The 57,671-nt window shown below is 55.7% G+C and carries 50 protein-coding genes and 6 pseudogenes (1 of these 56 running past the window's edge); 19 read left to right on the top strand and 37 right to left on the bottom strand.

Annotated features, from left to right (window positions below):
• Nucleotides 1–610 precede the first annotated feature (610 nt).
• The 3 genes from SD70_RS34560 to SD70_RS40625 are packed head-to-tail and all read right to left on the bottom strand — an operon-like array spanning nt 611 to nt 5,878.
• On the bottom strand, nt 611–4,693 hold the full coding sequence (locus SD70_RS34560; protein ID WP_197080939.1) for an S-layer homology domain-containing protein: 4,083 nt from the start codon (nt 4,691–4,693) through the stop codon (nt 611–613).
• Nucleotides 4,611–5,213 carry an iron-containing alcohol dehydrogenase gene (locus tag SD70_RS40620; RefSeq protein ID WP_052487038.1) on the bottom strand — a complete coding sequence of 201 codons (603 nt, stop codon included), beginning with the start codon at nt 5,211–5,213 and terminating at the stop codon, nt 4,611–4,613. The genes SD70_RS34560 and SD70_RS40620 overlap by 83 nt, the downstream gene beginning before the upstream one ends.
• A complete protein-coding gene (locus SD70_RS40625) occupies nt 5,210–5,878 on the bottom strand; it encodes an iron-containing alcohol dehydrogenase (protein WP_052487039.1) in 669 nt (222 codons plus the stop codon). Before SD70_RS40625 ends, SD70_RS40620 begins: the two co-directional genes overlap by 4 nt.
• A 137-nt stretch (nt 5,879–6,015) precedes the next feature.
• Here SD70_RS40625 and SD70_RS04330 point away from each other — a divergent pair, with 137 nt between their 5' ends.
• The gene (locus SD70_RS04330) at nt 6,016–6,726 is read left to right on the top strand and encodes a DUF2161 domain-containing phosphodiesterase (RefSeq protein ID WP_041046005.1); all 711 of its coding nucleotides are present in this window, start codon (nt 6,016–6,018) and stop codon (nt 6,724–6,726) included.
• Nucleotides 6,727–6,921: 195 nt separating this feature from the next.
• On the opposite strand, the pseudogene SD70_RS35780 reads toward SD70_RS04330, so the two are convergent.
• Nucleotides 6,922–7,131, bottom strand: a pseudogene (locus SD70_RS35780) (transposase); the annotation flags it as partial.
• On the opposite strand from SD70_RS35780, the gene SD70_RS34565 reads away from it, so the two are divergent.
• From SD70_RS34565 to SD70_RS04345, 3 genes are all read left to right on the top strand, one after another.
• Nucleotides 7,080–7,325 (top strand): helix-turn-helix transcriptional regulator, encoded by a 246-nt coding sequence (locus tag SD70_RS34565; protein ID WP_082053128.1) that lies wholly within the window; start codon nt 7,080–7,082, stop codon nt 7,323–7,325. The pseudogene SD70_RS35780 and the gene SD70_RS34565 sit on opposite strands and share 52 nt — an antisense overlap.
• A gap of 316 nt (nt 7,326–7,641) precedes the next feature.
• Complete coding sequence (locus tag SD70_RS04340; RefSeq protein WP_041046009.1) at nt 7,642–8,559, top strand: DMT family transporter; 918 nt, start codon at nt 7,642–7,644, stop codon at nt 8,557–8,559.
• A 169-nt stretch (nt 8,560–8,728) separates the two neighbouring features.
• A complete protein-coding gene (locus SD70_RS04345; RefSeq protein WP_041046011.1) occupies nt 8,729–9,208 on the top strand; it encodes a nuclear transport factor 2 family protein in 480 nt (159 codons plus the stop codon).
• 204 nt (nt 9,209–9,412) lie between these two features.
• Here the strand turns inward: SD70_RS04345 and SD70_RS04350 are convergent, their stop codons facing one another.
• The 8 genes and pseudogenes from SD70_RS04350 to SD70_RS04385 form a co-directional block, all read right to left on the bottom strand.
• Complete coding sequence (locus SD70_RS04350) at nt 9,413–9,670, bottom strand: hypothetical protein (RefSeq protein WP_041046013.1); 258 nt, start codon at nt 9,668–9,670, stop codon at nt 9,413–9,415.
• Between the two features lie 632 nt (nt 9,671–10,302).
• Nucleotides 10,303–10,614 carry a DUF2653 family protein gene (locus tag SD70_RS04355; RefSeq protein WP_041046015.1) on the bottom strand — a complete coding sequence of 104 codons (312 nt, stop codon included), beginning with the start codon at nt 10,612–10,614 and terminating at the stop codon, nt 10,303–10,305.
• The gene (locus tag SD70_RS04360; protein WP_041046016.1) at nt 10,611–11,135 is read right to left on the bottom strand and encodes a hypothetical protein; all 525 of its coding nucleotides are present in this window, start codon (nt 11,133–11,135) and stop codon (nt 10,611–10,613) included. Before SD70_RS04360 ends, SD70_RS04355 begins: the two co-directional genes overlap by 4 nt.
• A gap of 115 nt (nt 11,136–11,250) precedes the next feature.
• Nucleotides 11,251–11,430, bottom strand: coding sequence for a hypothetical protein (locus tag SD70_RS04365; RefSeq protein WP_041046019.1), 180 nt, complete (start codon nt 11,428–11,430; stop codon nt 11,251–11,253).
• Nucleotides 11,431–11,648: 218 nt separating this feature from the next.
• Nucleotides 11,649–12,617: an NAD(P)/FAD-dependent oxidoreductase gene (locus tag SD70_RS04370; protein WP_041046021.1), complete on the bottom strand. Its 969-nt coding sequence runs from the start codon at nt 12,615–12,617 to the stop codon at nt 11,649–11,651.
• Between the two features lie 197 nt (nt 12,618–12,814).
• Nucleotides 12,815–14,131, bottom strand: a complete 1,317-nt coding sequence (locus tag SD70_RS04375) for an ABC transporter substrate-binding protein (RefSeq protein ID WP_041046023.1) — start codon at nt 14,129–14,131, stop codon at nt 12,815–12,817.
• Nucleotides 14,132–14,276: 145 nt separating this feature from the next.
• Entirely contained in the window at nt 14,277–15,110 is an 834-nt protein-coding gene (locus SD70_RS04380) for a carbohydrate ABC transporter permease (RefSeq protein ID WP_041046025.1), read from the bottom strand.
• A pseudogene (locus SD70_RS04385) lies at nt 15,110–15,987 on the bottom strand (carbohydrate ABC transporter permease). Before SD70_RS04385 ends, SD70_RS04380 begins: the two are co-directional and overlap by 1 nt.
• A 352-nt stretch (nt 15,988–16,339) precedes the next feature.
• Here SD70_RS04385 and SD70_RS04390 point away from each other — a divergent pair.
• The 8 genes from SD70_RS04390 (at nt 16,340) to SD70_RS04420 (ending at nt 25,505) form a co-directional block, all read left to right on the top strand.
• Nucleotides 16,340–18,151: a cache domain-containing sensor histidine kinase gene (locus SD70_RS04390; RefSeq protein WP_041046027.1), complete on the top strand. Its 1,812-nt coding sequence runs from the start codon at nt 16,340–16,342 to the stop codon at nt 18,149–18,151.
• Nucleotides 18,148–19,767, top strand: a complete 1,620-nt coding sequence (locus SD70_RS04395; protein ID WP_041046029.1) for a helix-turn-helix domain-containing protein — start codon at nt 18,148–18,150, stop codon at nt 19,765–19,767. The genes SD70_RS04390 and SD70_RS04395 overlap by 4 nt, the downstream gene beginning before the upstream one ends.
• 143 nt (nt 19,768–19,910) lie before the next feature.
• Complete coding sequence (locus SD70_RS04400; RefSeq protein ID WP_041046031.1) at nt 19,911–20,345, top strand: hypothetical protein; 435 nt, start codon at nt 19,911–19,913, stop codon at nt 20,343–20,345.
• A gap of 15 nt (nt 20,346–20,360) precedes the next feature.
• Nucleotides 20,361–21,434 carry a phosphodiester glycosidase family protein gene (locus SD70_RS04405; protein ID WP_041046033.1) on the top strand — a complete coding sequence of 358 codons (1,074 nt, stop codon included), beginning with the start codon at nt 20,361–20,363 and terminating at the stop codon, nt 21,432–21,434.
• Nucleotides 21,435–21,925: 491 nt separating this feature from the next.
• Nucleotides 21,926–23,302 (top strand): spore germination protein, encoded by a 1,377-nt coding sequence (locus SD70_RS04410; protein ID WP_041046035.1) that lies wholly within the window; start codon nt 21,926–21,928, stop codon nt 23,300–23,302.
• A 4-nt stretch (nt 23,303–23,306) separates the two neighbouring features.
• The gene (locus tag SD70_RS04415) at nt 23,307–24,284 is read left to right on the top strand and encodes a GerAB/ArcD/ProY family transporter (protein ID WP_041046037.1); all 978 of its coding nucleotides are present in this window, start codon (nt 23,307–23,309) and stop codon (nt 24,282–24,284) included.
• Nucleotides 24,265–24,396, top strand: a complete 132-nt coding sequence (locus tag SD70_RS39125; protein ID WP_269432415.1) for a hypothetical protein — start codon at nt 24,265–24,267, stop codon at nt 24,394–24,396. The genes SD70_RS04415 and SD70_RS39125 overlap by 20 nt, the downstream gene beginning before the upstream one ends.
• 23 nt (nt 24,397–24,419) lie before the next feature.
• Entirely contained in the window at nt 24,420–25,505 is a 1,086-nt protein-coding gene (locus SD70_RS04420) for a Ger(x)C family spore germination protein (RefSeq protein ID WP_052487040.1), read from the top strand.
• A 52-nt stretch (nt 25,506–25,557) separates the two neighbouring features.
• Here the strand turns inward: SD70_RS04420 and SD70_RS04425 are convergent, their stop codons facing one another.
• Complete coding sequence (locus tag SD70_RS04425; RefSeq protein WP_041046039.1) at nt 25,558–26,517, bottom strand: acetylxylan esterase; 960 nt, start codon at nt 26,515–26,517, stop codon at nt 25,558–25,560.
• A 129-nt stretch (nt 26,518–26,646) separates the two neighbouring features.
• Nucleotides 26,647–26,901 (bottom strand): AbrB/MazE/SpoVT family DNA-binding domain-containing protein, encoded by a 255-nt coding sequence (locus SD70_RS04430; RefSeq protein WP_082053137.1) that lies wholly within the window; start codon nt 26,899–26,901, stop codon nt 26,647–26,649.
• 203 nt (nt 26,902–27,104) lie between these two features.
• Here SD70_RS04430 and SD70_RS04435 point away from each other — a divergent pair, with 203 nt between their 5' ends.
• Entirely contained in the window at nt 27,105–27,953 is an 849-nt protein-coding gene (locus SD70_RS04435) for a putative RNA methyltransferase (protein WP_041046043.1), read from the top strand.
• 73 nt (nt 27,954–28,026) lie between these two features.
• On the opposite strand, the gene SD70_RS04440 is transcribed toward SD70_RS04435, so the two are convergent.
• Nucleotides 28,027–28,494, bottom strand: a complete 468-nt coding sequence (locus SD70_RS04440; protein ID WP_041046045.1) for a tRNA (cytidine(34)-2'-O)-methyltransferase — start codon at nt 28,492–28,494, stop codon at nt 28,027–28,029.
• Between the two features lie 149 nt (nt 28,495–28,643).
• Between SD70_RS04440 and SD70_RS04445 the strand changes: the two are divergent.
• Nucleotides 28,644–29,365 (top strand): annotated as a pseudogene (locus SD70_RS04445) (response regulator transcription factor).
• 104 nt (nt 29,366–29,469) lie between these two features.
• Here SD70_RS04445 and serC read toward each other — a convergent pair.
• Nucleotides 29,470–30,557 (bottom strand): annotated as a pseudogene (gene serC / locus SD70_RS04450) (3-phosphoserine/phosphohydroxythreonine transaminase).
• 166 nt (nt 30,558–30,723) lie between these two features.
• On the opposite strand from serC, the pseudogene SD70_RS37620 reads away from it, so the two are divergent.
• The 3 genes and pseudogenes from SD70_RS37620 to SD70_RS04460 form a co-directional block, all read left to right on the top strand.
• A pseudogene (locus SD70_RS37620) lies at nt 30,724–30,849 on the top strand (hypothetical protein); the annotation flags it as partial.
• Nucleotides 30,850–30,926: 77 nt separating this feature from the next.
• Nucleotides 30,927–31,319, top strand: a complete 393-nt coding sequence (thpR, locus tag SD70_RS04455) for an RNA 2',3'-cyclic phosphodiesterase (RefSeq protein WP_052487041.1) — start codon at nt 30,927–30,929, stop codon at nt 31,317–31,319.
• Between the two features lie 736 nt (nt 31,320–32,055).
• Complete coding sequence (locus SD70_RS04460; protein WP_269432419.1) at nt 32,056–32,511, top strand: arsenate reductase/protein-tyrosine-phosphatase family protein; 456 nt, start codon at nt 32,056–32,058, stop codon at nt 32,509–32,511.
• 48 nt (nt 32,512–32,559) lie between these two features.
• Here SD70_RS04460 and SD70_RS04465 read toward each other — a convergent pair whose 3' ends face one another.
• The 14 genes from SD70_RS04465 to liaF all read right to left on the bottom strand — a co-directional run bounded on the left by SD70_RS04465 (nt 32,560) and on the right by liaF (nt 47,240).
• Nucleotides 32,560–33,825, bottom strand: coding sequence for a DUF1501 domain-containing protein (locus SD70_RS04465; protein WP_041046049.1), 1,266 nt, complete (start codon nt 33,823–33,825; stop codon nt 32,560–32,562).
• 20 nt (nt 33,826–33,845) lie between these two features.
• A complete protein-coding gene (locus SD70_RS04470) occupies nt 33,846–35,174 on the bottom strand; it encodes a DUF1800 domain-containing protein (protein ID WP_041046051.1) in 1,329 nt (442 codons plus the stop codon).
• A gap of 154 nt (nt 35,175–35,328) precedes the next feature.
• Nucleotides 35,329–36,753, bottom strand: a complete 1,425-nt coding sequence (gene glnA / locus SD70_RS04475) for a type I glutamate--ammonia ligase (RefSeq protein ID WP_041046052.1) — start codon at nt 36,751–36,753, stop codon at nt 35,329–35,331.
• Nucleotides 36,754–36,998: 245 nt separating this feature from the next.
• Entirely contained in the window at nt 36,999–38,048 is a 1,050-nt protein-coding gene (gene aroF / locus SD70_RS04480; protein WP_041046054.1) for a 3-deoxy-7-phosphoheptulonate synthase, read from the bottom strand.
• A 106-nt stretch (nt 38,049–38,154) separates the two neighbouring features.
• Entirely contained in the window at nt 38,155–38,673 is a 519-nt protein-coding gene (locus SD70_RS04485; RefSeq protein WP_041046056.1) for a DUF2062 domain-containing protein, read from the bottom strand.
• A gap of 24 nt (nt 38,674–38,697) precedes the next feature.
• Nucleotides 38,698–39,633 carry a 4-hydroxy-3-methylbut-2-enyl diphosphate reductase gene (locus SD70_RS04490; protein ID WP_041046058.1) on the bottom strand — a complete coding sequence of 312 codons (936 nt, stop codon included), beginning with the start codon at nt 39,631–39,633 and terminating at the stop codon, nt 38,698–38,700.
• A gap of 56 nt (nt 39,634–39,689) precedes the next feature.
• The gene (locus tag SD70_RS04495; RefSeq protein WP_041046060.1) at nt 39,690–41,177 is read right to left on the bottom strand and encodes a sensor histidine kinase; all 1,488 of its coding nucleotides are present in this window, start codon (nt 41,175–41,177) and stop codon (nt 39,690–39,692) included.
• A gap of 2 nt (nt 41,178–41,179) precedes the next feature.
• A complete protein-coding gene (locus tag SD70_RS04500) occupies nt 41,180–41,866 on the bottom strand; it encodes a response regulator transcription factor (protein WP_041046134.1) in 687 nt (228 codons plus the stop codon).
• A 165-nt stretch (nt 41,867–42,031) separates the two neighbouring features.
• Nucleotides 42,032–43,630 carry a S1C family serine protease gene (locus SD70_RS04505; protein ID WP_041046062.1) on the bottom strand — a complete coding sequence of 533 codons (1,599 nt, stop codon included), beginning with the start codon at nt 43,628–43,630 and terminating at the stop codon, nt 42,032–42,034.
• Between the two features lie 323 nt (nt 43,631–43,953).
• Nucleotides 43,954–44,121 carry a YugN family protein gene (locus SD70_RS37625; RefSeq protein ID WP_231571043.1) on the bottom strand — a complete coding sequence of 56 codons (168 nt, stop codon included), beginning with the start codon at nt 44,119–44,121 and terminating at the stop codon, nt 43,954–43,956.
• Between the two features lie 5 nt (nt 44,122–44,126).
• Nucleotides 44,127–44,372 (bottom strand): YugN family protein, encoded by a 246-nt coding sequence (locus SD70_RS37630; protein ID WP_231571044.1) that lies wholly within the window; start codon nt 44,370–44,372, stop codon nt 44,127–44,129.
• Between the two features lie 78 nt (nt 44,373–44,450).
• The gene (locus tag SD70_RS04520; protein WP_041046066.1) at nt 44,451–45,116 is read right to left on the bottom strand and encodes a response regulator; all 666 of its coding nucleotides are present in this window, start codon (nt 45,114–45,116) and stop codon (nt 44,451–44,453) included.
• The gene (locus SD70_RS04525) at nt 45,113–46,198 is read right to left on the bottom strand and encodes a sensor histidine kinase (protein ID WP_041046068.1); all 1,086 of its coding nucleotides are present in this window, start codon (nt 46,196–46,198) and stop codon (nt 45,113–45,115) included. The genes SD70_RS04520 and SD70_RS04525 overlap by 4 nt, the downstream gene beginning before the upstream one ends.
• A gap of 10 nt (nt 46,199–46,208) precedes the next feature.
• Nucleotides 46,209–47,240 (bottom strand): cell wall-active antibiotics response protein LiaF, encoded by a 1,032-nt coding sequence (gene liaF, locus SD70_RS04530; RefSeq protein ID WP_052487042.1) that lies wholly within the window; start codon nt 47,238–47,240, stop codon nt 46,209–46,211.
• A gap of 285 nt (nt 47,241–47,525) precedes the next feature.
• Between liaF and SD70_RS04535 the strand changes: the two genes are divergently transcribed.
• Complete coding sequence (locus SD70_RS04535) at nt 47,526–48,824, top strand: ammonium transporter (RefSeq protein ID WP_041046070.1); 1,299 nt, start codon at nt 47,526–47,528, stop codon at nt 48,822–48,824.
• 107 nt (nt 48,825–48,931) lie between these two features.
• Here SD70_RS04535 and SD70_RS04540 read toward each other — a convergent pair whose 3' ends face one another.
• The 6 genes and pseudogenes from SD70_RS04540 to ytxC all read right to left on the bottom strand — a co-directional run bounded on the left by SD70_RS04540 (nt 48,932) and on the right by ytxC (nt 56,071).
• Nucleotides 48,932–49,300, bottom strand: coding sequence for a hypothetical protein (locus SD70_RS04540; RefSeq protein ID WP_052487043.1), 369 nt, complete (start codon nt 49,298–49,300; stop codon nt 48,932–48,934).
• Nucleotides 49,301–49,517: 217 nt separating this feature from the next.
• A complete protein-coding gene (locus SD70_RS39130) occupies nt 49,518–49,646 on the bottom strand; it encodes a hypothetical protein (protein ID WP_269432417.1) in 129 nt (42 codons plus the stop codon).
• 86 nt (nt 49,647–49,732) lie between these two features.
• Complete coding sequence (locus SD70_RS39135; RefSeq protein WP_041046072.1) at nt 49,733–50,422, bottom strand: 3D domain-containing protein; 690 nt, start codon at nt 50,420–50,422, stop codon at nt 49,733–49,735.
• 180 nt (nt 50,423–50,602) lie between these two features.
• Nucleotides 50,603–52,525, bottom strand: coding sequence for a threonine--tRNA ligase (gene thrS / locus SD70_RS04550; RefSeq protein WP_041046074.1), 1,923 nt, complete (start codon nt 52,523–52,525; stop codon nt 50,603–50,605).
• Nucleotides 52,526–52,864: 339 nt separating this feature from the next.
• Nucleotides 52,865–54,801 (bottom strand): annotated as a pseudogene (gene thrS, locus SD70_RS04555) (threonine--tRNA ligase).
• Nucleotides 54,802–55,138: 337 nt separating this feature from the next.
• Nucleotides 55,139–56,071: a putative sporulation protein YtxC gene (gene ytxC, locus SD70_RS04560; protein WP_041046076.1), complete on the bottom strand. Its 933-nt coding sequence runs from the start codon at nt 56,069–56,071 to the stop codon at nt 55,139–55,141.
• 697 nt (nt 56,072–56,768) lie between these two features.
• Between ytxC and SD70_RS04570 the strand changes: the two genes are divergently transcribed.
• Complete coding sequence (locus tag SD70_RS04570) at nt 56,769–57,098, top strand: hypothetical protein (RefSeq protein WP_197080941.1); 330 nt, start codon at nt 56,769–56,771, stop codon at nt 57,096–57,098.
• A 282-nt stretch (nt 57,099–57,380) separates the two neighbouring features.
• Here the strand turns inward: SD70_RS04570 and SD70_RS04575 are convergent, their stop codons facing one another.
• Nucleotides 57,381–57,671: the 3' portion of a GNAT family N-acetyltransferase gene (locus tag SD70_RS04575; protein ID WP_041046082.1), read on the bottom strand. 120 nt of this gene lie beyond the right edge of the window; only the last 291 of its 411 coding nucleotides appear in the window; its start codon lies beyond the right edge, outside the window; the stop codon is at nt 57,381–57,383.

Genomic DNA, 57,671 nt, shown 5'->3' on the forward strand with positions numbered 1-57,671 from the left:
CCGTCATTTGTGATACGGTTCAGCATATCATCTCAAAGGCGAAATTTTATCTACCGCCTGACAATATGTGCATAAAAAGGGACTGCCTCCGAGTAAAATCTATTCGGGTGCAGCCCTTTAACTTGATTAATTGGAATTTCTGCTGTCGATTAGCTTAGCCTTCTCCAGCGTCCACTGCACGATGGCCGCCGTTTCCGTTCTCGTGATGTCACTCGTCGGCTTCAGTTCTGCATCCCAACCTTGAACCAATCCGCCGGCTTGTTTCTATTGGTGCTCGATTAAGAATCCTATGAATGAAGGAAGCGCATGAATGAATATCATCTCGCACCGATTTGTCCCTACAATCATCCAGGATGTGATCCAAACCCATCGACTGAAGAATATTCGCCATGCGGATAGTCGAAGCAGGACGACGGAAATAACTTTTCAGCCTAAAAGAAAATGGTCTGATGTAAGGGGGCCATCTTTATTCTGGACTTATGGAGGTAAGCTATGATGGCCACGCCCTTCTTGGCACTGAATTCTTTCCAGCCTTGCATCGATGAGAGACGTTAAAAAAGAGCCTGCCCTTACCCTCTTCGAAGTAAGGACAGTCCATCAAATGTACCCTCTATTTCTTTACTTCTACCCGCATTTCCTTCTTGTCCTGAATGATAAAGTGATGGTTAGTCGATGCTTCTTCTATGTCCCTATATGCCCAGTAATTGGTACCAACATCGGACCAGGTAGGAGTGTCCACGCCGTATAACGGGCCGCGGTTCGCTAGATGATTAATCATCGTGACGACTTCCGCGCGGGTAGAGTTCGCTTTAGGGCGGAATGTTCCATTTGCATAACCCGCTATAAAGCCTGCCTGATTCGCCGCATTGATGGATTCGCGCGCCCAGCTATCGGTAATATCCGAGAAAGCGTCCATTCCTTTGCTTTGCAACTGCTTCAGCCTAGCCACAGTTGCCGCCATTTCTTCTCTGGTAATCGGCTGATTTGGCCTAAAGGTCCCATCCGGGTAGCCGTTCATGATTCCGGCTTTCGAGACGGCTTCGATTTCTCCCGCGCCCCAATCCGCATTCGTCACATCTGAGTACATCTTACCGGTTAGTCCCGATTTCGTAAGGTGATAGACCCGGAAAAGCATCGCCGCAACTTCCTGGCGGGTTACATTCCTTTCCGGCTTAAACGTGCCGTCAGGGTAGCCTTCGATGTACTTCTCGTGTTCTCCCTTCTCGGTTTCATTCGCAGGTGCGGTGGCTGCCTCTAGCAGCGTCGTTACACTTATGGCGTTGGACACCGCGGATTCCAGATTACCGGCAACAGCCGTTACGGTAAAACTATAAGCTGTCCCTTTCGCAAGTCCCGTGACTTGGTAGCTTCCGCTGGCAACGCCTTTGGCAATCGACTGGCCGTTCTCATAGATCGTATAGGAATCAGCCCCGCTCACTTCATCCCATGTTAAGAGAACTCCCGTTTGCGTCACGTTGCTTGCAGCGAGATGCAAAGGCGATTGGACGGAACTGTGGCTGGAACCGGAGCTGCTTGTCGGCAAAGCCGTCAAGCTGAAGTTGAGCGATACCAAACTCTGCCCCACATGAATAATGCCATCCTGGATATAGCTGTCCGAACCGTTCACAGCAGGGACATTGGGCTTTGCGACAAGTGTCGAGTAGCTGTAATAGCCGTCTTTGGTTGCCACAATATAATAATCGGCATTCGGGTAGACCAACCATGCGTACGCCCCGTTTGCGTCCGTCGCCTGCGGATTGTGGTTCTGGTTAGGCGCAAAATTCGTCAGGTCCGGCAAATTGACCAGCGTATTCGGCGTATGGCCATTTTGCCTGTTCGGCGTCGTATCCGCCCAGTACAGATTCATGTTCACGCCGCTCACTGGCAAGCCGGTGAGCGAGTCCGTCACGATCCCGTCAGGGTCAATGAGCGAATATACGATGCTCATTTGCCCATTTTGACTGACATTCACGGTTGCCAGCGGTCCCGCTAGTGTCGTTCCATCCGCAGCTTTAATCTGATACGCAATGATGTACTGACCTTGTGGCACATTCTCAACGTTAAAGCTTCCGTCCGAATTGAGCTTAACCTGTTTGCTGTAACTGTTGCCCGCCGTTCCTTGTACAACGGCGCTGACATTTCCCGTTCCGAACAAGCTTCCCACGGATGCCTGTGAACCGGTAGAACCGGACTTGGTGATGGTTAATTGGCCGCTAATATTGTTTTCGGGAGCGATCACGTCTTGGCCCGTTCCCGTCAAACTTCCCACGTGCGCCGTCTGGGTCATATTTAGCGGCACGGTCTTATTGCCGACCTGTACCGAGGTTTGGATGCTCATGGTATAGTCCCAGTCGCCGCGTGGCACGTAGATTTGATAAGAACCATCCGCCCCTGTGGTGACGGTCGCTGAGAAATCGATCACACCGTCTCCGTTAAAGTCGGCCGTCACCGAAACGATCGCACCTGCAATGGGCTTGCCCGTTATCTGATCGATCAAAACGCCTTTGACAGAAGCAGGCATGTAACTAATCGTAATACTTTTTTGTGTAGTTAATCCTGTTCCGGGTTCTGTAGCAGTAGCTGCAATCATTTCAAGAACAGGATTAAGTCCCGTCATGCTTGGTGCTGTGAATATTACCGATGCATTCCCCGATGCATCTGTGACAGCCGTCAAATCATTGTTTGAACCATTTCCAAAGTGAAATTGAATCGGTACCCCAGCTACCGGTTTTCCATCTGTTTTGGATACTATGTTTCCGATTACTGAGACCTTTGATTTTCCATCTCCTACTACCGAGCTTGGAGATGTTTGAAGACTTAGTGTAAAATTCGGTTCCGAAGTTTGGACAGTAACAGTTACTGTTACCGTTTTCCCTCCATATGTAGCCGTTATGGTAGCAATACCCGTTTTTTTCGCAGTAACTACTCCATTAGAGTCGACTAAAATAACAGTAGTATCCGAAATAGTGTATGTCGCTATTCTCGTAACATCTTTTATACTTTGATCTTGGTAAATAGCATCTACAATTGTCTGGTGTGTTCCATTTACAACAAGATTATATTTTCCTTCGTCTACAGTTAGATTACTTAAATTAGAAGTTGCCGTAAAGACGAAGCTCCCTACATTACTGTTCGTCATGCCGCTTTTTACAGCAAACGCCTTGATCGTCGTGTTAGCAGTGATCGTGATCGGGCCGCTGTACAACGTACTGCCAGTCGTCGGGGTCGACCCGTCGGTTGTATAGTAGACTGCCGCTCCGACTGTTGTCGTACTTAAGGTCACCTGCGTGCCGCTGGCCACTGCGCCTGCACTTGGGCTTGCCTGCACATCCGGTACTTGTCCTCCAATTGCAGTAAAATTGGATAGTTCCGCAGCTTCATTTCCCATCACATCAGATGCTGTTACAACAATCTTGTTCGATCCTGAAGACCAATCATAACCCAATATATACGACCAACCACCGCTTGCATCAGCAGTTGCCGTTGCTACACTTAAGCCGTCATTAATATTTATATCGATTGTTGCATTCGGGTCAGCTGTACCGCTAATAGTCCGTTGGTTTGCTGGTATAACAGACCCATCCGCCGGGTTACTGATTGCTACTGTTGTAGTAGTTTTGATGGTAAGTGTCTGTGTAGCACTGTTACCATTTACTGTTGCTGTAACGGTATAGGTTCCATCGGGTAATGCATCTGAAGCAGGAACAATTACAGACCACAAACCACCTGACGCAGTAGTAGTGTATGTTTTAGTTCCAATTGTAACCGTAACAGTGCTTCCATCCGACGCATTCGTGCGCCCCCGTATTGTAGGTGAATTATCATTTGTGGATAACGTCGCACCGTTGTCAATGGTAATTGCCGTGGCGGTTACAGTAAATGTACTTGTGGCAACTGCCGCACTTCCGTATGAATTTCTGGCTATCACAGTAACCGTATGGCTTCCTGTGCTATACGGTTTTTCCAGAGCACCGGTTGACCATCCGCCACTAGCATCTGGAGTCACTATTGCGACAGTAGTTCCACCGACATTTGTTCCGCCGACAGTCTCTCCATCAATTTGCACCTCTACCCCGCTGTCTGCTCCAGAACTGCCTCCGGAAATAGTAGGTAATGCACCACCTGTTGGTGTGATTGCAGTGATACTCACAGTTGGAACTGGTGGTGGTGATGACACGTAAATTAATTTTTGAGTTGCTGATGCATAGAATACACTACCTCCACTATGTGTTAATGTTGCAGTTATTGTGTACACCTTATTATACGTAGGGCTTGGTAGGGTTATTGGCTGGTTCCAACTCGCGGTAGCATTAACGTTCGAAAGAACACTAGTTCCATCAATGTAAATATTCAACTTTGTACCACCGCCGCTTAATCCGCCAACTGTCCCTGTAATTGTTGGCGTTGCGCTGGCTGTTGTTACCGTCGCCCCTCCATTAATCGTTATAGTCTGAGCACCAGTACCAGTATCATTTATTATCATTGTTTGAGTAGCAGTAGTGGTTTTCCCAGATGCTGTAACACTAGCAACCGCTGTATAGCTTCCATTAGCAAACAAACTGCCCGACGCAACATAAACTTTGGTAGTTTTTAAATCTAAACTCCAACTATTATTGGTAATTGTCGCCGTATACGGTGTGCCATCTATTGTAACCGTTACAGTTCCACTTGATAGAGAAGATTTCCCCGTCATAGTAGTAGCAGAAGTAGCCGAACCATACTTCGGCGGCCGCCGCCTGCAGCGCGGGCCAGCGCGCGCGGAGCGCCGCGAGCTCGCGGGCCCGCGCCTGCGCGGCGGCGGCAGCGTCGCCGCCGCTGCCGTTCTCGCGGAGCACAGCATCCGCGAGCGGCCCGTACGCCGCCCGAATGCGGGCGGCGTCATCGCCCGGCGCGGCCGCGGCGGCTGCCGCGCGGGCGAGCGCCTCCTGCGGCGGCAGCCGCCGCAGGGCGTCGTAGGCGGCGGCCATCAGCACCGCCGCCGCGCCGACTTTGGCGCCGTGCAAAAGCGCCCGGCGCCGCTGCTGCAGAAGCCGCATTTCCCAGTAATGCGACAGGTGATGCTCCGCGCCGGAAGCCGGCCGCGAATGCCCGATCAGCAGCATAGCGATGCCCGACAGCACGAGGCCTTCCATCAGCTTGCGCAAGCCCTCCGGCGTGCCGGCGGCGATGGCCTCCGTGTTGTCCGTGCACAGCTGCAGCCCGCGGCGCGTCATATCGGCGCACAGCTGGCAGTAATGCTCCTCTTGTACGATGGCGCCGAGCTTCCAGTCGCTAGCGACGTCGCCTTGCCGAGCATATCGCCGAAGCCCGCCGCCGTCAGCTCGCGGGGCGCTTGGCGAGCACGTCGAGATCGGCAAAGATCGCCTCGGGCGCACAGGCCGGAATGGCTCTGCTTAAAGCCCTGTATAATAAGCGGTGCACCGACCGAAGAGAAGCCGTCGACCGACGCCGCTGTCGGTACGGATACGAAAGCTTTTCCCGTGCGCGAGCAGACGAACCTCACGACGTCGTGAATCGTGCCCGAACCGACGGCAAGGACTGCCGCCGTGCCATCCCGCAAATTGAGCATCGCTTGCACGATCGAACGCTCGTCCGCAATGACGTCGCCCAGCTCATCCGGCGGCAAAACGGTGCGCGCGACGCTGCATCCTGCCTCCGTTAGCAGCGTTTCCAGCCGCTGCCCCGCCGCCTCCAGCGTCCGCTTGTCGGCAACTAGGGCGACGTCGCTCCAGCCCCGCTCCCGCACATAATCCGCCGCCGCCCGCAGCGCTCCGTGCTCGATGACGACGCGCCGGATCGGCACCTCGTGCCGCTGTCCGCATGCACAGTCGATGCTTTTGCCGAGCCAGTCTGCAATATTTCCGGTATCCATTCCCATATCCGTGGTCCTCCTCTTTTTCTTCAGGCCGGGTCTTTCTTCTCCCCCCATCATAGCACAACTGCAGGATATATAGCGCAGGTCCCCCTTATCGGGTTACAATGGAAATCGTACGTTAGCGAAAGGAGCCCGCTCCCGTGCCCATCCAGAGCGAAACCGAGCTGTACGAGCCGATCAAGCAAGCGTTAGAAAGGCTCGGCTACGAAGTGAAGGCAGAAGTAAACCACTGCGACGTCGTCGCCGTGCGCGGCGACGAGCCGCCGCTCATCGTCGAGCTCAAGCGCAGCTTCAACCTGCCGCTGCTCGTGCAGGGCATCGAGCGGCAGAAGCTGAGCGATCTCGTGTACGTCGCCTGCGAAATGCCGGCGAAAGGGCGCGCTCCGCACGGTCTCGCATGGTCCGATTTGCAGCGGCTGTGCCGCATGCTCGGGCTCGGACTCATAACCGTTCAATTTTATAAGCGAAAAAAGCCCGCGGTCGACTTTCTTTGTCACCCCGAGCCATATACACCTCGTCACAGCAAGCGCGGCGCACAGCGGCTGGCGCTCGAATTCCGCGAGCGCAGCGGCGACTACAACGTCGGCGGCAGCTCGCAGCGCAAGCTCGTCACCGCCTATCGCGAGAAATCATTACATATCGCGCATCTGCTTCGGGAGCGCGGCCCGCTTTCGCCGCGGGAGCTGCGCGAGCTGACCGGCAACCCTAAAGCCGCGGCTTTTTTGCAAGACAACTATTACCGCTGGTTTCAGCGCGTTTCGCGCGGCGTCTATGCGCTCGCGCCGGAGGGACAAACCGCGCTCGCGACGTACAGCCACGTCGTAAGCGAGCTTCTGCGCGCCAAAGCCTGATTCCGGTGCCTGCTTCTGCTTAAGCGTTCCACATATGTGGGCAACCCTCGGTACTGCTGCGGTTGCCTTTTTGGCAATTCAATCCGGATGATCGCGCAGTAACGCCTCCGCAATTGTGTCTAGTGCAATTACGGCGGCATTTTCGAGCGTACATGGCCCCGGTTGCTGCAGCAGTTGCTTTTCGGGCAATTGGAGCATGAGCTTGGACGGGTCCGGCATCGGTTCGTCGATGGCGATCCAGAATAACAGTTGCCGCGTGATGCTGTCTCCGACTACTTTCACAAGCGATTCGTAGCCCAAGTTGTATTTGTGCTTCAGGACCATGAGACGGATGTACATTTCAATAGTAAAAGTTGGGCGGCCGCTCTTCTTGCCCTTCGGGTGCAACTGGGCGAACGGCTGAAGATGCTACGGGGCATGCTCCTCATCAATATGTCATTCGCGAAAGAATTTACAAAGCGCAAAAGCTGCTCGTCAAAGGCAGTCCCGTCCAAGAGGTCGCGGCGTCGCTCGGCTTCAGCGATCAGAGCCATCTGCACCGCCATTTTAAACGTATTGTCGGCGTCACCCCGCGCGAGTATATCCAAAGTTTCAGGTGACTGCATGATTTGCGAACCACGCTTTAAAGTTATCACGTATCCATGGATGCACATCAAGAAGCTGCCGCGAGAACGACGGCAGCTTTATTTTCGGATCAAAGTCATTTGAATCGGCATTTCCAACGAATTACGGACTTATCCCCCCTCTCCACGGGAGTTCGTCTTTAATCATAATTAAAGGATATTCTTGGCCACAACGTCCATGATTGTGGTTTTTTTGTGCAAAAATGCGAGCGGAACGTACAAGATAGCAGAACTGGAATGCCTTATACTGAGACCTAGATTAGTGAGAACTTGGTATGAGGAGGGGTTATCAATGAAAAAAGGTTGGACGTATATCCGGCTGCTTGCAGCAGCTGTTTTTTGGGGGGCTAGTTTCAATGCCGGCGAGCTGGCTATACAGGCGATGCCTCCTTTGACGGTGACAGCGTGGAGATTCATCATCGCTACAATACTAATGTTACTGCTTTTCTTGGCAAAAGAAAGGCCGTCGTGGGGCTCGATCCGATCATCGCTTTGGGTTTACATTCTTTTGGGCACAGTTGGCGTGTTCGTAACCAATGCCCTGCAGTTTACAGCTTTAAAATTTACGCAGCCGCTTCATCCCGCTTTGATTATGGCCACAAATCCTATATTAACATCGATCCTGGCCGTGCCCCTGCTCAAGGAAAGCATTCGTATACGGCAAATTATCGGAATGTTGTGTTCGATGGTAGGCGTGCTGTTTGTGATCACCAACGGGGTGTTATCGCAGATTGCTTCCATTTCTTTAGGTGACTTTTTCGCGATGGGGGCGAATATCACTTGGGCGTTATACGGAGTTCTGGGAAGAAAGTTGCTCCGAGGCAGCACTCCGTTGGCAACCTCGACTATGACCATGGCGGTCGCTACAGTTTGTTTCCTGCCTTTTGCGAATCACTTTACGGCAGACGTTTCGCGGGCTTCACTCACAATAGCATGGGTCTCCATCGTCTTTATGGGGACATTTGGTGCCGTACTCACTTTTCTTTGGTGGAATCAAGGGATAGCGAAGGTTGGGGCAAGTCGAACCTCTGTGTTTTTTAATCTGGTTCCTGTCGTGACGCTGATTCTGTCTGCCTTGATGGGCAAATCGATGGGGTGGATACAGGTAACCGGTACCTTCGCGGTCATTTTAGGTGTCATTACTGCAATAGGGAACGTTCGGGGTGGGGCGAGAAAAGAAGTCATTGCGAATACGGAGAGGTCTCTATGACGCAGCGATTCAAGCGTTTTACAGTATAGCTCGGATTTGCGCATTTTGTACAAACAGATGATGTAAACTTACAAGAATATAAGAAGTAAACAGGGTATTCTTAAGTCAAGTGTTCGGGATGACATCTGAACGCACCAAAAGATATATGAAAACTCGGGAGGAATAAACCATGGACAACGCTCAAGTACAATTGGACTGGATAAACAAACTGGCTATTATCGAAACGATATCCAAATTTGCCTATTACGCAGACAATCGGGAATGGGAAGCATTGCAGCAGTTATTCACGAAAAAAGTGACCGTGGACTATACGTCGTTGGCAGGAGGCGAACCGGCTGCGATTCCGGCTGAAGTGTTAATGGATAGTTGGAATAAAGGGTTGACGCCTTTAAAGGCGACGCAGCATTTGATTTCGAATCATATTGTCGACCTCGAAAGCGAGCATCAGGCCATTTGCCGTGCCTACTTCCAAGCGCAGCATGAATTTCCAAACCCATTCGGAGAAAGCCGATGGACACTCGGTGGGAAATATTTGTTTCGCTTCGTGAAGGAAGACGGTCAATGGAAAATTACCGAATTGGTCATGACAGCCGTTTGGGCGAGTGGCAATCAAAATATTATGAACTTGGCCGCTCTACAACAAAAATAGGGGAAAGGGGATCAATATGGAAAATCCTGAAACCTTCAACCTGAGTTCAAGGAGATCGCATGGTAAAAAAATACTATAAATCTCGTCTAACGCAATAGCTGATCCCGTTCGAGTCCAGCAACTCGCTAGAATTCGCTCTCAAAGTCAGATTAATTACCATTCTTCTTCATTCCCTCTATCTATTACGTGCCCAGATTGAATAATCTAAGTCATAATGAATACATCTGACGGTTTTACTTCTAAATGATTCTGTATCGATTTATTCCCCCATAAGCTTGGAAGAAAAAGCTTCACCATTACTTTATATGCCGTTCCGACTTGAATCATATTCTCAACTAGATTGATAGTACAATATTCTTTGCTTATGTTAGCTAGCTTTGCCCAAACTTCAAGCAGTTGCTCACACTGAGTTTTGCGGATTTTTTCTGCCTCGCTTACATAAATGCAATTGGCATTTCTCATCCTCCTTTCAATTCACGACGCGACCCGGCCTTAGATAGTGTCTTAACTTAGGCCGGAACTGTGTGGCATTTAAAATCGGCTGTGTTTCTCTGTATTGGAAGAATTCGTTGAAATTAGCGGCAGGTTTTCCATGTAATTGGATGAAATCGTTTCAACAAGCATCAATAACAGGAGGAATTCCAGTTAAACCTCGATGGTATCGCTCCTATGTATGAACTAACCGTCTCAAGTGCATTTCCGGCGATTTGGGTTCCCCTAAATCCGCGAACCAGGAATGTTCGTACCTCTTCAAGCCGGCACACTTATTACGGTCAAGATTTCGTAGCAAACGACCGCGTAGATACGGAAGCTAATCATGCCGTAAAACAATGCTATACCCAACAATTTTATCGCACTAAAGAACTTAAACATCCCTTATCAATCAAAAAAAGTCTGCGGCAGCACAAACCGCCACAGACTTTGATCGAAGGTGCCCACTGCACTCCTGCGCCGAGTCGGAGCTCCCACTCAAATCCGCTCCGTTGCCGGCTTGCCGAGTCGGAGCCTTCCTCCAAATACTCCATTTCGCCCGGACGTGAGCTACGGCTTCCCTCCAATACGCACATGACCTCCCGTTTGCCGGGATGCAGCCTTCACCCTGAAACTTCCACTTTCTCCACCACGGCGGTCACGCCTTCGTTCTCGTCAAACTGCAGCTCCACTGTCAGCCGCCGCGGATCGAACGAATGATAGTTCGACAAATACAACACAGCGCCGTCGACCAAATCCCGCTCGGACAAGTCGAACAATCGCGAGTGCTCGCGATCCTCCACCGTACCACGGATGCCGATGCCTTCGTCGTACCGCAGTTCGGCGTTCAGCCGCTCGATCGGCACCTGGTACGTCTCCGCCACATAAACGCACGCCGCGTCGATGACGTCCTGCTCGGCGAACCATATTTTCATCGCGGCCAGCCTCCGCCCCGCGGCCCCCCGCCGCCGAACAGACGGCGGATGACGCGGTATGCCGCATACAGCAGGCCGGCCCAAATGAGCAAGCTGAGAAGCGACATGCCGAAGCCGCCTCCATAACCGCCATAGCCGCCCCAGCCGAAGCCGGCGAACGGGTTGAGCAAATGACCGAGCAGCGCCCCGGCCGCCATTCCGCCCAGGAACGTTCCTGTCCGGCCCGGGACGTACCCTGCCCCGCCGCCGGGCGTCGTCGTACGCGGCGGACGCGTTACGTCCGGCGACGGTGTGCGAGGCCCTGTCCGATAGGTGCCCCCGCCCGGCCGCGCTCCGCCGGAAAACGTTCCGCCGGGCGATCGATACGCGCCGCCCCGCAAAGCCTGCTGCTCCAACGTGCCGTCGTCCGTCTGCTGCTGCACCGTGCCGTCCTGGACAACCGGCACTGGCGGAACGATGGCCGCCGCGTCCGCTTTCAGCGCCGCAGCCGGTGCCAAAGCGAGCACCAAAGCCGCCGCCATAACCGCCCTCCGCAAACCGCCTCCTGCAGCCCCCCGCACGCAGCGCGTCACTGCATGACAGCCTTCAACCGCCCGCTCCGCTCGGCAACAACTCCCCCGGCTAGCGCCGTGCCCGTCAGCCGAGCACATCGTCGTCATCCGCCGTTTTATTCAAATGACCTGCCAAAGCCGCCACCGCGTCGTCCTGCGAATTCGTCTCGCCGTTTACGGTCACCTTCGCATCCAGCGCTTCGTCCAGCGTCTTGTCGGCGTTGCCTTTCTTGTTATAATCCCCTTGTTTTGCCATTCTCGCCATCTCAGACCTAACCTCCTTTGCTTCGAACATCATGTTGTTCCCAAGCTGCCCGAGAAAGTATGACAGCGCTGCGGATTGGGAATGTCAGTCTCCGGCTTCTTCCTGGAACACGAGTTCAAAGGCTCATGCTTACGATGGGTGAAGCGGAGAATGGGATGTGGGGCGGAGAGCTGCGGTTTTGCGCAGCAAATCTCTTTCTCGGGCAGCCTGTTTCCCTGTTATCGTTTGCCGGCCGGCTGCCGATTATCCTTCGCCGCCTGGCGCCGCTGCAGCAAAGACTTGTGCATCCAGATCGCCGCCTGCTGGCCTTCTCCCATCGCAATCGTGAGCTGCTCCGAATGGACGCCGACGTCGCCCGCGGCGAACAGACCGGGGACGGACGTCATTTTCGTGCGGGGGTCGGCGATGACGTGCTTGGATTCCATTCGCTCCGCGCCAAGCTGCCTGAACAGCTCGGTGTTCACCTCGTTGCCGCCGAACCCTGTAAAAGCCCGCTCCCCGGCGATTTCCCGTCCGTCCGACAGCCTTACTCCGGCAAACAGCCCGTCTCCCTGCACCAACACTTCCGCGATGCTGCCCGTCATAACTTCGATGCCGTCCGCCTGCAGCCTCCGTTCCAGCTGCTCGGGAATGGCCTCCGCCGGCCTCCCAAGGAAAGCGTGGTTCACAAGCGCCAGCTTGTCCGTAAAATAGCGCAGCGCCAGCGCCATCCCGGCCCCCGCTTTGCCGGAGCCAAGCACGACCGTCCGCTTGCCCCGCACCTCGTAACCGTCGCAGTCCGGGCAAATATACACGGTACGGCCCAGACAAGGCTTCAGCCCCGGCACGTCGGGCAGGCGGTCGGTCACGCCGGTAGCGATCAGCAACACGTCCGCTTCGAATTCCGCCCCCGAGCTGCCGCCCACCCGAAACCGTCCGCCCTCGAGCCGGTCCGCGCGAACCGCCTCCTCCACGCGGAACCGGACGCCATACGTTTCCGCCTGGCGGCGGCCGATCGCCCGCAGCTCTTCGCCGGCTACCCCGTCCGGATAGCCGAGCACGTTATGATAGCTGCGGCACAACGTCGAGCGGCCCGTTCCTTTATCGATCACGAGCACACTGTGCATGTATCGGCCGAGCTGAATCGACGCCTGCAAACCGGCAATTCCGCCTCCGACCACGATAGCGTCATACGTCTCCGAATCCATCCGCCGCCCTCCCTCTGGCATCAGCTTTCAGGCGTAGCCTGCCCTATCCGCACCGTTTCATACGGCAAAACGGCTCCCTTCCCGCAAAGGGAAGGGAGCCGCGCTCAATCACTCCGTCGGAAACTATATGGCTTTGCCGATACTTGGTCGCCGCAAACGCGCTCGTCTATAAGGACGGCGTAAACGGCTTATTCTTGTTACTTCGCCGCTGTCTTGTGGCTGTCGAACGATTTCTGGAACGCGTCCAGCAGCTGGTCCTTGTTCATTTTGCCGGCGATGTACGCCTGCATGCTCGCGCCGAACTCCTGCGTCGTGCCGTCCGGGAGACGAGCCCATACCCAAGGCAGTACTTTGTTGGCCTTGTTGTAATCCATAATGACGGCGGCAATGTCGCCCAAATCTTTCGGATCGGCGGAGATGTTCGTGAACGCCGGGATGAATTTGAATTCCTTCGTCATGTAGCGCTGGCCGACGTCGGACGATACCATCCAGTTCAGGAATTCCTTCGCCTCGGCTTTCACTTTCGAATCTTTGTTGATGACCCAGTTGTTCGGCACGCCGACGAACAGCTTGTCGTTCAGCGCCGGATCGTCGTTGATCGGCATCGGCAGCACGCCGAGCTTGATGTTCGGGTTGATGCCCGAAATTTGCACCTGCGTCCAATTGCCCTGCTGCATCATCGCCGTTTCGCCTTTGGCGAACTGCGTCACCTGCGTGTTGTAGTCGGTCGTGAGCGGATTTTTGGACGAATATTTCACCGTCGTGTCGAGCAGATTGAGCCAGTCTTTGAATACGGGGTTGCCCGGAATTTTTTGCGCGCCGGAGTAAAGGTCGGCTACGAATTTGGCCGGATCGGGCTGTTTGGCGAGAGCTACGTTGAAGTTATGAATGCCGAGCACCCACCATTCCTGATAGCCGTTGGAAAACGGCACGATGCCCGCAGCCTGCAGCTTGGCGCACGCCGCTTGCAGCGCCGACAGCGTTTTCGGCTCTTCGGTAATGCCCGCTTTTGCAAACAAGTCTTTATTGTACAGGAAGCCGTAGCCTTCAACGTTCATCGGCATGCCGTACAGCTTACCGTCTTTCGACATCGGCTCTTTCGCGACCGGCAGCACGTTTTTCACCCACGGCTGATCGGACAAATCTTCGAGGTGGTCCATCCACGTCGCCATCTCCTGATAGCCGCCGTTGTTGAAAATGTCGGGCTGATCGCCGGAAGCGAACTTCGCCTTCAGCGCCGCGCCGTAGTCAGCACCGCCGCCCACGGTTTCGATTTGCAGCGTGACTCCGGGATGGGAACTTTCGTATTCCGTTTTCATTTTGTTTAACGCTTCAGCGATTTCTACCTTGAATTGGAAAATTTTCAGCGTGACGTTTTTCGCCGGAGCCGCGGTGCCGCCGGCGTTCGTGCCCGCGTTCGCGCCGGCACCCCCCGTGTCTTTTTTCGCGCAGCCGGAAACGGCCAGCGAGACGGACAGGGCAGCCGTCATGGCTAACGTTAATCCCTTTTTCATGAAAAGAGCCTCCCTTTATCGTCATGTCTTGCTTAGTTTTGCAAGTTGATTATAAAAAATACACTTCTGTTTGTATTCCGATAATATTGAACAAAATGGTGTAACAAATTGACGAGTTGTCCCGAACATTAGGGAGCAGTGTCGATTATCCTTTGACGGAGCCGGCGGTAATGCCTTCGACGATGTAGCGTTGCAGCGACAGGAAGAAAATGATGATCGGCAAAATGCCGAGCACGAGCGCCGGCAGCGCCAAGTCCCACTGCTTCGTATATTGCCCGAAGAACGAGAACGTCGCGATCGGAATGGTGCGCAGCTCCGGCTTTTGCAAAATGAGCGACGGCAGCAGGAAATCGTTCCAAATCCAGAGCGAATTCAAAATGATGACCGTCACGTACATCGGCTTGAGCAGCGGCAGCACAATCCGGAAAAAGACGCCGTAAGGGCTTGTCCCGTCGACGACGGCGGACTCTTCGATCTCCACCGGGATCGATTTGATGAAGCCGTGGAACAGGAACAGCGAGAGCGGGATGCCGAAGCCGAAGTAGCATACCGTCAGCCCCCAAATGCTGTTCAATAAATGGAAATTGAACGCAACTTTCACAAGCGGTATCATGATCGATTGGAACGGAATGACCATCGCCGCTACGAACGCGGCGAACAGCAGCCGGTTGAACCGCGTATTGCGCCGCACCATCCGGTAGGCCGCCATCGAGCTGAACAGCACGATGCCGAGATTCGCCAGCACGGTAATTTGCAGTGAATTCCAGAACACGAGCGGGAACTTGGTAATTGTCCACGCCTTCGTATAGTTTTCCCAATGGAACGCTTGCGGCCAGCCTGCGGAGTTGGACAGCAAGTCGCCGAAGCTTTTGACCGAGTTGACGAACAGGAACCAGAACGGGACGAGGAATAGGAGCGCGACAAGCGCCGTCACGAGCTCGACCGCGAACAAGCGAACGCCGTAACGATTCGTTTCCATTACGCCTCGACCTCCTTGCTTTTCGTTATCCGCACTTGAATCGACGTCACAATCGCGACGATCAGGAAAAACAGCAGCGCCTTCGCCGTGCCCAGGCCGTAGCGGTTGTTCTGGAACGCCTCGTTGTAAATGTTGAGCGCGAGCGATTCCGTCGAGCGGAACGGTCCGCCCTTCGTCAGCGACAAGTTCAGGTCGAACATTTTGAACGACCAGGAAATCGCGAGGAACAAGCAGACGGTGACCGCCGGCATAATGAGCGGGAAAATGACGTTGCGCAGCATCTGGCCTACGCTCGCGCCGTCAATGCGCGCCGCTTCGATCAGCTCTTTCGGCACGTTGCTCAGAGCGGCGATATAGATGACCATCAAATACCCGGCCGCCTGCCACGTAAACACGATCACGATGCCCCAGAAGCCGGTCGTCTCGTCGCCGAGCCACGGCAGCTGGAAGAAGGGCAAATGGGTGATGTCGCCGACGGCGGCAAATCCTTTGACGAAAATGAACTGCCAGATAAAGCCGAGCAGCAAGCCTCCGATCACATTCGGCATAAAAAACACGGTGCGCAGCATGTTGCGCAGCTTCAGCGGCCGGGTGAGCAGGAACGCCAACAGGAAGCCGACTATGTTCGTAATAAGCACCCCGCGACGGTGAAGCGGACCGTAAACCAGAACGAGCGCCAAAAATCTTGATCATTCGCGAAGATCGTCTTAAAATTATCGAAGCCAACCCATGTCACTTGCCCCGACACGCCGTTCCAGCTCGTGAACGAATAGTACATGCCGAGCAAAAACGGCAGCACGACGATAATGACGAAGAAGACGAGGGCCGGACCTACGAAAACAAGCTGCTGCGAGAATTCGGACCCTTTTCTGTTCATGCTGCATTCCCTCCAACCTTGTGGTGGCCGCAGCCGCCGGTGCAAGCAGGCGTCTGCGGACGAAGTGCTTGTAGTAGTGTATAGGCTGCCCAAGAAAATATGGCTGCGCTGCGGACCTAAGAATGTGAGTCTCCGGCTTCGCCCACACTCGTGTTCCCATGAATCGATTAGAAGGTCGGAACACGAGTTCAAAGGCGCTCTCCGACTCACATTCCCATCCTCCGCTCCGCCTTCCTCGGGCACCCCCTAGTTCACCAAGTATACGAGACGTCGCGTACCGCTTACCACAGAGGATGGTGACGCATTTGGTGCAAAATATTGACCATACCGATTCGAAAGGAAGGCGGCATCCTTGCACGCATACAGCATCCGCACCCGTTTGATCGCCCTGCTCCTGATCGCGACGACCGTCCCCGTTTTGCTCTCGATGGGGATTACGTACGCCTACACGAAGGAGTCGCTGAAAAACCGCTCCGTCCGCGAGAATGCCAACCTGCTGTTCCAGGCGAAGACGAATCTGGTCGATTACATGAATACGCTCAACGAAAATTCGTTTCTTATTTACAAAGCGACGCAGCGGCAAAACTCCAATCCGCTGCTTGCCATTTTGCAGACGGGGGCCGACGATTACCAGAGCCGGGGAGAACTTTACGTCGGACTGCAAAACATTTCGCACGCCGTCAAGGAAGTGTTCCAGACGCGGCTCTATGTCGAGGCAAACAAGCTGGTGACGCTCAACGTCCACGATTCTACGAAGCGCAGCATACAGCCTGACAACGAAGTCAAATTCCCTCCCGGCGTGGAAGCTTATGTGGAAGCGTCGCATCCTAGCAGCTACTACGGGATGAAGGAGCAGTTTCCGTATTATCCCCCCGAGACGGTCATCTCCATGCATCGGCAAATCTACGACGTGCCTTCCAAAAAAGTGCTCGGCTCCCTCTCGATCGATATTAAGCCCGACGTTATCCGCACCGTGTGCGAGCAGCTCGTCACCCCCGGCCGGGAGCAAGTCTACTTGCTGGACGGACAAGGCAAAGTCGTCTTCGCCACCGGCCCGCTTCCGGACGACGGAGCGCTGACGAAAGGGCTGCAGCAGGCGATGGGCGGCGCGAAGCCCGAGTCCGGGAGCTTCGACTGGGGCAAGGCGATGCACATTTTCGAGCGGGTCGAGACGCCATACATGGACTGGGTTCTTGTCAAACGAATTCCCGACGATTTCCTGTACGGCAGCGCCCGCGAGCTGACCGGCATTCAGGTCGGCATCGCCGTCGTCTCGCTGCTCGTCATCGTCGCCGCCACGCTGTTCATTTCCGTCCGCATCACGTCGCCGCTGAAGCGGCTGATCGGCGCCATTACGAAAATCCAGAGCGGCAATCTCGACGCCAAGATCGAAGGCATCGGCTCGAAGGACGAGATCGGCGTGCTGGCGCAGCGCTTTCAGACGATGATGGAGACGATCAACAATTTGATTTTGCGCGAATACAAGCTGGAGCTGGCCAATAAAACGAACGAGCTGAAGGCGCTCCAGGCGCAGATCAACCCGCACTTTCTGAACAACGCGCTGCAATCGATCGGCACGCTGGCGCTGCAGCACGAAGCGCCGCGCATTTATTCGCTCATTTCCTCGCTGGCCAAAATGATGCGGTACAGCATGACGACGGAGGAGGCGATCGTCCCTCTCGCCAAAGAGCTGGAGCACGTGAAGGCGTATCTCGACTTGCAGCGGCACCGGTTCGAAGACCGGATCCGGCTCGTTTACGAGCTGGAGGAGCCCGCTCTCGCCGTCCGTGTGCCGAAAATGATCGTGCAGCCGATCGTCGAAAACTTTTTCAAGCACGGCTTCGCGCCGAATCGCAGCGAGCCGGGCGAGTTGATCGTACGCAGCTTCGTCCGGGACGGCATGCTGCATCTCGCCGCCCTGGACAACGGGCCGGGCATCGCACCGGACAGGCTCCCGCTGCTGCGGGCGGAGCTGAGCCGCAGCCCGAATGCCGACGAGGAAGAGGGCATCGGCCTGCGCAACGTTCTGCAGCGGCTGCGTCTCTATTACGGCGAACGGGCGTCTTTGCAGATCGATAACCGCGAGGAAGGCGGGACGCGGGTCACGCTAACGATTCCTGCCGCTTTACAACCTTTTACGCCGGAAGGGGGCGTTGCCGAATGAAGCTTTTGCTCGTCGATGACGAAAAACATGTGCGCGACGCCATGAAGCTGCTGATCGACCGCGACCGGCTCGGCGTCGAGACGGTGCTCGAGGCTTCCGACGGCCGAATGGCCATTGAGTTGATCCGGCTGGAAAAGCCGGCCGTTATCGTCACCGACATGCTGATGCCGGCGGCGTCTGGCGCTCAGCTGCTCGAATGGCTGCACGCCAACGCCCCGGAGTGCAAAACGGTCGTCGTCAGCGGCCATGACGACTTCTCGTTGGTGCGGCATACGGTGCAATACGGAGGAACCGATTATATTTTGAAGCCGATCGACCCGGAGCAGCTGAACGAAGCGCTGGCCAAAGCGGCTGCTGCTTGGCGCCGCGAAGAGGAAGTACGCCGGCGCGACAGGCAGCGCAGCATGGAAATGAACGAACTCAAGCCGGTGTATTGGGATAAGCAGCTGTCGGCGCTGCTTCAGGATCCGGGGCAATTCGGCGCGGCATGCCGCCGGCTGGAGAGCGAATTCGGCATGCCGGCGGGAGCGGCCGAAGGGCAAATCGTCTCGATCCGGCTCGATACGATGGACAAGCGGCTCAAGGATAAGTTCGGCGACAGCCAGGACCTGCTCGTGTTCTCGCTCGTCAACGTATGCAACGAATATTTGAGCAGAGCCAAGCTCGGCGTGGCGTTCCGCTTTTGGGGCGGCAACGAAATCGCGCTGCTGCTTTGGCAGCAGCTTGATCGTACGCCCCAGCTGCTGGAGGACATCAACAACGGGATGGCTCGCACGTTCCGCTGCCGGCTTCATTTCGGCGTTGGCGGGGTGAAGCATCTGCCGGCGGGGCTCGGCGATTCGCTGCAAGAAGCGCGCGAGGCGCTGCGGCAGCGCAATATGCTGCAAAAGAACGACTGGATTCACTTTGCCCCGGCCCAGCAGCCGGCGCGCCATCCGCTGTCGCTCGCAGACTTCGAAGAAAGCTTGCGCGTCGCCGTGAAGAGCGGCTCCGCTGACCAAATCCAAGCCGCGCTGCAGCCATGGTTCGATGCCGTGCGGCGGCTGGACCGCATTACGCTGGAGCAGATCGACCATTGGTGGAACGAGTATGCCGTGCTCAACACTCGCTGGCTGCAGCAATTTTTCCCGAATCCGGACGACGTGCCGCCCGAGCTGCACGCGGCTGCCGATCCGCAGCGTCTCGTCGTGGCGCTGGACGAGGACGGGCAGTTCTCGATCGCGCGCTGGCAGCAAGAGTTTACGGGCCGCTTCATGCGCTTCGCCAGCTTGCTGGCCGGCTCCCGGCATAAAGAGAAGAGCAGCATGCGCGACATCGCCAAATATATCGAGACGCACTACCGGGAAGAGCTGTCGCTGCACGACATCGCCGCCCGCTTCTTCCTCAGCCGCGAATACATTTCGCGCAAGTTCAAGCAGGAGTTCGGCGTCAATCTGTCCGATTTCCTGACCGAAATCCGCATGCGAAAAGCGAAGCTGCTGCTGCAGAACCCGAATTTGCGCATTTCCGAAGTGGCGGCGGATGTCGGATTCAGCGACGACAAATATTTCAGCAAAGTGTTCAAAAAGGCGACCGGCTTGTCTCCCGCCGAATACCGCAAGCAGCGGGACGTTTAGCGTGCGGGGCGCGCCGGCTTTGCCGGGAATGTCGCTATTTGCCGCAACCTTATGTCGTTTTGTGACGTCTGATGCATTGGTTCCCGCTGGGAAACATGGTATACTGATCGATAGATTTCTAGATTTTGAGGTGGTTTGGGAAGATGGACACGCCTATCGAGACAAGATCCGCGGAGCTGCCGCTGCCCCGCAGCAAGTCGGCGGCGAAGTCGAAGCGCAAGACGTACGTTCTCCTGCTTGCCGGATGGCTCGTCCTTATCGGCGTCGGGGTAACGGGCGCGAAGCTGTATACGGATCATGTGAAAGCGCAAATCGCGCAGGACATCGCCTCCCAGACGCAGAAGCAGCTGCAATCGGTGCAGGAGGATTACCAGAAGCAGGTGGCCCAGCTGAAAGAGAGCGTCAGCGCGGACATGACGCAGCTGCAGACGAAGGTGGATACGCTCAACGAGCTGCTGGCGTTCGTCAAAGACAGCGCATCGAACAAGACAGACAACAGCAATCAGCTGTACACCCAGCTCGGCGACGTGAAGAAAAAACTGGACGAGCTGAAGTCCAATCTCGATATGCTGAAATAACGGATGTGAACGATAGTGAATCACGTGCAGCAGTTGAACCGCCTTTTCCTGCTCGCCTGCGCCCCGTTCATCGGAGCGCTATTCTGGATGCTGGCGATGCAGACGCATATTTCGCTGCCGTCTCTGGCCGGCTCTCCTCCGGGCGGCGTCGCGGCTGCCGGCGGCATTCCGTCCGCCACAGCCGCCGCTTCGCAGCTCGACAAAGCGCGGGCCAGCGCCGGAGAGACGAAGAGCGTCATCGAAAAATTTTATCAAATTTACGAGCAGAGCACGGCGATTACCGGCGACATGCTGAAAGTTGCCGCCGTTCAGGCAGCGCGTCCGGCCGCCATATACGATCAGCGCATCTTGGCCAAGCTGGGCCAGCCGATCCGCTCGGCGTCGTCCGCCAATATCGACCTGAAGCTGTTCAATTTTGGCGACGACAACTATAACGGCTACGCGCTCAAAGTGAATTTGAAGAGCGATAAAGCGATGAAGCTGGTGCTCGGCAAAGACAAATTCGGGTCGGCGGAAACGACGCTTTCCGCCGCTAGCCGTTACGGTGCCGTGGCCGGCGTGAACGCCGGCGGCTTCGCCGACGACAGCAGGGGGCGCTTCCCTCTCGATACGACGATCGTCGGCGGCAAATACGTCAACGGCTTTTTCCCGAGCCGGGACGGGACAGCGTTCGTCGGCTTGTCGACGGGCCGCAAGCTGATCGGCGGCAATTTTTCCAGCCAGGCCGATCTCGACAAGCTAAGCCCGGCGTTCGGCGCAACGTTCGTGCCGGTGCTGCTGAAGAACGGCGACAAGCAGCCGATCCCGTCCCAATGGCAAACGTCGCCCGCCCGCGCGGCGCGCACCGTCGTCGGCAGCTTTAAGCACGATCAGCTGCTGTTCGTCGTCACGAACGGCAACGACGAGAGCGGCAATTCCGGGGCAACGCTCGCCGAGCTGCAAGCCAGGTTGCAACGGCTCGGCATCAAGGACGCCTACAATTTGGACGGCGGCGGATCATCGTCGCTCATCTTCGACGGCCAAGTGATCAACCGGCCTTCCGACGGCAAGCTGCGCCCGCTGCCGACGCACTTTTTATTTTTCCGCTGAGCGGCGGCTTCCTGGCACAAAGTTCACACTTTCGCCGTTTTCTTTTGCCTGCCGCTTGGGTATAATAGGGGTAGTCTTGTGACCGAATCAGAAAGTATAACCATCTTCGAATTGCTTCCTACCGGATATCGGAATACAACAGGAGGTGCGCCTCATGTCCGCTGCATTTTGGCTGACGATCTTTACGTCCGCAATGTTTCTCGTTGCGATCTGGACGGCTGCTTATAACGACGATAAGACTAAGGGTCTGTAACAGGGATATAAAAGCTCCCGCATGAAAAACGCCTCCATAAAGCTGTTGTCGCCATCCCTATTGGGATGGTTGACCGCAAGCTTTATGGAGGCGTTTTGTCGTATTGGTACCGGTCCAGGCGCACTGGCGGATGAAAACCGGTCGGAAACCGGTGCCCGCCGCATTCGGCCCGCTTGTCCGCGATTGCATAACAACGCGCCGTTTTGGCAAAAGATAAGAGGAAAAGGAAGCTACCGGAATGAACACGCTGCATAACCATCAAGAAACGCTCGACTGGCTGTTTGAACAGCTCGGCGAGTCGGCGGACATCGAGTATCACGAGAGCGAATCGCACGGCAATGAAGGCCAGCTGCTGTTCGTCAAAAGCATGGTCGACGACAAGAAAGTTCAAACATCCATATTGGTGCCTTTTTACAACTTGGACGGTTTGGAGCAATTTGTTGCGTACCTTTACAACCTTCCGTCCGTAAAGCTGTTTGTGTCGCGCGACAATACGTTGGACCTCATTCTCGACGGCCACGCCGCGCTTTTTTTCGGCAAACATATGTATCTTGTCGATGTCAAGCTGGTGAAAAACGAGCAAATTTCGGAAATTTCCGTCGAACCTACGCTGCAAGGCCCAACCAACTCGCTAAGCGAAAATATTATGGTGAATCTCAACGTTTTGCGGGGCCGTTACAGCCGGCCCTCGTTAAAAGTGGAGTACTGGGCGGTTGGCACCATGTCCAAAACGCGCCTCGCTCTCGTGTACGACGAACAGCTTGTGAATCCGAATACGCTCATGAAAGTGAAGGAAGCGCTCAATCAAATTCAGACCGACGTCATTCAAGCGGCAGGAGAGCTGCAGCGGTTATTAACGAAAACGAAAAAAGGCTTGTTTCCCACAATGATCGTTACGGAAAGGCCCGACCGCGTCGTCTACAATTTGTCCCACGGGAAAATCGCCTTTCTTTTGCAGGGAACGCCGTTTGCTCTAATCGCCCCTGCGGTGTTTTACGACTTTATGTCCTCCATGGACGACTTTTACGTCCCGTACTGGGTCAGCCGCTTTCTGGTGTTCATCCGCTACATCGGCTTGTTGGCCACGATCAGTTTGGCGTCCCTTTACGTGCTCGTTACGTCGTTTAACCCTGAGATGGTGAGAGTCCAGCTTGCGCTGTCGATTGCCGGAAGCAGGGCCCCTGTCCCCTACCCGTCTTACTTTGAAGTCGCGTTCATGCTGCTGATGATGGAGCTGCTGACGGAAGCAAGTTTGCGCCTTCCGAAATCGATCGGTTCGACGGCGACGACCGTCGGAGGCCTCATTTTGGGGCAAGCCGCGACACAGGCCGGCCTTGTCAGCAACATTATGATCATCGTCGTGGCCGCCGTAGCGATTTCCAACTATGTCGTCCCGATTATGGAAATGAGCTACGGGATTCGGGTGGCCAAGTACGGAATTCTCGTTATTACTTCTCTCTTCGGCTTAATGGGGCTCGTTGCCGGCCTGCTCGCACTGCTGGCTTACATAGTCCGGTTGGACAGCTTCGGGGAGCCGTATTTCAAGCTGTTTATCGAGAAGCCGGAAAAAGCCCATAAAGCTTCGAGGGGGAAAAATAACAGCGGAGGAGCATGAACCGTTGAATCGTTACTTCTACTACATGGTTCTGAATAACATGCTCGTCAACGTGCTCGCTCTAGTGCCGAGAATATTGATCAGGGAGCGGTTCGACGGCGCCGTGATGGCGCTCTTCTGGGCTGCGGCGATAGGCACTGCGTTCATGTATGCGTTCACGAAATCGATAGAAAAATTTCCGCGGCAAGGCCTTCCCGAAATTTTGGGCTGTATCATGCCGGTATGGCTGAAAAGCTGCATCCTGGTCGGCTATTTATTCGTTTGGCAATCGGCGGGCATCATTACGATGCTGTATTTTGCCGATTTGACGAGGCAATTTATCAATCCCGATATTCCGAATCTGGTCTTGATCTGTTTATATTCGGTTATCGTCGTCTGGATAGCCCAATTTCCGTCCATCAAAGTTTTATATTTATTGGAGATGATCATCGTTTTATGCGTGCCGCTCATCGCCTTTATTTTGTTTAAATCGTTTTTCAATAAAGGCATGCAGTGGGACGGGGTTTTCGCGGTCGCCATGTTTTACGACAAATGGCCTACCTGGAGCGCGGTTGCGGCGGCCACTTATATTTTTACCGGATATACGAACATGGCAGTGTTCAACCGGGTATTTCCAAACTTTCGGCCGAAGCTGCTTTGGCTCGGCGGCTTGTTGGGGTTCGCCATCGAGCTCACGACGATGTTTCTTCCCATCGGCATGCTGGGAGCGGATGCCGTAGGCCGATACGTGTTTGCCTGGATGAGCACGGCGGATTCGATGCGGATCGAGCTCGGCTTTATCGAGCGGGTGATGTACATATTTATTTTTTTTATACGGCGCACTTGCGTTTGTCAGCATGACTTTGCATTGGCACGTCGCTATGGAATTGACGAAAAGTCTGGTTCCGACAGAGCGGCTGCCAATGCGCTTTCGAGGCTGGGTACCGTGGGGCTTCGCCATCCTCTTTGTCACGGAAGCTCTTGTGGCAGCCAGCTCGATTAACGAGAAAAGATTGTTCCAATGGGGAGAAATATGGCTGGATATCAGGCTCGTGCTGGAACTGTCGCTCGTCATTGTAACGGTTTATGCGGCAAGGAGGTTGAAGGCACCGTAACCAAGTTTGGAAAAATTGCCGTTTTGGCGCTCATCGCCGTGTCGCTCGTCATCCCTTCGGGATGCGGCTTTAAAGATATCGACAAAAGATTTTTTGTCGTGAGCGTCGGCATCGACAAGCCTCGGGATCCAAACAAAAAATTCAAGGTGGAGCTCAAGCTGGCGATTCCAAGCGGGCAGGAGAGGTTCGGTTCCAACAAATACATCATCGTTTCCGTTGAGAGCAATACGTTAACGGAAGCGGTGCGTCTAGCCAAATCGAAGGTGGACAAGGAACTGGATTTCGGCCATGCGAAAGCGATCGTATTCGGCAACGATCTGTTCGACGAAGGTACGACACTGCCGGAAGTCATGGATTGGATCGCCCGCCGCCGGGACATTCAAATGATCTCGTGGATGGGAATCGGAAAACCTGATGCGCTCGGAGTGCTCAGTTCCAATCCGCAATCGGAGAGGCTGCCGTCGAATATGCTGTTTATGATTTTTGGCCAAACCGGTACGGAGACGGCCTATATCGTGTCGGAATATTTGTTCGACTTTTACCGGCGCATGAACGAAAGAGGCCTGGATCCCATTTTGCCCATAATCGAAACTAGAGACAAGGACCAGCTGTCCGTCAATACGATGACCGTATTTAACAAAGAGAGGCGAGTTCTCGATTTACAGCCGCGGGAGACGCTGATTTTAAACAATTTTTACCAGGGGCTGAGCAAGACCGAAATATTGGTCAAATCCGGCGACATCGACCTGGTGCTTTCCGCCGCTAAGGTGAAGAGCAACTTTACGATAACCGGGGCCGACTCCGATAAACCGGTGATTCACACCATCACGAACGTTACTGCATCTATAGAAGAATCGAAAACGCCGGTCAGCTTGGATGACTTGCCGAAGTATGAAAAAGCGGCGGAGCAGCTGATCGAGCAGCGTGTCGCCGCCTTGTTCAAAAAGCTGCAAAAGGCCGGCGTGGATCCGGTCGGATTCGGCCTTCGATACCGCGCGACCCATCGGGTAGGGCAAAAGGAATGGGACCGGTGGACGGCCGTATATCCGAATATTGAATTTGAAACAAAAAGCGAATGTGAGAATATTGGGAACGGGGATTGTGGATAGCGGGAGAATGCAAAAGCCGCCCGGCCTCTTGTGGAGATCCCGGGCGGTTCTGTTACAGTCCGAGCATGAATTGCATGATTTTGTCGTGCAGACCGGGCAGCTGCTCGTGGGCGAAGTCGGGGTACACCTCAAGCCGCTTCGGTGCGGTAATTTTGTTGTATGCGGCAAATTGCGAGGACGGCGGGCAAACCGTATCCATCAGGCCGACTCCCAACATCACTTCGCCGCGAATGCGGGATGCAAGGTATTGAATGTCGATATAGCCAAGCTTCGTGAACAGCTCGTCTTCGCGTTCGTGCTGCGGGTCGAAATGGCGGAAATACGTGCGCAGCTCCTGGTAAGCGTCCTTCGCCAAATCCATTTCCCATACCCGCTTGTAATCGCTCAGGAAAGGGTACACGGGCGCCAGCCGCTTGATGCGCGGCTCGAGCGCGGCGCAGGCGATCGTCAGCGCTCCTCCTTGCGACCAGCCGGTCGCGCCGACGCGCGTTTCGTCCACTTCCGGCATATTCATCACGATTCCGGCCAGCTGCGCCGTATCGAGGAAAATGTGGCGGAACAGCAAGTTGTCCGGATCTTCGCTCAGACCGCGAATAATATGCCCGTGATGCGTCGTGCCTTTCACCCCGCCCGTATCTTCGGACAAGCCGCCTTGGCCGCGGCAGTCCATCGCGGCGAACGAAAATCCGAGCGCCGCGTACGCTATTTTATCGTGCCAGTCGCCGCTGTGGCCGGTGTAGCCGTGGAAATGCACGACGGCCGGATGCTTGCCCGCGGAATGCTTCGGCCGGATGTACTTGGCATGAATGCGGGCTCCGCGCACGCCGGTAAAATACAGATCGAAGCATTCCGCGAAAGGCACCTGAAACTTGCTCGGCACGAGCTCCACCTGCGGATCCGTAGCGCGCATTTCCTGCAGCGCCCGCTGCCAATAAGCGTCGTGATCGGCCGGGCAGGGGTTGATCCCTTTGTATTGCAGCAGCTTCTCAAGCGGCATGTCGACCAATGGCATATCCCGATATCTCCCTTCGCTTGTTCCCTATTTGGCGTAAGAGCAAGGAAAAAGCACCGCAGGCCGGCAACCTCTCGCGCCGCCTATAGTGCTCTTCCCGCCCCCTGTTTGTCTGTATCCGGGCACTGCCTACGCTTTTTCTTTGTACGCATTCATTTCGGTAAGACAGTTCGCGCAAATGTGACGCTCTTTGAATTCCGATACCTGCTCCATGTTGCCGCAAAAGACGCACTTCGGACGATATCGCTCAAGAATGATATGGTCCCCTTGCACTAAAATTTCCACCGGGTCGCCTTCGTTCATCTGATAGCGCTTGCGCAGCGACTTGGGCAGTACGATTCGCCCCAATTGGTCCACTTTTCTTACAACGCCTGCCGGCTTCATCATCGGCTGTTCCCCCCCGTTCCTCGCCACGTGAAATATTGTCGATCTGCATCGATAGTCCTATCTTTGTACTGTATTCGTCGCAGGCGGGAAAAATCCTTCCAAGCGCGGGCCCGGAGTTGCAAAATATGTTATGATAAATATTCCAGCATCATTGTCATTATGAAAAGTCGGTTATTATCGAAGCAAAGGGATGTTCCCATATGGCTAATAACGAAATTATGATATGCCCGGTTTGTCATCAAGGTCTCAAGGTTAACGGTAATTCGTATGTTTGCAGCAATAAGCATACGTTTGATATCGCCTCTAAAGGATATGTCAATTTATTGTTGTCCCATCAAAAAAACAGCAAGGAACCCGGGGATAACAAACAAATGGTTCTGGCAAGAAACGCATTTCTTAATACGGGTTATTATCAGAGGCTTTCTGAAACAATAAACGGTATCGTCGTGGACTATATGAAGTCTGGGAAACAATTGAAAAGTGCCAATATATTAGATGCCGGTTGCGGAGAAGGCTATTATAGCGACTCATTGGACAAAGCATTGAAAACTGACGGGATCGAGGCCAACTTATTTGGAATCGACATATCCAAAGATGCCGTAAAGCTTGCCGCTACAAGGAACAAAACGATTTGTTTTGCCATCGCAAGCACCTACCATATTCCGATAGCCGCCAATACGATCGACTGCCTTTTGCAGCTGTTCTCGCCATACAGCAATCATGAGTTTGACCGCGTCATGAAAAAGGATAGCATCCTCATTTCCGTCATCCCCGGTCAACATCATCTCTTCGGCTTGAAAAAATTACTTTACGAAAATCCATATGCAAACGATGAACAAGAGCATCCGCTCGTATCGTTCGAACCGATCGGCAAACTGCAGCTGCAATACGATATCGTTATCGAAGACGCCGAAACGATTAAAAATTTGCTTATGATGACCCCGTATTATTGGCGCACCAACCTTCAAAAGATACAGAAACTGTATGAAATCGATAGACTGGAAACGCCTGTCGATTTTGTCATCACAACCTATGCCAAGAAACGGTGACCCCGCTACGTGAAAACGGCCCTGTCGCATCCATGCCGACAGAGCCGTTTTCCCGTAAGAGGTGTTCGGCGCGTCACGTTAGCCCCGGAAAGCCCGTCTGCCTAAGCGCCTCGTATAAAATGATCGCCGCCGAATTGGACAAATTGAGCGACCGAACCGCGCTTGTGTCCATCGGCAGCCGCATAAGCGAATCCGGGTGGGCGGCGAGAATATCCGGCGCCAGCCCCTTCGTTTCTTTGCCGAATACGAGGAAGTCGCCGTCGCGGAACTCGTAATCCGTATATCGTTTCGTCGCTTTGGTCGTGGCCAGAAAAAATCTTGCCCCGCTGTACCGCTCCTTCACCTCGGCGAACGAATCGTGGTACTCCAGCTTCACCGACGGCCAATAATCGAGTCCGGCCCGTTTGAGCGTCCGGTCGTCCGTATTGAAGCCGAGCGGCCGCACCAGATGCAGCCACGTTCCTGTTGCGGCGCATGTGCGCGATATGTTGCCGGTGTTGGCCGGAATTTCCGGCTCCACCAATACGATGTGAAACGCCATCTCGATCTCGTCACCTCTAGCGTATATCCTATTACACGGGAGCCGCGAAAGCAATTTTACATCCCGTTTACTTCATCTTAATATGTCTCTGACCGACGTTTTGCATAATGGAGGTACGCCCGAAGCCCGAACTAAAGGAGACGTCCGCCATGCCGAAGAAAAAAATATTAGTCGTAGACGACGAACCGTCGATCTCGATGCTCATCGAATTCAACCTGAAGCTGGCCGGCTACGAAGTGCACTGCGTGTACGACGGCGAAGCCGTGTTCGGCGCCTGCAGCAATTCCGCCCCGATCTCATCGTGCTTGACCTTATGCTGCCGAAGATGGACGGGCTGCAAGTGTGCCGCAAGCTGCGCGAGCAAAACAACCTCGTCCCGATCATTATGCTGACGGCGATGCAGGATTTGTCCGACAAAATCGCCGGGCTCGATAACGGCGCCGACGATTATATGACGAAGCCGTTCTCGCCGCAGGAGCTGATTTCCCGCATTCAAGCGATCATGCGCCGCATTCAGGCGCTGCCGGCCAGCTCCGCCGAAGCCCCGGTCGTCATCGGCGATATCACGATCCGCCCGGACAACCGCGAAGTGTCGGTCAAAAACGTTCCGGTCGAGCTGACGCCGAAAGAATTTGAGCTGATGATGTTTCTGTGCAAGCACCGCGGCAAAGTGCTCAGCCGCCAGCAGCTGCTGCACGGGGTATGGGATTACCATTTCCTCGGGGATACGCGCATCGTCGACGTGCACATCAGCCATTTGCGCGACAAGCTCGAAGAGAACGCCCGCAACCCGGAATATATCGTGACCGTCCGCAACGTCGGCTACAAGCTGGCCGAACCGGCCGCGAAACAGTCGTTAGCCCAAGGTTAATCGGCTTACGCCGCCTGTTTGCGCTTGCGCGTTTACCGTAAAAGTCGCGAAAATGGGGCCCCGCAGCAGCATGATGCGGGGCCCCATTTTTGTTGAAGCAGCCGTTATCCGTTGCGCTGCCGGAAATCGTCCATGAACTCGGCCAGCGCCTTGCACGCTTCGTACGTTACCGCATTGTAAGTCGAGGCGCGCAAACCGCCGACGCTGCGGTGGCCTTTCAGGCCGACGAACCCTTGCTGCTCCGACTCCTTCGCGAACCGCTTTTCCAGCTCTTCCGAGGCCAGGCGGAACGTAATGTTCATGCGCGAACGGCTGTCCGGCTGGGCGACACCGCGGTAAAAGCCGCCGCTGCGGTCGATGGCGCCGTAGATCAGATCCGTCTTCTCGGCGTTGCGCTGTTCGATCGCCGCGAGCCCGCCTTGATCACGCAGCCATTGAAGCACCAGATTCATCATATATACCGAATAGACCGGAGGCGTATTGTAGAGCGAGTCGTTGCCGGCATGCGTATCGTAACGGAGCATCGTCGCTACGCTTTTCGGCGATTCCTGCACGAGCTCGTCGCGCGCGATGACGACCGTGACGCCGGACGGACCGAGGTTTTTTTGCGCTCCGGCATAAATAAGCCCGAATTTCGAAACATCCACCGGCCGGGACAAAATGTCGCTCGACATATCGGCGATAAGCGGCACTCCGCTCAGAGTCGGGAATTCCTTGAACTGGATGCCCCCGATCGTTTCGTTCGACGTAATATGAACATACGCCGTGTCCGGTTCGACGACGATGTCGCTAAGGCTGGGAATGCGCGTGAACTTGTCCGCTTCGGAGCTGGCGGCAGCGTATGCGTTGCCGAACAGCTTGGCTTCCTTATACGCTTTGTCGGCCCACGAACCGGTCAACACGTAGCCGGCCTTCTTGCCCGCCGGAAGCAGGTTCATCGGCACCATGGCGAACTGCGTGCTGGCGCCGCCTTGCAGGAACAGCACCTTGTAGCTTGAGGCACCCCGAACAGCTCGCGGATAAGCGCCTGCGTCTCGCTGTGGACAGCTTCATATTCGGCGCTGCGGTGGGAAATTTCCATTAGCGACATGCCGATTCCGTTGTATTCGACCAGCTCTTGCGCGGCTCGCTGCAGCACTTCCAGCGGAAGCGCGGCGGGACCCGCGTTGAAATTGAATGCCCGATTTCCCATATCGTTCAGCTCCACCTTTGTCTGTGTATTAGAAGTATGATAGCAAGATTCGCAGCCTACAGCAAGTGAAAAAAATCGAAAAATCTTTTGCCGAAACGAGGCGAAATCGGGTACGTTAAAGAAGACGACGTAATGCCGAATCGATACGTTTCACGGAGGAACCCGCATGATTAGCGACCTTGGGACCAACGACCCGCTGCGCCTGTTTGCGGCCGTCTCGCCGCCGGACGAAGTTCGCGCTGAACTGAAGCGGCTGGCAGAAAAGCTGCGCAGCCGGCTGCCTTTTCACAAGTGGACGCATTCGGATGATATTCATATTACGCTTAAGTTTATGGGCGAGCGCCCGCCTCACGCCTCGATGCCGTCAAAATGGCGCTGCGGCAAGCGGCCGAAGCCGCCGCGCCATTCGAGCTCGAGATCGCCGGGCTCGGGGTGTTCGGCGCCCCTGCCCGCCCGACGATTTTGTGGGCGGGCGTCGGCGGCGGCCTCGCACCCCTTGCGGCTTGCCAGCGCCGCGTCGAGGACGCCCTCGCAGCGCTCGGCTACGAGCGCGAGGCACGGCCTTTTCGGCCGCACGTGACGCTCGCCCGTAAATATAGCGGGGTCGCTCCGTTCCCGCGCGCAGAGCTCGAGCGTTTGGCACAGCAGCTCCAGGCCGGCGGCGCGCTGCGGTGGACGGCACGTACCGTTGTTCTGTGCCGCAGCCATCTGGGGCGGACGCCGATGTACGAGGCGCTGGCGGAGTTTCCGCTGCAGTCGTGATTCATTCAGCGTGCTTTGAGCGTGCTTTGAGCCCCATAACCCACGAAAAAAGTCCGCTATAACCTCCAGATTGAAGCTGACACGACAGGAACATAGGCCGCATAGCGGAACGTATTTCCGTTATGAGCGACATTTCCCGTTATTTCCCAAAATTAACGGAACAGGAATCCGTTATTGGCCCGCAATAGCGTGCCTGTAACGCAGATGACCTGGTAATTGACGCAGATAGCGGAACGGAAATCCGTTATTTTCTCGCAACCATCATCATTTTGGAAAATAGCGGAACACCGTTCCTTTATGACTTCGCAAAGCAATGTTTGATGCGCAATGACCCCGAGAAGACTCATCTCATAGAGCTGGTAACGAATTTGTTCTCTAATCTACGACTTCCATGACGCTGTCCGTGGCACATTTTTGCAAAAAATCCGTGCAGCGCCTGAGATTTCCTTATACAGCGAACAAGATTCGGTATTAGCGTATCTTAGGGCGCTAACCGATGCTTTACGCCCTTTGGTTCCAAATCAGCGCCCCCACCGTCTCTGCATAAAGAACTCGGACCTAGTCAAATATGCTGGATACTTCTTGTCTTTTTGCGGTAACGTTGACAGATCATAAACTGCGTCTTTATAAGCTTTGGGGCATAACATCTATCGAAAACGCTTGTCTAGCACCTCACTGTACGATTTGATATAATTCCCATAAAAGGTACATAAAGGGGTTGTCCTTATTGAATATTTTGTTTGTATGCACTGATAATTTCACTCGAAGTGTTATAGCAGAATTCTGCATGAAGGATTTTCTCAGAAGGAATAACAAGACCTCAATTAACGTTGCATCGGCAGGTATAAGAGCAAATAGTGATATTAGTAAGTATTCTACCATTCACTTTGACATAATGAATAAACAAAACATCGATACGTATGGCTTTACAAGAACACAATTTGATGAAAATTGCTTTGATAATTTTGATGTAATTATTGCCATGAGCGAGCTTCATAGAGACTATATTAAAGAAAAGTACAATCGTGATGTGCCGCTATTCAACGAAATATATAACGGTGAAAAAACATCAATTAACGTTGGAGCCCCAGATAGTGTTGACTTTGTAGATCAAATGAACAATCTGGTAAAATATTTTTATGAATCAATGCCCAGTATCATACGAAATTTAGAACAAAGAACCGCCCTTTAAAGAGCGGTTTCGTTTTCATAGTGTTTCGACATTGATTATTAACACAGCCTACACAAAAGCAATCTTCTCGTACGTTTTGCCGAGTACGCTTTTCGCGTCGCCCTTCAGCCAATCCTCGATCAGCGTATAATACACGGAACGGAAATCGACGTTGTATTTCAAGTCGCCGTTGTCGAGATTGCTGAGGCTCGGGTATTCACCGTACAACCCGCCCTGCACCCGCCCGCCAACGACGAGCAGCGGGGCCGCCGTGCCGTGGTCCGTACCGCCGCTGCCGTTCTCCTTCACGCGCCGGCCGAACTCCGAGAACACGGCGGTCACGACCCGGTCCTGCAGTCCGAGCGACGCCAAATCGCTGTAAAATGCCGCAATCGCGCCGTCGACCTCCTTCAGCACTCGCGCATGCTGCTCCTTCTCGTTGGCGTGGTCGTCGAAGCCGCCAACTTGTGTGTAGTAGACGCGCGTGCCGGAACCGCCGGACAGCAGCTTGGCGACGAGCTGCAAGTCTTTGGCGAAGCCGGTGTTCGGGTATTCCGTCTTCCCCGGGTATGCTCCGCTCAGCTTATGCAGCGCACTGGCCGCCCGGTACGCCTCCTGGCCGCGCCGCGCGGCAACGCGCACTTGCGTCAGCTGCTTCGCCGGATCGTACATCGCGAGAAACGCCTCAGTCAGACGGTTTTTCTCGAGCGCGCCGAGCTTGATTCTCGCATCGAGCAATTGGAACGTGTCGAGCGACTGGATCACTGGCGTAAACGCCGTCTCCGAATTGAACGCTTTATTGGCGTCGCCACCGATTTGCAGCGCCTTCAGCGGATTCGTCTCGCGCGCCAGAGACGACTCCACGTAGCGGCCGAGCCAGCCGCTTTGGCTGATCTTGTCGGGCTCCGCCGTCTGCCAGATTTCCATCGAGCGAAAATGAGAATGGTCCGGCTTCGGATAGCCTACGCCTTGAATGACGGCAACTTTGCCTTGCTTGTAGAGCGCATGCAAGCCGCTCAAGCTCGGATGGAAGCCGAGCTCGCCATTGATCGCGAGGACGTCCTGCTGCTTGATGGCAAGTGTCGGACGCGCATCGTAATACACGCCTTGCCCGTACGGCACGACCGTATTGATGCCGTCGTTGCCGCCTGAAAGCTGAACGACGACGAGCACCGGCGAATCGACTGCGGGCAAAGCCGCGCCCCCCTCCGTTCCTGCCGCAGCTTGCGCGCTAAGGCCGCTATATTTATCCGCAAGCACCAGCGGTCCGCCGATGCCGAGCGTGGCGAGCAGAGCCGCGCCCTTGACCAAAAACTCTCTGCGCGACATGTTCATGGGCAAGCATCCTCCTCTCCTCATTTCATCTGCGCTTCGGGGCTAACCATAAGCAGGTGCAGAAAGCCGCGCAAGCCGTTCGTGTTTGTCTGCTTCGCATGCAGGAACGTGTCTTCGGCATACGCCGCGAGCGCCGCTGACGTGGCCGGCCCCAGCTGCCCGATGCCGAGACGGTCCGACCATTGCCGCAGCCAGGCGTCCGCCGAGCTTTTGTCGGCAGGCGTGAACTCCGGCGACGTGAGCGCCGCTGCGTTCATCCGGAACGCGGCGCTTTCCGCGAACTGGTACCGCGCCAGCAGCCACGACGACAGTAGCCACGACGTCCCGCCCGTCCAACCCGCGACGTTCGGCGGCATGTACAGCTCCTGGCCCATTTTGCGCATCGCCGCGTTGTAGCCGCGCGTCAGCGGCAGCGGCAGCGACCGCATCCAGCCGGCCACATATTCGGCTGGCGTTTTGACGAGACACTGCTGCACGGCGTCGTCGTAAAACGCATCCGAGTTGAACAGCTTCTCCAGCACCCCGCCGATTGTCGGCTGCGCCGAGACGTCGGCCGCCACGGCCTCAACCCAATCGTCCGAAGGGGTGTCCGTGGCGAAAAACCGCAGCAGCTTGCGCGCTAAAAACTGCGGCAGAGCCTTTTGCTCGAACAGCACGTCCACAACGCCTTTTGCATCGAACGCCCCGGTTTCGCCGAGTATGGTCTTCGTGCCGTTATCGTGCTGCTTTGGCTGGTAGGACGCTTCTCCGCTGCTTCTGTCCACGTGCCAGCCGGTGAACGCCCGCGCCGCTTCGCGGATGTCCTGCTCCGTATAATGGCCGATGCCGAGCGTGAACAGCTCCATCACTTCGCGCGCGTAATTTTCGTTCGGCTTGCCTTTCCGGTTGCTGTTCACGTCGAGCCATAGCATCATCGCCGGATCTTGCCCAACCACCAGCATAAGCTCCTTGAAATTGCCGAGCGCATGCGAACGGAACAGCTCGTTTTGCTTGACCATCATGGCAACGTCTTTGACCTTCCTATAGGAGCTGGTCAGATGCCCGTGCCAAAACAGCGTCATCTTCTCCGCAAGCGGTGCATCCGTGTTCGCCATACGATACAGCCAATACAGCTGCTGATCGCCGATATCGTCCGCCTTGAGCGGCTTGCCGTCCGCCTGCAGCTCCTCCAGCGGGGCGAGCGCAGCGGCCTTTGCTCCCGCATCGGCAATCCTCTGACCGGCAACCAGCCTGCGCACGGTCTCCTTCCGGCCGAGCGTAACGCTTGCCCGCACATCGTCCGCCGGCGCCGCGAACCCCGCTCTGCGCAGCAGGTGCGCCGCCTCACGTTCCGTCCATACGCTCCCCACATGAATCCACCGCCTATCCGTCTAATGGCTATCTTTCTTCCATCGTAAACGGAAAATGTTGCAAAACTAAGACATAATACCTGACATGCAGCAAAAAACCTCCCGGCTGCGCGCATGCACGCAGCCGGGAGGCCGGTATAATGCCGGTATAAGATTAGCAGTCGAAATACAGCGAGTACTCGTGCGGGTGAATGCGGATATTGACTGCTTTCGCTTCCCCACGCTTCAATTCGACATAGTTGTCGATAAATTCTTTCGTAAACACGTCGCCGGCGAGAAGGAACTCGTAGTCGGCTTCAAGAGCGTCCAGAGCTTCGTCCAGGGAGCCCGGTACGCTGCGGATTTCCGCTTTCTCCGCGTCGGACAGCTCGTAAATGTTTTTGTCGAGCGGGCCGTAGCCGAGAGCGCGCGGATCGATCTTTTTCTGGATGCCGTCCAAACCGGCCAGCAGCATCGCTGCGAAAGCGAGGTACGGGTTCGCCGTCGAGTCCGGCGTACGGAATTCGATGCGGCAGCCTTTCGGCGTAACGGCAGCGATCGGTACGCGAACCGCAGCGGAGCGGTTGCCGGCGGAGAACACCAGGTTAACCGGCGCTTCGTAACCCGGTACGAGACGCTTGAACGAGTTCGTGGACGGGTTCGTAATGGCGATCAGGGCAGGCGCGTGATACAGAATGCCGCCGATGTAATACAGAGCCATATCGCTCAGGTTGGCGTAAGCGCCCTTCTCGTAGAACAAAGGCGTATCGCCGTCGAAAATCGACTGGTGCACGTGCATGCCCGATCCGTTGTCGCCGAACAGCGGCTTCGGCATGAACGTTGCCACTTTGCCGTATTGGCGGGCAGTGTTGGAAACGATGTATTTGTACTTGAGCAAGTTGTCGGCAGTTTTCGTCAGCGTGTCGAAGCGGAAGTTGATTTCGCCTTGGCCGGCTGTCGCCACTTCGTGGTGGTGACGCTCGATGCGCAGGCCCGCTTGCGTGAGCAGATTGCACATTTCGCTGCGGATGTCTTGCTGCGAGTCGATCGGAGCGACCGGAACGTATCCGCCTTTAACCGGAATTTTGTAGGCGAGATTGCCGCCTTCTTCTTTGCGTCCCGTGTTCCAGGCAGCTTCTTCGGAATCGACTTCGAAATACGATTTGTTCATGCCCGATTCGTAACGAACGTCGTCGAAAATGAAAAACTCCGATTCCGGCGCGAAAAACGCCGTCGTGCCGATGCCCGTTTTCTGCAAATATTGTTCCGCTTTTTGCGCGATACCGCGCGGATCGCGGTCATAACGCTGGCCGTCCGGAGTATAAATGTCGCACATAATGATCAATGTCGGATGAGCGGTAAAAGGGTCGATGTACGCCGTTTCGGTTACCGGCATCATCACCATGTCAGATTGCTCGATGCCGCGGAAGCCCGGGATCGAGGAACCGTCAAACGCTACACCGTTTACGAAGGTATCTTCATCAACCTCGGCAGCCGGCAGCGAAATGTGCTGGGCTTTGCCGAGAAGGCCTACGAAACGAAAATCAACCCATTCGATATTTTTTTCCTTAATTAAGCTTAATACGTCCTGAACTGACATGGATTACCCTCCTATTTCCGTACATTCTCATGGTATGGAACGAGCAATGTTCAACTTTCGACTCGTTTCTATGAGTTATATTATAAAACCGTATCTGACATACCGTCAATACTTATGTCAGGTATTTTTGAAACGATTGTAAGGTATTCTCACATAATTTACACAAACAGGCTTGCTTCCTCCGTTGCGGGAGAAAGCAAGCCTGTAATCGGTAACTTATCGGACGTGCGAACTTGGCTGGCGGCTTAAGCGAGCACCGCCTGCGCCTGCTTCTTCGTGTCAAAGCGCTTGCCGAACAGCGGCGCCAGCTTCTCGAAGTCTTGCAGCAAGCGGGCGAACTGATCCGGGAAGAGCGACTGTACTCCGTCACCCGTCATCGAGTTGTCGGGGTCGGTATGCATTTCGATAATGAGTCCGTTCGCGCCTGCGGCAACGGACGCTTTCGCCATCGGCTCGACGAGCTCGCGCCGGCCCGTGCCGTGGCTCGGATCGGAGATGACCGGCAGGTGGCTCAGGTTCTGAAGCACCGGGATCGCCGCCAGATCGAGCGTATTGCGCGTGTAAGGCTCAAACGTGCGGATGCCGCGCTCGCAGAGCATAACGTTCGGATTTCCGCCGGCAAGAATGTATTCGGCCGCGTTCAGAAATTCGTCGTACGTAGCGCTGAAGCCGCGCTTGAGCAACACCGGCGTCTGGATCGTGCCGAGCTTGCGGAGCAGGTCGAAGTTTTGCATGTTGCGCGTACCAACTTGGAGGATGTCCGCGTACTCGGCGCAGACGTCGACGTACTCCGGCGTCATCACTTCGGTAATCGTCAGCAGGCCGTGCTTTTCCCCTGCTTCCTTCATCATTTTCAGCCCTTCCACCCCAACTCCCTGGAAGCTGTACGGGCCGGTACGCGGTTTGAAAGCGCCGCCGCGCAGCACTTGGCCGCCGGCCGTCTTCACCAGGCGCGCGATCTCGTCGATCTGCTCGGGCGATTCGACCGCGCACGGTCCGCCCATGACAGTCAGCTCGTCGCCGCCGATTTCTACGCCCTTCACCCGAATGACCGTGTTCGACGGATGGAAGTCGCGGCTGGCCAGCTTGTAGGATTTCGAAATTTTCACGACTTGCTCGACCCCGGACAATTGGCGCAAATGCTCGGCCAGCATCGGATCGGCTTTGCCGATAATACCGATGACGATTTTGTCCTCTCCTTTCGAGATGTGCGCCTTCACCTCATGCTTTTCGATGATCCGCACGATTTCCTGTACGCGCTCTTCTGCAGTCTTGCTCGATAAAATTACGATCATGACAGTCACTCTCCCAGTTTGCTATATCACTTCAACGCTTATACGCTTTTAAGCTTTTAATCGCTAAAGCAATATTACAATGCTTGACGAGGTTCGTCAAGCATTATTATCCGTTATGGTGGCTGTGCAGCGCCGCTTTGCGCTGGCGCCGCCGCTCTTTGCGCCGCTCCGTCGTATACTTGAGCAGCATGCGCAGCGGAAAATATAACACGAGCCCGAGCACCGCGCCGACGATCATGCCGCCGACGATCAGATTGAGACTATGCTTCAGAATATCGGCGAGCCATGGCGGCATTTGGTGCAGCAGCGCGTGTCTGGACTGCTTCGGCATGACCCAGGAGCCGACTTTTTGGTTCAGGAACGCCATCGGGAGGTAAATGATTTTGCCGAATAGAAAGCCGATAAGCGACGAAGCCAGGCTCGCCCGAAACAAATACACGAGCGGAAAAATCAAAAAGAAGGCAAGCCCCCCGGTCGGCAGCGTAAACATCTCAACCGCCAGGCCGATGGAGAAGCCGAGTGCGACGATATGCGGGCCGCCCTTCGCGCGAAGGAGCTGCAAATATTTGTATCGCACCCACCGTCCAACATTGCGCCATTCGAATCGTTTCTTCAGGGGGATCACCTGCTGTAAAAGATCAGCATCGCATTAGCCTCTAACCGTGATGAGCTTTTTCATATTTATCGTACGTTTCAGTTCCCATGTGGTTTCGACTTTCGGGTCGAACGCCTCGATGTAATCGATCACTTCTTTCGTAATCGGCGTCGGCGTCGATGCGCCCGAGGTGACGGCCACTTTGCGCGCCGGCAGCAGCCATTCCGGCTTCAGCTCGGATAAGTCGCCGATGCGGTAAGCCTTGACGCCGGCGATTTCCTCGGATACTTGCGCCAGCCGGTTCGAGTTGTTGCTCTTCGGATCGCCGACGACGATCGTCACATCCGCTTCGCGCGCCTGCTCGGCTACCGCCTCTTGCCGCACTTGCGTGGCGAGGCAAATTTCGTTATGGATTTCCGCATGCGGGTACCGGTCGGTAGCTCGCTTCATAATGTGCCGGATATCCCATTGGCTCATCGTCGTCTGGTTCGTCACCAAAATACGCTCCGCTGTCAGCCGCAGCGCCTCGATATCGGCCTCGTTCTCGACCAGATGCACTTTCCCGGGCGCGACGCCGACGGCGCCTTCCGGCTCGGGATGGCCGCGCTTGCCGATGTAGATCACTTCGTACCCTTGGCTCGTCTTGTCGCGAATCAAGTCGTGCGTTTTCGTAACGTCCGGGCATGTCGCGTCAACGACGGTCAGCCCTTTTTCGCTCGCACGCCGCCGCACTTCCGGCGAAACCCCGTGCGCGGTAAAAATGACGGTGCCGCTTTCCACCTTGTCGAGAATTTCCAGCCGGTCGCCGCCGTCCAGCGTGATAATTCCTTCCTGCTCAAAAAAGCGGGTCACATGCGCGTTGTGCACGATCATCCCAAGAATATAAATGGGGCGCGGCAAATCGAGATTTTTGGCGGTTTGCATCGCCAGCGTCATCGCGTCGACCACGCCGTAGCAATACCCGCGCGGGGAAATTTTTACTACTTCCATGCCGTCAGCCCCCATTCGACAGTGAAAAATGTCACATGCATACTACCTATTATATCTTATTCCAGTGGCTGTGGAAAGGCGATCGGCAGCCAGACAATGAACGTGCTGCCTTCGTCTTTGCGCGTCGTCACTTCGATCGAGCCGCCATGCTCGTCGATGATCCATTTGGCGATCGACAAGCCGAGGCCGGTGCCGCTCGTCTTGCCCCGCGATTCGTCAGCACGGTAAAACCGTTCGAAAATATGCGGAATTTCTTCTTTATCCATGCCGATGCCGGTGTCGGCGATGCGAAGCCCAACCTGTCCGCCCGACCGCAGCGCATCAAGCGTCACGGAGCCGGACGGCGTATACTTGAATGCATTCTCAATAAATATAAACAGCAGCTGCTGCAAATAATCGCGGCTGCCGATTACGCGCACGCCTTCCAGAGCGTCAAGCGAGCCGACGATCCAATCCGCCTTGCGCTCAAGGAACTGCGCGCGCCGCGCCACTTCCTCGACGAGAGGCCGCAGCTCAAGCTCGCTCCGCTCCATCTGCACGCCGGCGTCGGCCCTCGCAAGCGACAGCAGGTCGCTCACGAGGCGGCTCATGCGGTGCGCTTCGCCGGCGATGTCCTGCATCGCCTCCAGCGACAGCTGCAGCTGGGCCGGATCGGCAAGCTGCGTGCCCTGCTCTTCGGCGCTTCGCCTCCACATTTTTTCGAGCAGATCGACATTGCCTCGTATCGTCGTCAGCGGCGTACGCAGCTCGTGCGAAGCGTCGGAGACGAAGCGCCGCTGCGCCCGGTACGCCTCGTCGAGCTCCGTGTACATTACGTGAATGCGGTCCAGCATGCCGTTGATCGTATGCGTCAGCCTGCCTACCTCGTCGTTCGGCCCGTCATACGGAATGCGCCGTCCGAGGTCAGCTCCGTCCTGAATTTGACCCGCGGCGGCGATGACCCGATCGATCGGCCGCAGTGCTTTGCGCGCCAGGAACAGGCCGACCGAAGCCGCTACGACGATCGTCACAAACGCCAGAAAGGCGAGAATGTACTGCAAAATGTCGAAAAACCGCTCAAACGGACCGACCGGCGTCGCCATCTGCAGCACCCCGACGAGCCGGTACCCTCCCCCTCCCGCGTTCGGGAGCAGCAGCCGCTTGTTGAACAGCAATACTTCCTGCTTGAATACAGTGACTTTCTCAAAATAGCTGTCCTTCGACTGCAGCGTTTTGCGCGTATTGTCCGTCACCGGCAGCCTTGCCTTGTACTGCTGCAGCAAGGCGGAGCGGCTGACGGTATTGTCGGTAAAGTTATAAATTTGCGTATAGTAAGAGCTCGACATCATGTCTTGGTCGTCCAGCAGCAGATCGAGTCCGCTGCCGCGCAGCGAATAAATCGGCAGGATGCGCTGATACGTCGCCTCGGCCTGGCGCTGCAAATCGGCGCGGATTTGGTCGTACAAATAATAATGCAGGAAGAAGTACAGACCGATGCCGAAAATGAGCAGCGTGCCCGCCAGGATGCCGGAATACCACATGGTGAGCCGCAGGCGGATCGACATCGTCAATCACTCCTCAGCACGTAGCCGGCGCCGCGGACGGTCTGAATAATGCGCTTATGCCCGTATTCCTCGGTCTTTTGCCGCAGCAAAGCGATATATACCTCGAGCACGTTGGACTCGCCGCTGTAATCGTAGCCCCATATTTTTTCCATAATGACGTCGCGCGACAGCACCCGTTTCGGATTGAGCAAAAACAGGTGCAGCAGCTCGAACTCTTTGGCCGTCAGCTCGATCGGCTGCCCGCCGCGCGTCACCTCGCGCGTATCCAGATCCATCGTCAAATCGTCGTAGCTCAGCTTGTTCGTCGGCGCTTCGCCGCGCTCCGTCCGCCGGCGCAGCAAAACGCGCACGCGGGCGAGCAGCTCCTCGAGCGCGAACGGCTTCACGAGATAGTCGTCAGCGCCGAGATCGAGCCCCTTCACTCTGTCGCTCACCTCGTCCTTGGCCGTCAGCATGAGCACGGGCACGTCGATTCCGCCTTCGCGCATGCGGCGCACCACTTCCCAGCCGTCGATCTGCGGCATCATGACGTCCAAGATGACAAGGTTCGGCTCCTGCTCCAGTATGTGCTTCAGCCCGTCCATGCCGTTCGCCGCCGTCGCCACCGTATACCCTTCGAACGCCAAGGCGCGGCGCAGCATGGAAGTGATTTTGTCGTCGTCGTCCACGACCAATATTTTTTCTCTCATCGGCTCTGTATGCCTCCCCGGTATCGCCGTCATCGGCCTCTTCCTCCTATTGTAGCAGAATCCGTCATCCTGCAAAAAGAAGCAGAGCCCCGGAGCGCCGGAAGGCCCTGCTTCTGCGAAGCATATATGCGAACCGGTCCGCAAGGCGGCCCGGGAATTCGCACGTTACTGCTGTTGGTTCAGGTCGGAATTTTGATTCCGGTCGCCGACCGTAACGACGATGTCTTGCTTCTGGCCGTTGCGGACGATTGTGAGCGTCAGCTTGTCGCCCACTTTCGCGGCTTGAACTTTTTTCGTCAAATCGTCCTTGCCGGTTACCTTCTGCCCGTTTATAGCCGTAATGACGTCGTATTGCCGGATGCCTGCGGCGAACGCCGGCGTTTTGCGCGGTACGTCCATCACGAGAGCGCCGTCCGTGTTGTCCAGCTTCAGGTCGCTCACATAATCTTTCGGAATGTCGGTTACCGAGACGCCGATGTACGGAGCCGGTTCTTTCGGAATTTTAATGTTGTTCTTCAGGTTGTTAAGAACCGACGACACCGTGCTGGTCGGGATCGCGAAACCGATGCCTTGCGCCTGCGCGCTGACGGCGGTGTTGATGCCGATTACTTCGCCGTTCATATTGAGCAGCGGGCCGCCGGAGTTGCCGGGGTTGATCGCCGCGTCCGTTTGGAACAAGTGCTTGTAGTTGCGGGTGCCCTTCTGGTCCGGAATGGAAATCGGACGCTCTTTGGCGGACAGTACGCCGACCGTGACGGTATAGTCGAAGTCGTACGGGTTGCCGATCGCGACGACCCAGTCGCCGATTTGCATGTCGTCGGAGTTGCCGATCGGCAGCGTCGGGAAATCTTTGTCGCCTTCGATTTTCAGCGCCGCCAGGTCAAGGTCGTACGAGCTGCCGAGCAGCTTCGCCGTAAACGGCTTGTCGTATCCTTGGACGTACACGTTGATTTGGTCGGCGCCGTCGACGACGTGCTCGTTCGTCAAAATGTAGCCGGATTTCTCGAAAATAAATCCGGTCCCCAGCCCGTTCGGCTGCAGGCCGTTTTGGTTCTGGTTCGGCTGCTGCTGCGAGGAGCCGTCGTCGCCGAACATGTCGCCGAAAAACTGGCGGAAGAACGGATCGTTCATAAACGGGTTGTTGCGGCTGCTCGCCTTCGGTTTAACGAGCGTCTCCACTTTGACGACGGCCGGGCTCGCTTGCTTGAAGATGGCCGATACGCTGCCCGGCCGTTCGATGTCGAGCGCCGCCGTTTTCGGGCTGCCTCCGCCGCCGGCGCTCGTCGTCTGGGCCGGTGCGCTCGATGCGAGCGGATGCGTGCCGCCGGTAAACAGATTCATTTTGTCGGATGCGAACATGAGCGAGCCGACTACGAGCGCGCCGGCCAGGAAGGCGGAAAACACGCTCTTCAGCGAGCTGCGCGGGCTCTTCGGGGGCTGCCAGCCGCCGCCGAAGCCGCTTTGCTGGCCGCCGGCATCCGTATAGCCGAACGAGCGGACAGGACGCGGCGGCGTCACTTCCACACTGCCGCTGTTTCCGTTCGTCGTCGACGTATACGAAGTAGATTCGGCGCCTGCGCTCCGCTCGGAGGCCGAAGATTTATAGGGGCCGTAAGAGTAATAGTAAGACGGCTTATCTTCGGCGCCACCTGCTTTACTTTCCGCAGCTTGCTGCCGCTCGCGGGCTTCGCTTTCGTGAGCTTCGCCTTCGCTCTGCGGCTTGAAAAAGTCGCTATAATCGCGTTTGTTGTTTTCGTCGTTCATAGCATCATCCCTCCGGTTATCAATAGATGCGCCAGTAGCATCAGGCACACAAGTGCTTGCGTATAGCTTTGTATGGCTCTATCATGCACTCGCAACCTTAAACGCACATTAAAAATCGATAAATCGGAGGTAAAAGATTCAGGCTGCCCAAGAAAGTATGGCTTCACTGCGGATTGGGAATGTCGGTCTCCGGCTTCGTTGAAATCGTGTTCCAATGAATTCGAAGGAGAATATGGTTGGAACACGATTTCAAGGCGCCCGCTCCGCTCTCCGCCCCACATTCCCATCCTCCGCTTCGCCTTTCTCGGGCAGCCTGAAACGCTTTACACTTTGTGCTGCCAGCTATCTTCGATCTGCCGAAGTATGCGAGTGGCGTCCTCCACCCAATTGTCTTCTACGTCCGCATCGGCGTCCAGCGGCGCCTGGAACTGGTCGACAAGCGCTCCGGCCGTTTCGGCGTCGGCTTGCGGGTCAAGCCCTTCGTTGTACACGTGCTTCAGAACGAACGGCTGCCCGAACTCAACGGTAGCCTCGTCTCTTCCGTTTCCGCGTCAATAGCCCCGTCTCTCGACTGGAACGGTATGCGCAGCCATACTTTGCGCGCCTCGTCGAGCGGCCGGTCGAAATAGCCGCTGTCGTAATCCCAGTTGCCGCCGACCGTGAATTGATAGGCGGCGAGCCGGTCGCGCGCCTTGTCGAACGACTCTACTTGATGCTCCAAAGAAGATTGCAACGGTTTCATGCGCAGCTTCCTCCTGCTTGCCGGGTTGCCCGGCATCGTGATGCCTGTAGCGTGCGCCTTGCTTCCGTTTTTTATGTGTCAGCTGCCCTGCTTGCCAATCCACCCTTTGCGGTGGGCGAAGATGGCGAGCTGCGTCCGGTCTTCGAGCTCGCATTTCATGAGCAGATTGCTGACGTGCGTTTTGACGGTCTTGATACTGATATGCAGCGTTTCGGAAATTTCCTTGTTCGTTTTCCCCTCGGCGATGAGCAGCAGCACTTCTTTCTCGCGCGCCGTCAAATCGTCCGCTTCGTCCGGAGCGTTGCGCTGTCTCAGCCCGCGCGTCAAGGCGAGCGACACCTCCGAATTCATGACCGGGACGCCGCGCGCCGCGCTAAGCACCGTAGCGACAAGCTGGTCGGACGATACCGTCTTCAGCACATAGTTCATCGCCCCGGCCTCCACCGCCTGCACGACCTTCGCTTCTTCGAGAAAGCTCGTCAGCATGACGACGCGGATGTCGGGATACAGCCCCGTCACCTCGCGCGTCGTTTCTATCCCGTCCATTACCGGCATCATCAAGTCTACCAGCATCACGTCCGGCCTCGCCTCCGGCGCCATGTCCGCCAGCAGCCGCAGCGCTTCTTTGCCGTTGCCGGCTTCGGCGACGACAGCCAGCTCCGGTTCGAGCGCCATATACGTCTTCAGCCCGGCCCGCACCATATCGTGATCGTCCACGATCATTACTTTGACTTGTCCGCTCATTGTTCCGCCGTTCCCCCCGCAGTTTTGCTTCGATTCGCCGCCTCGTCAGCCTTGGACGGGGCGGACGCGAATTTCGGAATGCGCACCCGCACTGTCGTCCCGGTGCCGAGCCGGCTCACGATCTCGACTTCACCGCCGAGCTTCTGCGCCCGCTCCCGCATCGTCGCAAGCCCGTGCGATGTCGACGGCAGCTCGCTTTTGGCGAACCCTTTGCCGTTATCCTGCACAAGCAGCACGTATTGGTGGCCGGTATCCTGCAGCTGCAGCTCCACTTGCGTAGCGGCCGCGTGCTTGACGATGTTCGCCATGCTTTCCTGAATAATTAAAAATAACTGCTGTTCAAGCGCCTCCGGCAACTCCTCGCTCACCTGGCAATCCAGCAAGCCTTGCAAGTCGCTTGCCCTGCAATATTCCGGGAACCACGTTTCCAGCGCCGCCTGCAGCGACTTGCCGTCAAGCTCGATCGGCCGCAGCTGCGAAATGAGCCCGCGCATTTGTTTTTGCGCGTGGTGCGACATGCGGATCAGCTGCTCCATGAGCCCCGCCGCCGTATCCGGGTTGCGCTCGAGCACTTTCGGCAGCGACGACGCCGACATATGAATGGCGAACAGCTCTTGACTGACCGTGTCGTGCAGGTCGCGGGCCAGCCGCCGCCGCTCTTCCATAACCGCAGCCTCCACCTGCGCGAATTCGGCCAAGGCCGAGTCGCCGCCGAGCTTTTGCAGCAGCTGCATCCGCTCGCCGAGCGAGCGCGCCATCCGGTTGAATTCGCCGAAAATGTGGCGGAACGGATCGCCCTGTTCGACGGGTATGCGCCGCGTAAAGTTGCCTTTGGACAGCTCCAAAAGCGCAAGATGCAGGCTGTCCAGCTTGCGCTGCAGCCATTTGGCCGCGGCATAGCCGACGGCCTGCCCGATCAGCACGACAGCGGCGACGACCCCGAGCAGCACGTCGATGCGGCCGAGCTCGGCCTGATAATATTGATAAGCCGCAAACAAGCACGCCAGACTGAGAAGGCTCGCGGTCAAAAAATAGACCATGAGCCTCCACTTCATATTGAATTCCCGGATTCTTTGCAGCATCGCCTTCCGTTCAACCTACTTTCTGTACGAGCACATCGCCGACGAACGCGCTGACGATGAGCCGGATTTTTCGATCGGATTCGCGGTAATGCGGCGTTTCGGTGCGAATGTTGCGGAACATGCCCGCCTCGTGGCGGTCCAGCACGTGCATATCGCCGATAAACGACGATGCGGTGACCGCGATTTCCACTTCGACGTCGGCGGGAACGAGCATTTTCACGTCGCCGATGAACGTCGATACGACAAGCTTCGTCTCGCCGAGCGGAATCGTCGCTTTCGTGAGGTCGATGAGCGTATCCCCAATGAAATGGGAGATCGTCATCGGCTGCAAATCCCAGTAATCTTTGCCGAGAAAGACGTCGCCGATAAAGCCGGACTTGTGCTGGACCGGTCCGGAGCCGGGGCCGAACGTCGAAATGTAGTCGTCGCCGTAATCGTAATGATGGTTATGGTGCCACTGATGAGCGCGCCATTCGCGGCGGGCCCGCTTGCGCTCCCATCTTTCCGCCGCCTTCTCCGCTTTGTATGCCGCCTTGTCGGCATGTTCCCCGACTTTCGAGGCTACTTCGTCGATTTTATCCGCTACTTGAGCCGACGCCTTGTCTTTCCACTCTTCCCATTTTCCGCCGTCCGGAGCGGGCGGCCGCTCTCCGTAAATCTCGTAATAGGAGCGGTCCGGATGGCGGCGCGTCTGTTCGTGGCGGTTCCGCGGCGAAGGGCGGAACATGAGCGCAAGCCCGAACAGGATGAGCGCCGCCGGGCCGAGATAAGCGAACAGCTCCCCGATCGACAGGCCGGTAATACCGAGATTATGCAGAAGGAAGACGACGCCTACGCCGCAGACGATCAAATTCCAGATGCCTGCGCCCCAGCCGTGCCTCCAGCTGCTTAGCAAACCGCTGAAGCCGGCCATAATAATGAATACGGGCCAGTACGTGCTTAGCAAAGTTTTAAGGTCAACGGTGATAACCCCGAGCTGTTCGAGCAAAAACAAGACGCCGGCATCGATTAAAACCAATCCCCAAAAGAAGCGTTGCAGCATAAGTTGTCCCTCTCTTTGCGATGATGGCGCCTGGTCGGCTGCCTTGTACGTTCAGTGTAACGGAACGGAAAGAAGTTGAAAAGAGACGGGGGTTGGAGCGCAAACTCGGTCTGGAGACTGAATTTAAACATAACATTTGGTGTAATGTATATTGTCTATGCCGGAATTTCAGCACCATTCGTTACATTACCTCACGTATTTCATTGACACTTTTTGAAACCGCGCCGTATAATTAGGTTCGGCTTCGATTTCATGTTAGATTTCTTGCTCAGGAGGGGCTTATCCATGACTTTGGAAGCGTTGTCCAGCGGGCTGGACACGATATGGGTTGTATTGACCGCAGCGATGATTTTGCTTATGGAGGGCGGGTTCGCTCTGCTCGAGGCCGGCTTCGTGCGCCAAAAAAACGCGGTCAGCATCATCATGAAAGTATTCGTCGACATCGCCTTCGGCGCGCTTATGTTCTATACCGTCGGCTTCGGTCTTATGTACGGCAAAGATAGCGGGGGCGTTATCGGCACCAGCGGCTTTTTGCTGGGAGGCGATTTGTCCCATATTAAGCTCTCCATCTCGCACGAAACGTACTGGTTGTTCCAATGCGCCTTCGTTATCGCCGTCATCTCCATCGTATCGGGGGCTGTGGCGGAACGAATCAACTTTCGGGCCTACATCTTATATACGATACTGATGACCGCGTTCATTTACCCGATTGCCGGGCATTGGGTTTGGAGCGTCGGCGGCTGGCTCGCGGGATTCGGCATGATCGATTTCGCCGGCTCTGCCGTCATCCACGCCCTCGGCGGCTTTTCCGCGCTCGCGGCGGCGATGCTGATCGGTCCGCGCATCGGCAAATACGGGGCGGACGGGTCTGCCAATATCGTGCCGCCGTCCAATTTGCCGCTCGCTTCCGTCGGCGCCTTCATTCTCTGGTTCGGCTGGTTCGGCTTCAACTCCGGCTCCACGCTCAGCGCCACGAACGGCTCGATCGGCCATATCGCCGTTACCACGATGCTGGCTGCAGCGTCCGGCTCGGCGGCATGCATCCTGTTCACGATGCTGCGCTACCGCAAAGCCGACCCGCCGATGGTCATCAACGGCGCCCTGGCAGGTCTTGTCGGCATCACCGCCGGCTGCGCCTTCGTCAGCGACATCGCCGCCATCCTCATCGGCGTCGTGTGCGGCATCGCCATGGTGTTTGCAACCGAATTCCTCGATTCGAAACGGATCGACGATCCGGTCGGCGCTTTTGCCGTACACGGCGTCAGCGGCTCGATCGGGACGCTCGCGGTCGGCCTGTTCGCGATGCCGGATTTGACGCAAAGCGTCGGCCGCGGCTACGCCGGCTTGCTGTACGGCGGCGGCTGGTCGCTGCTCGGCGTGCAGGCGCTAGGCCTTGCCGTATGCTGCCTGTGGGGCTTCGCTGTAACGTGGTTTGGCTGCAAAGCGATCAACAAGCTGACCCCGCTGCGCGTTTCGCGCGACGAAGAGCTCGTCGGCCTGGACGTCGGCATTCACGGCGTGCCGGCCTACAGCAACGAGGACGGCTTCCTTGAGCTCGGCTCGTTGAAAACCGAACCTAAATGAGGCAGGCAACAACAAATCCCGGCTTCTCCATCGGGAAGAGGCCGGGATTTTTACATGTTCGATGCCGCGGGAAGAATCGCTTTCGGCAACTACGCCGAGAATTGCACTTACCCTAAATCGTCCGGGACTTCGACCTCGTCTTGAGGCTGCGAACCGGTAAGTATCGCCCGCGCTTGCTCCACTTCGGCGCGCAGCTTTCTCACTTGCTCCATCGGCTTCTTCACATAATGAATATATTCGACGGCGAGATGGTGGTCCGGCTTCTTGCCGCTGAACATGCGCCGCAGCGGCGACATTGCCCGGTAGGCGCGTTCCTCTGCCAGCCGCTTCTTCTCATAACGTTCCACGACCTGCTCGATGTCGGCGATCAGCTGCTCTTTGCGGGCGATATAAGCTTCGAGAAAAGGCAGCACATCGGCGGCTTTCTTCTTCTTCCAACGGATCGGCTGTTCGCTCGGCATTGTCGGATTAATCATGAGAACTCACTTATCTCCTTGCGTTAGCTATTTTAACAATAGTTATAGTTTACTACGGTATTGCGGAAACGACAACGGGTATTTTCGCAAAAACGGCCCGACCACGCGGAATTATGTAACGATATATGACATTTCTTTATAAAAATATACGTTCTCGATGCAAAAAAGCGGAAGGATGAGGTTCATCCTTCCGCTTATCCGTACGTTATGTGTGGAATTACGCTTTGTTCCGGTTCGCAGTTTGGTTTGCGGCAGCCTTAGCATTGGCACTGGCGTTAGCGTTAGCCGCCACTTCCGTTGCAAATTCCGCATCCTGCTGTCTGTTCTTGTTTTTATTCTTGGCCATGTCCATCACCTCCCCGACGTTATTGTTAGCCAGGGAACACCGTTTCATGTAGGAAAAAGAAGCAAAATGGGACACACCCGCCATGGTTAAATGGCAGGTGTGTTCAAAATTTCGTTTTGCAGCTCGTTCCACATGACTTCCGTCATTTTGCCTTCGCCCTTCTTGACGACGAACACCGTGACCGTTCTCTTGCCCCATTCGCGAAACACTTGGTCCTTCGTATCGAAGTACAAATCGATTTTTTTGCCCTTGATCGCGCTGCCCGTATCCGCGACAACGCCGTAGCCGTAGCCCGGCACGTAAATGACGGTGCCGATCGGGAACACTTTCGGGTCGGCAGCGATCGTCGAGAACGCATATTCGTCCCGCTTCACCTTGATTCCGGAATACGTGATGCCGTATTCCGGATGGCCCGGGCCTTTGCCGGTCGACTCTTTGCCGGCGTAGTAGCCTGTAGCTACGACTTCGACCGGCGTATATTTTTCCATTTCCTCTTTGTTCAATCTCGGGACAAGCTTGTAGTTGGCTCGAACGTTGCGGGCGCTCTCGACTTTCAGTTCGTCGTCCCCGGCCGCTTTGGCCAGAGCTTGCGAGGCAGCGGATGAAGCGGCTGGCGCCGGCTTCGGCGCTTCCCGGACCGGAGCCGCAATGGCCTGCGGCGTTTGCGACGGTGCGCGATGAGACGCGGCCGAATCCGGATCGGTATGCATGCCGCCCAAGACGGTCAACAGCAAAATGCCGAACCATTTCGTAAGACTCATCGTTCCTATACCCATTTTTGAGATACCTCCCCCTACTATAGGAGGTTGTCCAGTTTGGTTCCGTTCTATACGCGATATGCCCACCAACATTACTTTCCCCCCGATATCCGAAAGGCATCCCATCCTCTTTTTTCCAACTAAAAAGAGCCCGGTGCCGCCGCAACGGCTCACCCCGGGCTCTTCGTCAAAAATAGGTCACGATAAGCTTTTATTTGAGATTTCGTCTAAGATCATTTGCACGACGGCATCCACGCTTTGCGCGCCGAGATCGCCTTGGCCGCGCTTCCGTACGGATAGCGTGCCGCTTTGCGCTTCGTTCTCGCCAAGCACGAGCATGTACGGAATTTTGTCCAGCTGCGCTGCGCGGATTTTGTAGCCGAGCTTCTCGCTCCGCACATCGGCCTCCGCGCGGATTCCGGCGCGCTGCAGCTTCTCCGCCGCTTCGCGGGCGTGCGCTTCGAATGCCGCGGACACCGGCAGTACCTTCGCCTGAACGGGCGCCAGCCAAACCGGAAAATTGCCGCCGAAATGCTCCGTCAAAATGCCGATAAACCGGTCGATCGAGCCGTACAGGGCGCGGTGAATGACAACCGGACGCCGCTTCTCGTTGTGCTCGTCGACATAGTGCAGATCGAATTTTTCCAACATTTGAAAATCGAGCTGGATCGTCGCGCACTGCCAGCTTCTTTTCAGCGCGTCCATAATGTGAAAATCGATCTTCGGCCCGTAAAAAGCCCCATCGCCTTCGTTGACGCGATAATCGGCCCCTCTCGCCTCGAGCACGCTGCGCAGCGCCGCTTCTGCCTCGTTCCACATTTGCTCCGAGCCCATCGAATTTTCCGGCCGCGTGGATAGCTCCATCCGGTATTCGAAGCCGAACACGCGGTACACCGTATCGATCAGCTCGATGACGCGGGCGATTTCCTGCTCGATCTGGTCCGGCCTGACGAACAGATGGGCATCGTCCTGGCAAAACGTGCGCACCCGCATCATGCCGCTGAGCGCCCCGGAAAATTCGTGGCGGTGCACTTGCCCGAATTCCGACAGGCGAATCGGCAGCTCGCGGTACGAATGCAGCTCGTTTTTATACACGAGCATGTGGCCCGGACAATTCATCGGCTTCAAAGCGAACGGCGTGCCGTCCACATCGGTAAAATACATATTCTCATGGTAATGGTCCCAGTGCCCGGACTGCTCCCACAGCCGCTGATTGTAAATGAACGGCGTGCGCACTTCGCTGTAGCCCCTTGCGGCCTGCAGCTCCCGCTCGAATGTCTCCAGTTCGTTTCGGATAATGAACCCGTTCGGCAAATAGAACGGCATCCCGGGAGCTTCTTCGGAGAACATGAACAGCCCGAGCTCTTTGCCGAGCTTGCGGTGGTCCCGCTTCTTGGCTTCCTCCAGCATCGCAAGGTGCTCATCCAGCTGCGCTTTGCCCGGAAAAGCCGTGCCATATATGCGCTGCAGCATTTTGTTGTTCGCGTCGCCGCGCCAATAGGCCCCTGCCACGCTGAGCAGCTTGAACGCTTTGATGCGGCCGGTCGACGGCACATGCGGGCCGCGGCACAGGTCGAAAAACTCACCCTGCTCGTAAATGGAGATCACCGCATCCTCCGGCAAATCGCGGATCAGCTCCAGCTTATACGGGTCCTCCGGCTCGGAGAACAGACGGATTGCCTCTTCGCGCGTGACGACGCGGCGGGTGATGGCGAGATTTTCCCCGGCGATGCGCTCCATCTCCTTCTCGATGGCGCCAAGATCCTCGGGCGTCAGCGAAACGCCGAGATCAATGTCGTAGTAGAAGCCGTCTTCAATAACCGGTCCGACGCCGAGCTTGACGGCGTTCTGCCCGTACAGCCGTTTGAGCGCTTGGGCCATCAGGTGCGCCGTGCTGTGACGGTAAACCTCGAGCCCCTCCGGGCTGTCCAGCGTGACGATCTCGACCGCCGCATCCTTCTCCAGCGGGCAGCTCAGATCAACCAGCTTGCCGTCCACCTTACCGGCTACGGCCGCTTTCCCCAGCCCCGGCGAGATCGAAGCCGCTACTTGCTCCACCGTCGTTCCCCGCACATACTCCCTCACTGCGCCGTCCGGCAAAGTCACTTGAATCGATGCCATGTTACCCAACCTCCTGTTTGATAGTTGATTGCAATGAAAAAAAGCACACCCGTCCCAAAAGGGACGAGCGTGCTTTCGTCGGCTCGTGGTTCCACCCTAGTTCAATTCGCTCCGCCCGCCAATTCGCGGGCCCAAGGCAAATTCTCCAGCCGTTCGATAACGGGAACGACCCGGCGGCATATACTGAGGCGCGTGCGTAAGCACGGCCCGTTCCATTCCGCGGCTGCAAAGGGGTATATCCGCCGCATAGCAGAGGGAGCTCTCAGCCTTGACTCCCGTCTCTGGGCTGCAGCCGCGGCGGATCGTTGTCTTTGTTCGGACGCCTTGCTTGTTCGATTGTTATACGGTCTTGTTTGCCACTTCTTCGCTGATCATCTTGATGACCGCTTCCGTGCTTTGCGCGCCGAGGTCGCCTTGGCCGCGCTTGCGCACGGACAACGTGCCGTTTTGTACTTCGTTATCGCCGAGGACGAGCATGTACGGAATTTTTTCCAGCTGCGCCTCGCGGATTTTGTAGCCAAGCTTCTCGTTGCGCAGGTCGGCTTCGACGCGGATGCCGGCGCGCTGCATCTTCTCCGTCACTTCGCGGGCGTACGTCTCGAACGCCGGGGACACCGGCAGCACTTTCGCCTGCACCGGAGACAGCCAGGTCGGCAGGGCGCCGGCGAAGTTTTCCAGCAAGAATGCGGTCATACGCTCCATTGTCGAGATGATGCCGCGGTGGATAACGACAGGGCGATGCTTCTGTCCGTCTTCGCCGACGTACTCGAGCTGGAACCGCTCCGGCAGCAGGAAGTCGAGCTGCGCAGTGGACAGCGTCTCTTCCTTCTTGAGCGCGGTTTGATCTGCACGTCCAGCTTCGGCCCGTAGAAAGCCGCTTCGCCTTCCGCCTCGAAGAACGGCAGGCCGAGCTCCTCCACGACTTCGCGCAGCATGCGCTGCGACATTTCCCACATCGCGTCGTCCGGGAAATACTTCTCGGTATCGTTAGGATCGCGGTACGACAGGCGGAAGCGGTATTCCTTGATGCCGAAGTCTTCGTACACCTGGCGAATCAGGTTCACGACGCGGGCGAACTCCTCCTTGATCTGATCCGGACGGCAGAAAATGTGCGCATCGTTCAGCGTCATCGCGCGAACGCGGTGAAGGCCGGTGAGCGCCCCGGACATTTCGTAGCGGTGCATCGTGCCGAGCTCGGCGATACGCACCGGCAAGTCGCGGTACGAACGCATTTCGCTCTTGTACACCATCATATGGTGCGGGCAGTTCATCGGACGGAGCACGAACTCTTCGTTATCGATCGGCATGACCGGGAACATATCTTCATGATAGTGGTCCCAGTGGCCCGACGTCTTGTACAGTTCGACGTTGGCCATAACCGGAGTGTATACGTGGCTGTAGCCAAGCTTCTCCTCCAGATCGACGATGTAGCGCTCCATCACGCGCCGCAGCGTCGCCCCGTTCGGCAGCCAGAGCGGCAGCCCTTGGCCGATTTCGCGCGAGAACGTAAACATTTTCAGCTCTTTGCCGAGCTTGCGGTGGTCGCGCTTTTTCGCTTCCTCGAGCAGTTCGAGGTGCTCGTCGAGCTGCGCCTTTTTCGGGAATGCGGTGCCGTAAATGCGCTGCAGCATTTTGTTTTTGGCGTCGCCGCGCCAGTAAGCCCCTGCTACGCTAAGCAGCTTGAACGCCTTGATGCGGCCGGTCGACGGCAGGTGCGGCCCGCGGCACAAGTCGAAAAACTCGCCCTGGTCGTAAATCGAAATGACGGCATCCTCCGGCAAATCGCGGATGAGCTCCAGCTTGAGCGGATCTTCCAGCTCGGTGAAAATGCGGATCGCTTCCTCGCGCGATACGACGCGGCGGGTGATCGCGAGATTTTCCTGAACGATGCGCTCCATCTCTTTCTCGATTTTGCCGAGGTCTTCCGGCGTCAGCGAAACGTCGAGATCGATGTCGTAGTAGAAGCCGTCTTCGATGACCGGGCCGATGCCGAGCTTGACGGCTTTTTGCCCGTAAATGCGCTTGATCGCCTGCGCCATCAGGTGAGCGGTGCTGTGGCGGTATACTTCGAGCCCGTCTTCGCTGTCGAGCGTGACGATTTCCAGATCGGCGTCGTTTTCCAGCTTGGTGCTCAGGTCGACGAGCTTGCCGTTTATTTTGCCGACGACGGCGTTTTTCTTCAGCCCCGGCGAGATCGATTCGGCGATTTGCTCGACGGTGACGCCGGCTTCGTATTCGCGCACCGCACCGTCGGGCAGTTTGATTTTGATGGACATTGGGGTAACCTCCTGCTTAAATTGTACAAAATAAAAAACACACCCGGTCCCATAGGGACGAGTGTGTGTATACGCTCGTGGTTCCACCCTGCTTCAGTCAAGCTCGCATGCGCGCATGCATAGCGTGACCCTCGAGGATTCGGTAACGGGAATGACCCGGCGTCGTATACTGGCGGCGCTAGCTCCGCGTTCCACGACACAGCTACAAAGTGGTAAATTCAGCGGCGGACGGAAGGAGCTTGCAGCCTTGACTCCTCTCTCTGTACAGCCAGACCGGTGAATTCATGTCTTTGATCTTCGCTTATGAAGTCCATTATAGCGATGCGCCGCCCGCGGGTCAAGGCGACAGTTGGTCCTGGCGCTGGCTTTCCCCGCCCAAATAGCTATGGCAGCGGCGGCAGTAGGAGCAAACGGAGGCCCGGTTCTCGAAAATTTGCGTGATCGTATGAATGATTTGCTGGTCCGGGTCGCGGGTATGGATGTAAATCGTCTGCGGCGAGACGGTGATGAGCGTGCTGACGATCATATCCTCGAGATTAATATCCTTGTCCAAAATTTCCAAAGTAAACGAGGCGTCGAACGCACTGGCATCGATCGGTTCCCACTGGTCGTCCAAAATGAGAAATTCGGCGCCGCCTTTGTGCACGAGATGAGCCGCGGGAATTTTCGCCTCCTGGATGTAGACGAAATATTTCAGCAGCGAGATAAATTCCTGATACTGCCGGTCCATCATGTACTCGTCGACCGCGTACTCGACGACCTCGCGCATCTCGTCGATATATTCCTGCAGGCGAAAACGAATAAAGCCGTCCAATACAAGCAGCGTCTGCTCGCGCAAATAATCGGCTACGCTGCCGCTGATTTTGGCGAGCCGGCGGTTCTTGATTTCTTCCAGGGAGACGAGCGCCTCCCCTTCGTAGAACAAAAATTGCTTGCAGTACCCTTCAATGAGTGCGATATCCTCGGGGTCCGTATAATGATACTCCCGCGTAATCAAATCTTTCAGGATAGAGCTCTCGAGCCGCTCCATCACATAACCGGCAATCGCATCGCCAGCCGCGGCGTAAACTGCCTCCCCCTGTTCCCGCAGCTGAAAGCCCGGCAATACGGCCTCGACGCGCACGGCGCCATGCCCGTCCCCTGTATAAGGATGCAGCGATACGCCTTTCGGGTCGTTATGTAGATCGCCGAAAGCGTCCGCCAGTCGTTCCGCCATGTCGGCCAGCGCTTCCTCCGACGGCTTTATCAGAACCAAGGTGAACAGTTCCATCAAGCTCACTCCCTTCTACCAGTTCGTTCTCGCATGCATGGCGTTCGCAAGGGCTTCCTTCTCAGTGTATGTTGCACCGCTGCGAGATATACAACCAAGTATTTGACAGGCAGCGCGGGAGCCGGTGCCGGAAACGAAAAATCCGCTATGACTAAGGGTTCGTCCCAGGTCATAGCGGATTTTGTGCGCGATAGTGATTCAACGCCGAAGCCACTCCTTTGCCTATTAGCGCTTAGTGCCGTTGCTCAGTTGAACATTTCCAGGAAGCTGCGGACGACCAAAAACGGCAGCGCCCCGATCGCAATAAAAGCGTACAGAAATCCTTGCACAAAGCTTTTGAACATTTTCACGCCAATCCCTCCTTACCTAATTTTGTCTAAATGGTGAACTTTGTTCTTACTATACACCCTCTTGGCTTGGCAATGCTTAAAGGCACATAAATTTATTATTAATTTTCCGTTTCGGCGATGAAATTGATCTTATCGCTTAGTTCATTGCGTAAAAATGCTTTTGCCTCTTCGTTTCCGGTCAACTGGAGCAAGGTCGGCTCGTGATCGTTGCTGGCGGCTGCTGTAAAAGTTATGAAGGGACAGCATTTTCGCTCCATGTTGGCGAGGCAAAAGCGTTCCGAGCTGGAGGAGAAAAGAAAACAAATCGACGCGATGATACAAATATTGGACAACGGCTTAAGCTGTAAATGCCTAAGCTGGTCGGAATGTTTGAATCAGATGCGGAATACCGACATAAACGGACAATATTAACCGTATTGTATGACAACATCATATTACAGCAGGTGACGAAAATGTTGCATTTACTTGTCGGAATCGTTGTTGCTTTTCTCGCTTGGAAATTAATCAAGTTTACGTTCAAGTCGCTGATTTGGTTTATTTTGGCGGGAATCATTGCCTTCTTGGTGTTTCCAAAAGCGCTCGTGTTTGTCGGCGGCATCGGTTTTTTGGTGATTGGTTTTCTCGTCACGTTGATTGTGCTCGTGGTCGGCGGTTTGATTTTTTATGAGAGTGATTGAGATTGCTGGGGCATAGGATTTTACTTTTAGGCTATACGCGCAAGTAACGAAACTTAATAACGTTGTCCCCCAAGGAATCGGCGCGAATTTGACTCTAACGAACAGCGGAAGCCTTATTCCGTCGGTTATGAACGATCATCTATCAAATTCAACCTAATAAGGCACGCTCAGTTCGTTAGCAAATGAAAAACGCCAGTTGCTGTAAAATAGCGTCAGCTGGATTCGTTACAAAGGCGGATTTTGGGGCAGAATCAATAACCAAGGATAAATAGCCAAAGCGGATTAAAGTATTGTTTTGGTCAGAATGATTTCCAACGACTCGTTTTCGAGTATTACACACCCTGCGTCCCGATAGCCTAACTTTCTGTAGAAGTGCTGCGCCTCTTCATTTGCCAGAGTAGACGTCATAATCGAGTTATAACCGTTTTTTCTCATTTCATTTTCCCAAAAGAGGACAACTTGCTTACCTGCACCTTTGCCCCGATATTGTTGATCGATCCAAATCATATTCATGAAAGGGGTATTATCCCAAAAATACCCGTACCTCATCCATCCGATATTACTGTCATCTTC

It is taken from the genome of Gordoniibacillus kamchatkensis (assembly GCF_000829455.1).
Classification (GTDB): Bacteria; Bacillota; Bacilli; order Paenibacillales; family NBRC-103111; genus Gordoniibacillus; species Gordoniibacillus kamchatkensis.

Excerpts from the sequence above, each read along its gene's own strand:
- thpR (WP_052487041.1), top strand. The coding sequence starts at position 30,927 with ATGGCGCTGCGGCAAGCGGCCGAAGCCGCCGCGCCATTCGAGCTCGAG.
- SD70_RS04490 (WP_041046058.1), bottom strand. The coding sequence starts at position 39,633 with ATGGAAGTAGTAAAAATTTCCCCGCGCGGGTATTGCTACGGCGTGGTC.
- SD70_RS04375 (WP_041046023.1), bottom strand. The coding sequence starts at position 14,131 with ATGAAAAAGGGATTAACGTTAGCCATGACGGCTGCCCTGTCCGTCTCG.
- SD70_RS34560 (WP_197080939.1), bottom strand. The coding sequence starts at position 4,693 with ATGACGGGGAAATCTTCTCTATCAAGTGGAACTGTAACGGTTACAATA.
- ytxC (WP_041046076.1), bottom strand. The coding sequence starts at position 56,071 with ATGGAACTGTTCACCTTGGTTCTGATAAAGCCGTCGGAGGAAGCGCTG.
- SD70_RS39135 (WP_041046072.1), bottom strand. The coding sequence starts at position 50,422 with ATGGGTATAGGAACGATGAGTCTTACGAAATGGTTCGGCATTTTGCTG.
- SD70_RS37630 (WP_231571044.1), bottom strand. The coding sequence starts at position 44,372 with ATGAAACCGTTGCAATCTTCTTTGGAGCATCAAGTAGAGTCGTTCGAC.
- SD70_RS04520 (WP_041046066.1), bottom strand. The coding sequence starts at position 45,116 with ATGAGCGGACAAGTCAAAGTAATGATCGTGGACGATCACGATATGGTG.
- SD70_RS04400 (WP_041046031.1), top strand. The coding sequence starts at position 19,911 with ATGGACACGCCTATCGAGACAAGATCCGCGGAGCTGCCGCTGCCCCGC.
- SD70_RS04370 (WP_041046021.1), bottom strand. The coding sequence starts at position 12,617 with ATGGATTCGGAGACGTATGACGCTATCGTGGTCGGAGGCGGAATTGCC.
- SD70_RS04425 (WP_041046039.1), bottom strand. The coding sequence starts at position 26,517 with ATGCCATTGGTCGACATGCCGCTTGAGAAGCTGCTGCAATACAAAGGG.
- SD70_RS04525 (WP_041046068.1), bottom strand. The coding sequence starts at position 46,198 with ATGCTGCAAAGAATCCGGGAATTCAATATGAAGTGGAGGCTCATGGTC.
- SD70_RS04410 (WP_041046035.1), top strand. The coding sequence starts at position 21,926 with ATGAACACGCTGCATAACCATCAAGAAACGCTCGACTGGCTGTTTGAA.
- SD70_RS39130 (WP_269432417.1), bottom strand. The coding sequence starts at position 49,646 with ATGGCCAAGAATAAAAACAAGAACAGACAGCAGGATGCGGAATTTGCA.
- SD70_RS04570 (WP_197080941.1), top strand. The coding sequence starts at position 56,769 with ATGCCTAAGCTGGTCGGAATGTTTGAATCAGATGCGGAATACCGACAT.
- SD70_RS04430 (WP_082053137.1), bottom strand. The coding sequence starts at position 26,901 with ATGAAGCCGGCAGGCGTTGTAAGAAAAGTGGACCAATTGGGGCGAATC.
- SD70_RS04360 (WP_041046016.1), bottom strand. The coding sequence starts at position 11,135 with ATGGCGGCGGCTTTGGTGCTCGCTTTGGCACCGGCTGCGGCGCTGAAA.
- thrS (WP_041046074.1), bottom strand. The coding sequence starts at position 52,525 with ATGGCATCGATTCAAGTGACTTTGCCGGACGGCGCAGTGAGGGAGTAT.
- SD70_RS04395 (WP_041046029.1), top strand. The coding sequence starts at position 18,148 with ATGAAGCTTTTGCTCGTCGATGACGAAAAACATGTGCGCGACGCCATG.
- SD70_RS04365 (WP_041046019.1), bottom strand. The coding sequence starts at position 11,430 with ATGGCGAGAATGGCAAAACAAGGGGATTATAACAAGAAAGGCAACGCC.
- SD70_RS04345 (WP_041046011.1), top strand. The coding sequence starts at position 8,729 with ATGGACAACGCTCAAGTACAATTGGACTGGATAAACAAACTGGCTATT.
- SD70_RS40620 (WP_052487038.1), bottom strand. The coding sequence starts at position 5,213 with ATGACGCGCCGCGGGCTGCAGCTGTGCACGGACAACACGGAGGCCATC.
- SD70_RS04505 (WP_041046062.1), bottom strand. The coding sequence starts at position 43,630 with ATGAACGACGAAAACAACAAACGCGATTATAGCGACTTTTTCAAGCCG.
- SD70_RS04495 (WP_041046060.1), bottom strand. The coding sequence starts at position 41,177 with ATGTCGATCCGCCTGCGGCTCACCATGTGGTATTCCGGCATCCTGGCG.
- SD70_RS04350 (WP_041046013.1), bottom strand. The coding sequence starts at position 9,670 with ATGAGAAATGCCAATTGCATTTATGTAAGCGAGGCAGAAAAAATCCGC.
- liaF (WP_052487042.1), bottom strand. The coding sequence starts at position 47,240 with ATGCTGCAACGCTTCTTTTGGGGATTGGTTTTAATCGATGCCGGCGTC.
- SD70_RS04380 (WP_041046025.1), bottom strand. The coding sequence starts at position 15,110 with ATGGAAACGAATCGTTACGGCGTTCGCTTGTTCGCGGTCGAGCTCGTG.
- SD70_RS04500 (WP_041046134.1), bottom strand. The coding sequence starts at position 41,866 with ATGAGAGAAAAAATATTGGTCGTGGACGACGACGACAAAATCACTTCC.
- glnA (WP_041046052.1), bottom strand. The coding sequence starts at position 36,753 with ATGTCAGTTCAGGACGTATTAAGCTTAATTAAGGAAAAAAATATCGAA.
- SD70_RS04535 (WP_041046070.1), top strand. The coding sequence starts at position 47,526 with ATGACTTTGGAAGCGTTGTCCAGCGGGCTGGACACGATATGGGTTGTA.
- SD70_RS04355 (WP_041046015.1), bottom strand. The coding sequence starts at position 10,614 with ATGAAAATATGGTTCGCCGAGCAGGACGTCATCGACGCGGCGTGCGTT.
- SD70_RS04465 (WP_041046049.1), bottom strand. The coding sequence starts at position 33,825 with ATGAACATGTCGCGCAGAGAGTTTTTGGTCAAGGGCGCGGCTCTGCTC.
- SD70_RS04540 (WP_052487043.1), bottom strand. The coding sequence starts at position 49,300 with ATGATTAATCCGACAATGCCGAGCGAACAGCCGATCCGTTGGAAGAAG.
- SD70_RS40625 (WP_052487039.1), bottom strand. The coding sequence starts at position 5,878 with ATGGGAATGGATACCGGAAATATTGCAGACTGGCTCGGCAAAAGCATC.
- SD70_RS04440 (WP_041046045.1), bottom strand. The coding sequence starts at position 28,494 with ATGGCGTTTCACATCGTATTGGTGGAGCCGGAAATTCCGGCCAACACC.
- SD70_RS04435 (WP_041046043.1), top strand. The coding sequence starts at position 27,105 with ATGGCTAATAACGAAATTATGATATGCCCGGTTTGTCATCAAGGTCTC.
- aroF (WP_041046054.1), bottom strand. The coding sequence starts at position 38,048 with ATGATCGTAATTTTATCGAGCAAGACTGCAGAAGAGCGCGTACAGGAA.
- SD70_RS04340 (WP_041046009.1), top strand. The coding sequence starts at position 7,642 with ATGAAAAAAGGTTGGACGTATATCCGGCTGCTTGCAGCAGCTGTTTTT.